Origin of the sequence: Nostoc sp. (assembly GCF_036917195.1) — a bacterium.
Lineage (GTDB): Bacteria > Cyanobacteriota > Cyanobacteriia > Cyanobacteriales > Nostocaceae > Nostoc.
This window is the reverse complement of record NZ_JBALDG010000064.1, coordinates 1-57671: the sequence shown is the minus strand read 5'-3', so window position 1 is coordinate 57671 and position 57671 is coordinate 1. Positions and strand designations below refer to the sequence as shown.

The 57671-nt window shown below is 41.6% G+C and carries 53 protein-coding genes, 1 tRNA gene and 2 pseudogenes (1 of these 56 running past the window's edge); 29 read left to right on the top strand and 27 right to left on the bottom strand.

Going from position 1 to position 57671, the window contains the following annotated elements; genetic code table 11:
• A protein-coding gene (locus tag V7K40_RS19935) for a hypothetical protein (RefSeq protein ID WP_334962687.1) crosses the window boundary here: on the top strand, nucleotides 1-390 show its 3' portion. It extends 30 nt beyond the left edge of the window; the window shows 390 of its 420 coding nt (coding positions 31-420); the start codon falls outside the window, past its left edge; it ends in the stop codon at nucleotides 388-390.
• Between the two features lie 49 nt (nucleotides 391-439).
• Here V7K40_RS19935 and V7K40_RS19930 read toward each other — a convergent pair whose 3' ends face one another.
• The 8 genes from V7K40_RS19930 to ndhI all read right to left on the bottom strand — a co-directional run bounded on the left by V7K40_RS19930 (nucleotide 440) and on the right by ndhI (nucleotide 7885).
• On the bottom strand, nucleotides 440-661 hold the full coding sequence (locus tag V7K40_RS19930; RefSeq protein WP_334962685.1) for a hypothetical protein: 222 nt from the start codon (nucleotides 659-661) through the stop codon (nucleotides 440-442).
• A gap of 82 nt (nucleotides 662-743) precedes the next feature.
• Nucleotides 744-1463, bottom strand: a complete 720-nt coding sequence (locus tag V7K40_RS19925; protein WP_334962683.1) for a DUF4079 domain-containing protein — start codon at nucleotides 1461-1463, stop codon at nucleotides 744-746.
• Nucleotides 1464-1693: 230 nt separating this feature from the next.
• The gene (locus V7K40_RS19920; RefSeq protein WP_334962681.1) at nucleotides 1694-3358 is read right to left on the bottom strand and encodes a glycosyltransferase family 39 protein; all 1665 of its coding nucleotides are present in this window, start codon (nucleotides 3356-3358) and stop codon (nucleotides 1694-1696) included.
• Nucleotides 3359-3972: 614 nt separating this feature from the next.
• Complete coding sequence (locus V7K40_RS19915; protein WP_334962679.1) at nucleotides 3973-4767, bottom strand: GNAT family N-acyltransferase; 795 nt, start codon at nucleotides 4765-4767, stop codon at nucleotides 3973-3975.
• A 403-nt stretch (nucleotides 4768-5170) separates the two neighbouring features.
• On the bottom strand, nucleotides 5171-6091 hold the full coding sequence (locus V7K40_RS19910) for an NAD(+) kinase (RefSeq protein ID WP_334962676.1): 921 nt from the start codon (nucleotides 6089-6091) through the stop codon (nucleotides 5171-5173).
• Between the two features lie 6 nt (nucleotides 6092-6097).
• Complete coding sequence (gene nuoK / locus V7K40_RS19905) at nucleotides 6098-6403, bottom strand: NADH-quinone oxidoreductase subunit NuoK (protein WP_006199065.1); 306 nt, start codon at nucleotides 6401-6403, stop codon at nucleotides 6098-6100.
• Nucleotides 6404-6462: 59 nt separating this feature from the next.
• The gene (locus V7K40_RS19900; protein WP_334962674.1) at nucleotides 6463-7077 is read right to left on the bottom strand and encodes an NADH-quinone oxidoreductase subunit J; all 615 of its coding nucleotides are present in this window, start codon (nucleotides 7075-7077) and stop codon (nucleotides 6463-6465) included.
• A gap of 223 nt (nucleotides 7078-7300) precedes the next feature.
• Nucleotides 7301-7885, bottom strand: coding sequence for an NAD(P)H-quinone oxidoreductase subunit I (ndhI, locus tag V7K40_RS19895; protein WP_334962672.1), 585 nt, complete (start codon nucleotides 7883-7885; stop codon nucleotides 7301-7303).
• Nucleotides 7886-7922: 37 nt separating this feature from the next.
• On the opposite strand from ndhI, the gene V7K40_RS19890 reads away from it, so the two are divergent.
• Complete coding sequence (locus V7K40_RS19890) at nucleotides 7923-8138, top strand: hypothetical protein (protein ID WP_334962670.1); 216 nt, start codon at nucleotides 7923-7925, stop codon at nucleotides 8136-8138.
• Between the two features lie 60 nt (nucleotides 8139-8198).
• Here the strand turns inward: V7K40_RS19890 and nuoH are convergent, their stop codons facing one another.
• From nuoH to V7K40_RS19840, 10 genes are all read right to left on the bottom strand, one after another.
• A complete protein-coding gene (gene nuoH, locus V7K40_RS19885) occupies nucleotides 8199-9317 on the bottom strand; it encodes an NADH-quinone oxidoreductase subunit NuoH (protein ID WP_334962668.1) in 1119 nt (372 codons plus the stop codon).
• A gap of 353 nt (nucleotides 9318-9670) precedes the next feature.
• Nucleotides 9671-10807 carry a citrate synthase gene (locus V7K40_RS19880; RefSeq protein ID WP_334962666.1) on the bottom strand — a complete coding sequence of 379 codons (1137 nt, stop codon included), beginning with the start codon at nucleotides 10805-10807 and terminating at the stop codon, nucleotides 9671-9673.
• A 108-nt stretch (nucleotides 10808-10915) separates the two neighbouring features.
• Nucleotides 10916-11410 carry a phosphohistidine phosphatase SixA gene (sixA, locus tag V7K40_RS19875; RefSeq protein ID WP_334962664.1) on the bottom strand — a complete coding sequence of 165 codons (495 nt, stop codon included), beginning with the start codon at nucleotides 11408-11410 and terminating at the stop codon, nucleotides 10916-10918.
• A gap of 52 nt (nucleotides 11411-11462) precedes the next feature.
• Nucleotides 11463-11723 (bottom strand): hypothetical protein, encoded by a 261-nt coding sequence (locus tag V7K40_RS19870; RefSeq protein ID WP_334962662.1) that lies wholly within the window; start codon nucleotides 11721-11723, stop codon nucleotides 11463-11465.
• On the bottom strand, nucleotides 11720-11920 hold the full coding sequence (locus V7K40_RS19865) for a hypothetical protein (RefSeq protein ID WP_334962660.1): 201 nt from the start codon (nucleotides 11918-11920) through the stop codon (nucleotides 11720-11722). The genes V7K40_RS19870 and V7K40_RS19865 overlap by 4 nt, the downstream gene beginning before the upstream one ends.
• A gap of 42 nt (nucleotides 11921-11962) precedes the next feature.
• Nucleotides 11963-12610: a hypothetical protein gene (locus V7K40_RS19860; protein ID WP_334962658.1), complete on the bottom strand. Its 648-nt coding sequence runs from the start codon at nucleotides 12608-12610 to the stop codon at nucleotides 11963-11965.
• Nucleotides 12611-12755: 145 nt separating this feature from the next.
• Nucleotides 12756-13226 (bottom strand): DUF29 domain-containing protein, encoded by a 471-nt coding sequence (locus tag V7K40_RS19855; protein ID WP_334962656.1) that lies wholly within the window; start codon nucleotides 13224-13226, stop codon nucleotides 12756-12758.
• Between the two features lie 24 nt (nucleotides 13227-13250).
• Complete coding sequence (locus V7K40_RS19850) at nucleotides 13251-13499, bottom strand: UPF0175 family protein (RefSeq protein ID WP_334962654.1); 249 nt, start codon at nucleotides 13497-13499, stop codon at nucleotides 13251-13253.
• Between the two features lie 101 nt (nucleotides 13500-13600).
• Nucleotides 13601-14884 (bottom strand): bifunctional oligoribonuclease/PAP phosphatase NrnA, encoded by a 1284-nt coding sequence (locus V7K40_RS19845; RefSeq protein WP_334962652.1) that lies wholly within the window; start codon nucleotides 14882-14884, stop codon nucleotides 13601-13603.
• A gap of 642 nt (nucleotides 14885-15526) precedes the next feature.
• Nucleotides 15527-16024 (bottom strand): HNH endonuclease, encoded by a 498-nt coding sequence (locus V7K40_RS19840; protein WP_273763553.1) that lies wholly within the window; start codon nucleotides 16022-16024, stop codon nucleotides 15527-15529.
• 249 nt (nucleotides 16025-16273) lie between these two features.
• Between V7K40_RS19840 and alr the strand changes: the two genes are divergently transcribed.
• Nucleotides 16274-17461 carry an alanine racemase gene (gene alr, locus V7K40_RS19835; protein ID WP_334962650.1) on the top strand — a complete coding sequence of 396 codons (1188 nt, stop codon included), beginning with the start codon at nucleotides 16274-16276 and terminating at the stop codon, nucleotides 17459-17461.
• Nucleotides 17462-17550: 89 nt separating this feature from the next.
• Nucleotides 17551-17632: transfer RNA gene (locus tag V7K40_RS19830), tRNA-Leu, on the top strand.
• Nucleotides 17633-17980: 348 nt separating this feature from the next.
• On the opposite strand, the gene V7K40_RS19825 is transcribed toward V7K40_RS19830, so the two are convergent.
• Complete coding sequence (locus tag V7K40_RS19825; protein ID WP_334962647.1) at nucleotides 17981-19828, bottom strand: SUMF1/EgtB/PvdO family nonheme iron enzyme; 1848 nt, start codon at nucleotides 19826-19828, stop codon at nucleotides 17981-17983.
• A gap of 119 nt (nucleotides 19829-19947) precedes the next feature.
• On the opposite strand from V7K40_RS19825, the gene V7K40_RS19820 reads away from it, so the two are divergent.
• From V7K40_RS19820 to V7K40_RS19805, 4 genes are all read left to right on the top strand, one after another.
• Nucleotides 19948-20076: a hypothetical protein gene (locus tag V7K40_RS19820; protein WP_334962645.1), complete on the top strand. Its 129-nt coding sequence runs from the start codon at nucleotides 19948-19950 to the stop codon at nucleotides 20074-20076.
• A 112-nt stretch (nucleotides 20077-20188) separates the two neighbouring features.
• Complete coding sequence (locus tag V7K40_RS19815; RefSeq protein ID WP_334962643.1) at nucleotides 20189-20605, top strand: hypothetical protein; 417 nt, start codon at nucleotides 20189-20191, stop codon at nucleotides 20603-20605.
• A gap of 13 nt (nucleotides 20606-20618) precedes the next feature.
• Nucleotides 20619-20870 (top strand): hypothetical protein, encoded by a 252-nt coding sequence (locus V7K40_RS19810; protein WP_334962641.1) that lies wholly within the window; start codon nucleotides 20619-20621, stop codon nucleotides 20868-20870.
• Nucleotides 20871-20929: 59 nt separating this feature from the next.
• Nucleotides 20930-21403, top strand: a complete 474-nt coding sequence (locus V7K40_RS19805) for a hypothetical protein (protein ID WP_334962639.1) — start codon at nucleotides 20930-20932, stop codon at nucleotides 21401-21403.
• Nucleotides 21404-21484: 81 nt separating this feature from the next.
• Here the strand turns inward: V7K40_RS19805 and V7K40_RS19800 are convergent, their stop codons facing one another.
• Nucleotides 21485-22168, bottom strand: coding sequence for an HAD family hydrolase (locus V7K40_RS19800; protein WP_334962637.1), 684 nt, complete (start codon nucleotides 22166-22168; stop codon nucleotides 21485-21487).
• Between the two features lie 46 nt (nucleotides 22169-22214).
• On the opposite strand from V7K40_RS19800, the gene V7K40_RS19795 reads away from it, so the two are divergent.
• The 10 genes from V7K40_RS19795 to V7K40_RS19750 all read left to right on the top strand — a co-directional run bounded on the left by V7K40_RS19795 (nucleotide 22215) and on the right by V7K40_RS19750 (nucleotide 37399).
• On the top strand, nucleotides 22215-22340 hold the full coding sequence (locus V7K40_RS19795) for a hypothetical protein (RefSeq protein ID WP_334962635.1): 126 nt from the start codon (nucleotides 22215-22217) through the stop codon (nucleotides 22338-22340).
• 527 nt (nucleotides 22341-22867) lie between these two features.
• On the top strand, nucleotides 22868-23932 hold the full coding sequence (locus V7K40_RS19790; RefSeq protein WP_334962633.1) for a response regulator: 1065 nt from the start codon (nucleotides 22868-22870) through the stop codon (nucleotides 23930-23932).
• Between the two features lie 209 nt (nucleotides 23933-24141).
• A complete protein-coding gene (locus V7K40_RS19785; RefSeq protein WP_273763535.1) occupies nucleotides 24142-24519 on the top strand; it encodes a response regulator in 378 nt (125 codons plus the stop codon).
• 4 nt (nucleotides 24520-24523) lie between these two features.
• The gene (locus tag V7K40_RS19780; protein ID WP_334962631.1) at nucleotides 24524-25021 is read left to right on the top strand and encodes a chemotaxis protein CheW; all 498 of its coding nucleotides are present in this window, start codon (nucleotides 24524-24526) and stop codon (nucleotides 25019-25021) included.
• Between the two features lie 61 nt (nucleotides 25022-25082).
• Nucleotides 25083-27911 carry a methyl-accepting chemotaxis protein gene (locus tag V7K40_RS19775; protein ID WP_334962629.1) on the top strand — a complete coding sequence of 943 codons (2829 nt, stop codon included), beginning with the start codon at nucleotides 25083-25085 and terminating at the stop codon, nucleotides 27909-27911.
• 308 nt (nucleotides 27912-28219) lie between these two features.
• Nucleotides 28220-31255: a hybrid sensor histidine kinase/response regulator gene (locus V7K40_RS19770; protein WP_334962626.1), complete on the top strand. Its 3036-nt coding sequence runs from the start codon at nucleotides 28220-28222 to the stop codon at nucleotides 31253-31255.
• A gap of 346 nt (nucleotides 31256-31601) precedes the next feature.
• Complete coding sequence (locus tag V7K40_RS19765) at nucleotides 31602-32042, top strand: hypothetical protein (protein WP_334962624.1); 441 nt, start codon at nucleotides 31602-31604, stop codon at nucleotides 32040-32042.
• A gap of 129 nt (nucleotides 32043-32171) precedes the next feature.
• Nucleotides 32172-35213 carry a HEAT repeat domain-containing protein gene (locus tag V7K40_RS19760; RefSeq protein ID WP_334962622.1) on the top strand — a complete coding sequence of 1014 codons (3042 nt, stop codon included), beginning with the start codon at nucleotides 32172-32174 and terminating at the stop codon, nucleotides 35211-35213.
• A 699-nt stretch (nucleotides 35214-35912) separates the two neighbouring features.
• Nucleotides 35913-36488: a Uma2 family endonuclease gene (locus V7K40_RS19755; protein WP_334962621.1), complete on the top strand. Its 576-nt coding sequence runs from the start codon at nucleotides 35913-35915 to the stop codon at nucleotides 36486-36488.
• An 83-nt stretch (nucleotides 36489-36571) separates the two neighbouring features.
• Nucleotides 36572-37399, top strand: coding sequence for a PEP-CTERM sorting domain-containing protein (locus V7K40_RS19750; protein WP_334962620.1), 828 nt, complete (start codon nucleotides 36572-36574; stop codon nucleotides 37397-37399).
• Nucleotides 37400-37686: 287 nt separating this feature from the next.
• Here V7K40_RS19750 and V7K40_RS19745 read toward each other — a convergent pair whose 3' ends face one another.
• Nucleotides 37687-37971, bottom strand: a complete 285-nt coding sequence (locus tag V7K40_RS19745; RefSeq protein WP_334962617.1) for a DUF427 domain-containing protein — start codon at nucleotides 37969-37971, stop codon at nucleotides 37687-37689.
• A 579-nt stretch (nucleotides 37972-38550) separates the two neighbouring features.
• On the opposite strand from V7K40_RS19745, the gene V7K40_RS19740 reads away from it, so the two are divergent.
• The 8 genes from V7K40_RS19740 (at nucleotide 38551) to V7K40_RS19705 (ending at nucleotide 45727) form a co-directional block, all read left to right on the top strand.
• A complete protein-coding gene (locus V7K40_RS19740; RefSeq protein WP_334962615.1) occupies nucleotides 38551-38778 on the top strand; it encodes a hypothetical protein in 228 nt (75 codons plus the stop codon).
• Nucleotides 38779-39057: 279 nt separating this feature from the next.
• Nucleotides 39058-39462 (top strand): hypothetical protein, encoded by a 405-nt coding sequence (locus V7K40_RS19735; RefSeq protein WP_334962613.1) that lies wholly within the window; start codon nucleotides 39058-39060, stop codon nucleotides 39460-39462.
• 291 nt (nucleotides 39463-39753) lie between these two features.
• A complete protein-coding gene (locus V7K40_RS19730; protein WP_334962611.1) occupies nucleotides 39754-40002 on the top strand; it encodes a hypothetical protein in 249 nt (82 codons plus the stop codon).
• A 132-nt stretch (nucleotides 40003-40134) separates the two neighbouring features.
• Nucleotides 40135-41295 (top strand): KamA family radical SAM protein, encoded by a 1161-nt coding sequence (locus V7K40_RS19725; protein ID WP_334962608.1) that lies wholly within the window; start codon nucleotides 40135-40137, stop codon nucleotides 41293-41295.
• 103 nt (nucleotides 41296-41398) lie between these two features.
• Nucleotides 41399-41770 (top strand): SET domain-containing protein, encoded by a 372-nt coding sequence (locus V7K40_RS19720; RefSeq protein ID WP_334962606.1) that lies wholly within the window; start codon nucleotides 41399-41401, stop codon nucleotides 41768-41770.
• 102 nt (nucleotides 41771-41872) lie between these two features.
• Complete coding sequence (locus tag V7K40_RS19715; protein ID WP_334962604.1) at nucleotides 41873-42862, top strand: D-alanine--D-alanine ligase; 990 nt, start codon at nucleotides 41873-41875, stop codon at nucleotides 42860-42862.
• A gap of 184 nt (nucleotides 42863-43046) precedes the next feature.
• Nucleotides 43047-44366 carry a serine/threonine-protein kinase gene (locus V7K40_RS19710; protein WP_334962735.1) on the top strand — a complete coding sequence of 440 codons (1320 nt, stop codon included), beginning with the start codon at nucleotides 43047-43049 and terminating at the stop codon, nucleotides 44364-44366.
• Nucleotides 44363-45727, top strand: coding sequence for a serine/threonine-protein kinase (locus tag V7K40_RS19705; protein WP_334962602.1), 1365 nt, complete (start codon nucleotides 44363-44365; stop codon nucleotides 45725-45727). Before V7K40_RS19710 ends, V7K40_RS19705 begins: the two co-directional genes overlap by 4 nt.
• A gap of 452 nt (nucleotides 45728-46179) precedes the next feature.
• Here V7K40_RS19705 and V7K40_RS19700 read toward each other — a convergent pair whose 3' ends face one another.
• Nucleotides 46180-47565 carry an MATE family efflux transporter gene (locus tag V7K40_RS19700; RefSeq protein WP_334962601.1) on the bottom strand — a complete coding sequence of 462 codons (1386 nt, stop codon included), beginning with the start codon at nucleotides 47563-47565 and terminating at the stop codon, nucleotides 46180-46182.
• Between the two features lie 348 nt (nucleotides 47566-47913).
• Nucleotides 47914-50109, bottom strand: coding sequence for a transglycosylase SLT domain-containing protein (locus V7K40_RS19695; RefSeq protein ID WP_334962599.1), 2196 nt, complete (start codon nucleotides 50107-50109; stop codon nucleotides 47914-47916).
• Nucleotides 50110-50399: 290 nt separating this feature from the next.
• Between V7K40_RS19695 and V7K40_RS19690 the strand changes: the two genes are divergently transcribed.
• A complete protein-coding gene (locus V7K40_RS19690; RefSeq protein WP_334962597.1) occupies nucleotides 50400-50600 on the top strand; it encodes a hypothetical protein in 201 nt (66 codons plus the stop codon).
• A gap of 95 nt (nucleotides 50601-50695) precedes the next feature.
• Here V7K40_RS19690 and V7K40_RS19685 read toward each other — a convergent pair whose 3' ends face one another.
• Both V7K40_RS19685 and V7K40_RS19680 read right to left on the bottom strand, forming a co-directional pair.
• Nucleotides 50696-52090: a carotenoid oxygenase family protein gene (locus V7K40_RS19685; protein ID WP_334962595.1), complete on the bottom strand. Its 1395-nt coding sequence runs from the start codon at nucleotides 52088-52090 to the stop codon at nucleotides 50696-50698.
• Between the two features lie 357 nt (nucleotides 52091-52447).
• Entirely contained in the window at nucleotides 52448-54442 is a 1995-nt protein-coding gene (locus V7K40_RS19680; protein WP_334962593.1) for an MASE1 domain-containing protein, read from the bottom strand.
• A gap of 217 nt (nucleotides 54443-54659) precedes the next feature.
• Between V7K40_RS19680 and V7K40_RS19675 the strand changes: the two are divergent.
• Both V7K40_RS19675 and V7K40_RS19670 read left to right on the top strand, forming a co-directional pair.
• A pseudogene (locus V7K40_RS19675) lies at nucleotides 54660-54874 on the top strand (tyrosine-type recombinase/integrase); the annotation flags it as partial.
• 36 nt (nucleotides 54875-54910) lie between these two features.
• Nucleotides 54911-55573 (top strand): annotated as a pseudogene (locus V7K40_RS19670) (Uma2 family endonuclease).
• On the opposite strand, the gene V7K40_RS19665 reads toward V7K40_RS19670, so the two are convergent.
• Entirely contained in the window at nucleotides 55555-56832 is a 1278-nt protein-coding gene (locus tag V7K40_RS19665; protein WP_334962591.1) for an FAD-dependent hydroxylase, read from the bottom strand. The pseudogene V7K40_RS19670 and the gene V7K40_RS19665 sit on opposite strands and share 19 nt — an antisense overlap.
• Before the next feature lie 228 nt (nucleotides 56833-57060).
• Nucleotides 57061-57216 carry a hypothetical protein gene (locus V7K40_RS19660; protein ID WP_334962589.1) on the bottom strand — a complete coding sequence of 52 codons (156 nt, stop codon included), beginning with the start codon at nucleotides 57214-57216 and terminating at the stop codon, nucleotides 57061-57063.
• Nucleotides 57217-57671 lie beyond the last annotated feature (455 nt).

Sequence of the window (57671 nt, the reverse complement as noted above, 5' to 3'; positions counted from 1 at the left end):
CTCGCCTACTGGTTTCAGTTGGGTAAGAAATTGATTACGGCCAACGGTAAGGCAAGCTTTTTGCCCCAATCAGTGCTAGATGGCGATCACTATAGTGAAGAATTTGAAGAGTGGTGGCAAAAAATTCTCTCACCCGAATCGGGTGATTGTTACCTAGAGGGTACACATGAAACCATTGCTGAACTGTTGACACCAGCATGGGAGATGCTACCTTGCAGCCGATGTAGTATGCCAGTAGCAGCGCGAAACGTCGGGATGCCGACATTGTTATGCCCCTGCAATAATTTACCTAACTGGCCTAATACCGAATTGCCAGCACCGCGAGAGCCAATTAAGACTCAAGACCAACTCAAAACAATTCGCGATCGGCTTGTAGATAATATTGCGTAAACAAAGAACCAATTTGTAAATTTGACAAGTTTTTTCTAATTATTAGGACTTATCCAAAAATTGCCAAAAAGCTTAATTTATCGTAGACACGTAGTGGCTTGCCGCAGGCTACCACCATCTCTACAAGGGCTTCCGCTAACACGCAGCGTCTCGTAAAGCCTGCGGCATAGCAACTCTTAGAGACACTCTTGCGTTCGCTTAGGGCGCAGCCTTTCGCAGAGAAGCCAGTGCGTTGCGGGAGTTCCCCCCGTTGTAGCAACTGGCCAGGCACAAAGAGAAGGAAAAAATGCTTAACTCAACTGTATTAAATTTTGTACATGGTTTTTTCTCATTTGTGAGAAATCCAGGTTAGTTCACTTTGGTGCTTGGGAATTTGGCGTTGGACAAGTTTTATTAGCAAAATCACACTGATAAATATATGGTTCTTGCCAACTCAGAGGAATTTCTAATAAGTCTCGCGTTCCTGTCATGCCTTGTCCAATAAATAGCAACAAAGCAATACAGTTTAAAATCGTATGGACGATGCGCCAGCGATTGGACTTATCTTGATAAATATCTTGAACAATTGCTAATGAAAAAATCATCAGTAATGCTGCGGTAATGCCAATATAATAATGTGACCAATACCACTCATTCGTCAGGCGATATACTCCATCCTGACAGCCTATAATTACTAAACCTGCACCAGTTAAAGTGGCAAAAACTGCCCGCCACACCCGCTGCTTTGCCCGATAAAGAAATACTAAAGAGGCGATAGTAGCAGCAAACATTAACACGATAAAAACAATTTGAAAAGGTGTTTTATTCCACAATTGATTTTTGATAATATTTTTGCTAATAGGATAGCTTAATCCGATTAAAGTTAGTCCGACAACTGCACTTGTTAGTCTTTCACCTAACTGCTTATGTTCTCCACCCACCACTGGGGGAATTTTACTCTTACTCCCAGCTAAAATTTGCAATCTGCGTTGGCGTGTTTGCCAAGCAAAATTTACCACTGTACCGATGAGTGGAAACACGAATATAATTGCGATCGCTGGATGTAAAAGACCAAGAAAATCTGTTAATTGCATACAACACCTTTCAAGGAATCATTGAATTAATATTAAATGACAATATAAAACATCGTTCTATCACTTAAATTAATTTTAGATGAGAATCTGTTTAATATTTATTTTTGTTATTTTTATATTATTTTAATAAAGCAAGTCTTTGAATATTTTATAAAATATTATAACTTTCATGAACAGTTTTTTTGCCCATCTGCATGAAGCATCTAATGTGTAGCTTCCCACGCTATCTATCAACTGGCAGATAACTTATTATTAGGTGAGATATTACGTCGCCGCATCTGAGAAAATTTAGTCAATTTCCAGACTGAATAATAGTTGTCACTGTAAACAACATCTGTCTTTACTTTATACTTTTTTTCGATTGTTTCGCGCCAAGTATTTGAAGGATTGAATAAAAACACATCAGCAAACCCATCAGGAATTTTGGGAATTTTTTGGTTGTTCACCAACAGAAATCGCACTTTTGGTTCCAAAAGATAGCTCAGAGAAAAGACATTCCCATAATTGTCGCCTAAAGCATCACTAATCAAAAGTGGACGAGTCGTTTGGTTGATGATTTGAGCAACTTGTGGATTGCCATAGCTCATACCCTTATTCCACCAAGTTTCTGCCTGGGAACTCACCTTATAAGAAATTAGACCACAAATAATTACTAATGCCATGATTATGTGCCAAATGCTCCGGTGTGACACGTTCCCATTATATAGTTGCGTAGCTAGTAGGTAAGCAACAGCTACTTGGATTCCTAAATAAGATGGTATTAAATACGGTTCGCTAGATGATCGTATACCCCCAGCAATTAAATCTGGCAGTATTAGGGGTAGTGCTGGCACCACAATTAATATGATGATAAACAACCAGACTTTATAATTAGTTGTTTTACAAATAAAATAAATTGAATATCCTACCAAAATTAAAAATAATGGTGTAATTAAATAGTCCAGAGGATTGTCTAAACTAAGGTCTATATCAAAAAAAATCCTGCTCAACTGCATCAGCAAAAATGGAAATATAGGCATCAAAGATGATTGCGTTGTTATCTTATCTGCTGAAATCAAAAATTGAAAAAAGTCACCCATCACAATTGTTATCCAAGGCATGAAGGCTAAAAAACCTACCAGTGATGCTAACAGATAAGTTCTGACAGTTCCCGTCAACTGAAATTTGGCAATGCTCATTACATAAATTCCGTGAGCAACTGCTACAAATGCACTCCAAAGAAATGTATAAAGACTGATGGCTAAAGTTACTGCATAAATGCTCCAGATAGCGAATAAATCTGGTCGTTGTCGTTCTTTTACTAGCTCATCTTTGTCTTGTAATTCCAGCCGCATTGCTCGCAGCAGAGACGCACTGGATAGCAATATGGTGACTAACCAGAGAATATATTCTTGTGCTTCTTGAGCGTATACTAGGTAAATTGGAGAAATTGCCATGAGTGCGATCGCTACACCAGGAACCGATAACGGCACATTAAATAATTCTTGGCATAGCCAATAAACACAAGGGAAAACCAGCAAACTGATGAAGACAGATAAACTTCTAATCGCCGTCACCGAGTTACCAAAGATTTCCATCCACAATCTGGCTATTATGTAATAAAGCGGTGGATGGTGAGAATTTTCTTTTGCCAAAGCCATGATTGTGTCATTTAAGTTTTTTTGTTGATTTGCACCTTGAAACTGGGCAAAACTTTCTCCAGCAATGACACGATTATTAAAAATTTGCTGTTTTACTTCAGTTATTGTGTAACCAGAAATTCGTAATGAAGTATAAGTTTCATCATGCCAGTAAACTTTGCTATCAAGGTTAAAAAAGCGAAATAATATACCCATCGCTAATAAGAAAATAATTAAAAATCGCAACCAACTCGGAGCAAATTTGAGATGGCGCATAAGTAGTTTTCCTAAGAAATTGTCTAAAATAATCCAGTCAGCAAAGAGAACTATTAGGACTCTTGGGACAACCCCATATCTAATATTGGGGCTTGTAATATGGACACCTTGTATCTAGCACTACGTGTCTTTCCCCAAATCTTTTTTTGTATTCCATAATCTTTAGACAGGAGCTTGTACCGATATAGGACAAGGGTTTTTTCAACAGTCCCCAAGCCGTCCCAATACGGTTCGGATAAGACTCGATCCCCCAACCCACGCCACTTGCTCCACTTGGGGTCTCCCCAAGTGGAGCAAGTGGCTCCCCTTAAAAAGTGGGGCTAAGAATGGCTCTATTTCCCCGTTACAAAGAGGGATCTTTATGGATTATGCAGCTTAACCGAACCGGATTGAGAGTCATCTGATTTTAAATATTGACAATAAATACCTCTCTTCTATTAACTATGAAAACAATTGCACAAGGTTGTATCAAATACGGCAAAACTGACCTTTTTTTTACAGCCGAGATGCAGATGTGGAGTAAAATATCATAAATATTCCTATTCTTACAGTCCGTGTATGCAGACTTTGTTCCTGTAGCCGCGACTGAGCGCCATTAGGTAAAAAGATAATTTTTACAAGATTTGGTAATGCCATCTAGCAAAGTCTTTGGTATTAGATATAGCTAAAAAATCAATAGTCTTAAAGTGTCGATCAATAGCTGGAATACTGCATATTTTAGCTCCAATATTCAAGTATGCCTGCAAAATTTTGGGAATTTCAACATTATATGAATCTGGAAAATCTTGAGGCATTTCTAAACAAGATTGTGAATTTGGATAAACCAAAATACTTGGATGCATCAAGCCATTCTGCTGAAAATAATCATAAGCGTAAGTAGCTTGCCAAGGACATTGTGTTAGTAATGATGCACAGCCAAATAAATATTGATTTCTACTCCAGATCAGATAATTTGCTAGCCCTTTCCATAGTAGTAAAAGTGCCTGACTGTTGCGGTATTCTTTAGCTATACATGCACGCCCAACTTCAACTGATGCCTGAAGCACAGAATGGGGAATCGCATTAAGATTAAATATATCGGCAGCATCAAAGCCTAGTCTTTGAGAAGCCATTGTATAGGTTTGCATCCGATAAGTTCCAATGGTTTTACCCGTTTGTTTGGAGATCAGGATTAAATGATGGCAAACTGCATCAAACTTATCTATATCCATCTGGGTAAAGTTAGAAGTAGAGAATCCCAACCCTAGTTCAAGATTAAAAACTTCAAAGCGCAACCGAAAAATTGATTCTAATTCTTCTTCAGTTGACGCTAGCCGTAGGGTATATTTTTCAGTTTGAAGGACGGGAAAATCTTCAAGAGGGGGAGGAGGATTCAGTGAGTAATTGATGTTGCGTCCAGAAACTTCCATCTATCTTCCTACTTAGATTTACGAAAATATCCTACTAGGATTTAGGCACTATACAAATAGCTCACATTATCCATTAATGTGTCGAAGCGTGATTGAGACGGTTTTCGATAAAAGAATCTCTAGAGAGCTTTTTTACTCTCTTGGATTAGGGGTAGAGTGCTTTTATTATGGACATTAATTCCCCAAAAATCTGGCAATAAGATACAAAATTTTCTTTTGATATCCGCTATAAATGCAAATCAGCAAACAAAGTTAAAATCAGGGCAGAAAGCCCCCGGATAAATCCAGGGGCTTGGATAATTTTGGTTACGATGTGCTTTTGCTTTGGGCATTGCGTAGACATCGCCTATGGTGGGCGGGTACGCCATCGCAATCTCCGGTAAATGCACTCTAAAATACTGAATTAATTACGGTGATTATTGCTGTAGTGAACCCTTGTACCTGCCCAAAGCAACTTCTCTCGCAGCGTCTGATAGTAGGAATTGTTCTCGCGCAAAATAATAAATTTAGCCCGACAATCTGCCATCCGCACATCAACGTGGTGTCCTGGCCAAATTGAAGTCCCCAAAACCCCATCTGTCCACAGCTTGGTACTCAAATCATAATCCCCCAAAGGCCAAATACTCACCACAGAACCAGGGGGTAAAACCAGGGGGCGACTAGAAAGGCTCATCGCACAAATAGGAGTGATGGTAATCGCCTCCATACCATCATGCATAATTGGCCCATTGGCAGAAACGGTGTAACCAGTAGAACCTGTGGGAGTAGCAATGATTAACCCATCCCCGACGTATTGATCGACTACTTCACCGTCGATTTCCATTTCCAGAATTGAAGTAATCATCCGGTCAGCGGAGGCTGGTTTGACACAAAATTCATTCAAAGCCAGGTAATGCTCACTTACTGGCTCCAAATTAGACCCATGACCCTCGTAGACAGCAGCTTGTAACATCATCCGTCGTTGGATAGCATAGCGATCCTCAAATAGTCGATCCCAAACTTTCTCCGTATCCTGAAACTCCTCCACTGACTCAGTTAAAAACCCCAGATGACCTCCCACATTCACTCCCAGAATTGGGATGCCAGCTGGAGCTAAATGTCTGGCACTGGTTAAAACAGTACCATCGCCACCGAGTACCAAAGCGAGATCGATTGGTTGAGCCGCCGAAGCCAAAAAGACTGGATAGGGGTTGTCTTTCGGCCCGCTAGGCCCCATCAACACATGGCACTGGCGACTTTCTAGTTGTTTAGCACAGACTTCTGCCCATTCTTTACTCTGGGCATCCCGCGCTTTATAAGCAATGATTACCTGCTTGAGTTGCACGCACAATTACCACTTCAGGAGATTAAACTGCTCCATATCGACGGTATCACGGTTACGATAAATGGCAAGCACGATCGCTAAACCCACCGCCGCCTCGGCCGCCGCCACGGTAATCACAAATACTGTGAAAACCTGACCCTTAATTAATGTTGAGTCGAGAAAGTTGGAAAATGCCATTAAATTCAGATTAACAGCATTGAGCAGTAACTCAATTGACATTAGCACCCGCACAGCGTTGCGGCTGGTAATTAAACCGTAGATGCCGATGCAGAATAAAGCTGCTGCTAGTAATAAAAAGTACTGGAGTTGCATGAATTTGGGTATCCCTCTAGAAAAAACTGGCTTTTTATCTGCGACTGAGATCGCAAATCTTACTCTTTCGTTTCGCTGGTTGTTGATACCAGTTCTCTGGGGCGTTCTTGCAAAGTCAAAACAGTTTGCCGCAGATCGGATGGTGTCAATAGGTCTGGCAAATACTCACGGCGTGCCAAAATAATTGCTCCTACCATCGCTATCAACAGCAAAATGGAAGCCAGTTCAAAAGGCAGTAAAAAGTCAGTGAAGAAATGTTCTCCAATTAAAACTATAGAACTTTCACCACCCACCACAGGAGCAGTTGAGTAAGTCCAAGGAGTAGCCAGCACCATTGTACTTAAAAGAGCAAACAATCCTACACTGACGATACCTGTTAGCACTTTCCGCACCCAAGAATTGGGAAATGCTACAAAATTCTGCCGCTTGTTCACCAACATAATGGCAAACAAAATCAACACGTTAATCGCCCCAACGTAAATCAGTATTTGTGCAGCTGCAACAAAATCAGCATTTAGCAACAGGTAGATTCCCGCTATGCTAATGAACACGCCCCCCAGCATAAAAGCAGAATAGACGATATTGGAGAACAGTACCACGCCAATCGCTGCCCCAATCATCATCACGCCCAGTATGCCAAGCGATACAAACTGTACTCCTTCCGCTAGATTCACTGTTTTTTGTCCTTAGTCAATCAATTTTGGATTTTAGATTTTAGACTTCGACTTACTTCGACTTCTCTACGAGACGCTGCGCGTAGCTTGCTTCCCCGTAGGGGTACGCTCAGTACAAGTCGCTCAGTCGAACGATTTTAGATTTTTGTTTTAATCCAAAATCACTAATCACAAATTTGCATGGTCATTGGTCATTGGTCACTAGGAAAAGGACAAATGACATTTATTTTTCTGTTTCTTCCACAAGGTCTTCTGGACGCGCACCCGCACGTGGCGCATCCGCAGGCAGTCCGTGGGGTTCGAGGACGCCCTTAGGTAGGTAAACTAGTTCGCGTAATGGTGTAACCATTGGGTCATCTGTTACCTTGTAGGGCAAACGACCCAGCGCCACGCTGTCATAGTTCAATTCATGGCGATCGTAAGTGGAAAGCTCATACTCTTCTGTCATGGATAGACAGTTAGTGGGGCAAAATTCCACACAATTACCGCAAAAGATACAAACTCCAAAGTCAATGCTGTAGTGGTTAAGTTTTTTCTTTTTGCTGGCTTTGTCGAATTCCCAATCTACTACAGGCAGGTTAATCGGACAAACGCGAACACAAACTTCGCAGGCGATGCACTTATCAAATTCAAAGTGAATTCTACCGCGAAACCGTTCGCCAAGAATCAGTTTCTCGTAAGGGTACTGTACGGTAATCGGACGCCGCCGCATGTGGTCGAAGGTAACAGAAAGTCCCTGACCAATGTAACGCGCAGCTTGTACCGTTTCTTTGGCGTAATCACCAACTTGTTTCAGGAACTTTAGCATTTTGTGTCTCTCTCTTTTGGATTTTGGATTTTGGATTTTGAATTTTAGATTTCAGATTCAACCCCTCCGGGTGACGCTCCTACGGACGCTCGTTCCTCGCTACCGCTTCGCTAACGCTACCGCCCCGCTAACGGCAGTCACTCATGGGGTCTTGGGGTCTCCCCAAGTGAAGCAAGTGGCGTGGAAACCCCCAGACGCTCACAGACTCGCTACCGCCCTTGGCGTATCCCCTTCTCACATTGGGAGAGGCTAACGCCAAGGGAGAAGACCGCGCTGCCTCACCAAAATCTAAAATCTAAAATCTAAAATTGGTTTACCCGCCAAAGGCGAAGGGAAAGGCTAGTTTCAGGGCGGCAGTTAATAGGAGATTAGCCAAGCCAACTGGCAATAAAAACTTCCATCCTAAATCTAACAGTTGGTCAATCCGTACCCGTGGCACTGTCCAGCGCAACAGGATAGCGACAAATACTAGTAAATAAGCTTTGAACACGGTCATCATGATCCCCAAAGCCGCAGTTACTATCTGGAACACAGGATTTAGTTCACTGACTCCCAGCCAACCAGCGATGAGGTTGAGGGGAACAGGAAAGTCCCAACCACCCAGGTAGAGAATTGCTACTAGTAGGGAAGAAAGGATCAAGTTAACGTAGGAACCCAGGTAGAACAGACCGAATTTCATGCCTGAATATTCAGTCTGATAGCCTGCTACGATTTCTTCTTCCGCTTCGGGTAAGTCAAAGGGTAATCGTTCGCATTCAGCTAGGGCGGCTATCCAAAAGATCAGGAAACCGACGGGTTGTCGCCAAATGTTCCAGCCCAGGATGCCATAGCCAGACTGTTGATTGACAACATCAACAGTGTTGAGGCTGTTAGACATCATAGCGATCGCTAACACCGCCAGTGCCAAAGGAATTTCATAACTAATAGATTGCGCTGCTGCCCGCAACCCCCCTAAGAGGGAGTATTTGTTATTAGATGCGTAGCCAGCCATCAGCAAGCCAATGGGTTGAATGCTAGATAAGGCAATCCACAAGAATACGCCCATGCCGACATTGCTAATTACGATATTCTGCCCAAAGGGGACGATCAGGAACGACAGAAACACCGGAATCACAACAATAATTGGGCCGAGGGTAAACAGCCAGGGGTCAGATTTGGCTGGTACTATATCTTCTTTAAATACCAGTTTCAGACCATCCGCTACAGGTACCAGCAACCCAAAAGGTCCCTGGTATTCTGGTCCAATTCGCTGCTGTGCTGCGGCGGAAATTTTCCGTTCTAGCCAAGTAGCAACTAATACCCCCACTGTTGCCCCGATCAGCATCAGTATCATTGGCAGGGGCATCCAAATCGCTTTGGCTGTTCCTGCTGGTATACCTAAATCCCGGAGGGATTCAATAAAAGTTCCTTGGAGGTCAATTCCTGAGTTCATGTTTCCGCTCTCTAAGACATCGAGTCATGGTGAGTTACAACTATTAGTTGAATTAATACCTGTAAATTCACCCATTTATAATTTTTGCTATGATGACGCCCGATTGAAGATTTGTTGCCAATTCCCATGCCTAGTATATCGTTGGATGGTTTGAGCACCCTGAAGCGAGATAAGAATTTCTACTTATAGTTGGCATTGAGATTGGCTATTAAGCGGACAAGAGGGCAAGGGGAGAGTATATATTTCAGGACTTACGCAGTGATGTGATCTGTGAAGACCACCCAAACAGTGCATAGTATATCGGGCATTGGTTCGATTTTCCATGCCCTGTTTGGCCAATGCCCAATCCCCAATTAACGTTGGTCAATAGGGGTATAAGTAACTTCGTGGTGACCGTTGTAAACCTGGGTAGGACGGAAAATCCGGTTTTCTGCTAGTTGTTCTTTCCAGTGGGCTAGCCAACCGGCAACACGGGCAATCGCAAATATTGGCGTAAACAAGTCTGTGGGAATCCCCATCTTCCTGTACACCAAACCAGAATAAAAGTCAACATTGGGATAAATCCCTTTGCTACCGAGTTTTTCCTCTACTACACGTTCCATCTCTTGGGCAATGTCATAGAACTTGTCATGCCCAAACTTTTCAAACAGCTGTTCTGCTAGACCTTGTAAGATTGTGGCTCGTGGGTCTTTCACTTTGTAAACACGATGCCCAAAGCCCATAATCTTCGCTTTGCGTTGCAGACAATCATCTATGTAGGGGCGTACATTTTCCACATAGCCAATTTCTTCCAACATCTGAATCACTTCTTCATTGGCTCCACCATGCAGAGGCCCTCCCAAGGTTCCCACAGCACTAGCAACCACAGCATAAGGATCAGTCAAGGTGGAAGCTGTCACCCTGGCACTGAAGGTGGAAGCATTCATTGTATGCTCTACCTGAAGTATCAAGCAGATATCAAAAATTCGCGCCATCAGAGGATCAGGTTCTTGCTCATTGAGCATGTATAGAAAATTGGCGGAATAGTCTAAGTCATCACGAGGACGCACGGGGTCATTGCCTTTTCGCATCAGTTGAAACGCCGCCACCATCGTGGGAATGGTTGCTATCAGGCGCACCACGGAATCTCGAATGTAGGCAGGATTATGTAAATCGCGGAGCGAATAAAACAAGCCTAAAGCAGCAGCAGAGGCTTGCAAGGCATCCATTGGATGACCGCTTTCTGGAAAGCATTTCATCATGTCTCGAATGCGGTATTTTATCCGCCTGTGGAAACGAACTTCATGCTCAAATGCTTCCAGTTCTTCCTTGCTTGGCAGTTCGCCCCAGATTAAGAGATAAGCAGTTTCCAAGAATGTACTTTTTTCTGCTAATTCTTCAATCCGGATGCCACGATATTCTAGTATTCCCTTTTGCCCATCAACATAGCTTATACTTGATTGAGCGGCGGGAATGCCTTCTAAACCAGGCTTGTATTCGCACACCATCATGGCACCACCATTCGCTTTTTGAAATATCTGATCAAGCTAACTTACCAGAAATTTATTGTCGCCATAACAGTAGCCGTTCTAACAACAATCGAAAATGTTGAAAAACTGTTATAGCAGGTACTTGGGTGGTGTCAACCAAAACATCTGACTACGACCCAGAGGAGAACCTGTTTCTGGTAGTTTTATCCCAATCATACCTGCTTTTTTCAAGACCAAGCTTGCTTTGACTTCCCCCCAGAGGAGAATTTCTGCCCAACTGGTCAAATCAGGTTCGTGTCCAACCAGCGCCAGTTGGGTCTTTTGGGAATAATTTTTTGGCTCTAACCAGTCTTTTAGCCAACTAGAAATTTGACCATCGTGGGCGAGGTGGCTAGATTCCTCTAACTGGGAGCTTAGTTTTTCTGCTATCAGGATTTCAGCCGTTTGGCGGGCACGCACTAGGGGACTGGTGAGAATTAAATCAAAGTTTAAACCTAATTTAACAAGTTGCTGGGCAACTTTCTCAGTTTTTTGCCGTCCTTCTTTGGTAAGGCTGCGCTCCTCATCCTTGATGCCTAATTCCTTGTCTTCGGCGATGCCATGACGAATTAAGTATAGTTCCATACTTTGATATTATGAGTGATCAGTTAGGCTGCTCTTAGGCAATGTTAGAACGCTATCCACCACTTAGCAATCTGTCATACTCTGGATGTGATCCAATCCAAAACCATACAAAATTATCATCTTCTTTTACAGCAAGCGCCCGATAATATATACCAATACGTACTGACCAAAACGGATCGACTTTTTTGAAATGCAATGATGAATGTTTGGGATCTTCCCAAAGAAACTCGTAACATCGATTAGCAAGCTCTTGGATATCAATTGGTAACTGGCGATAGTAATACCAAAAATCTGGGGTTGCTCGATGTTTCACAGATCAGTACAACGCCCTTCTCGGAGATGTTTGAGTGCTTTCTCTGCCAATACATCTAACCGACCAGCAGCCACATCTTTTTCAATCTGTTTATCCCAAGCTGCTGCATCGAATTCAGCAAACCAGGTACGAAAAGCAGCCAGATCCTCTGGTGAAAGTTGACTAATAGCGAGTTCTACTTCCTTTAGGGTACTCATAATCTAGGTAAATCAAGCTTGTCATTCTTCAATTTAAATATACTATGAATAGAATTGTTTATTTACTTTCAAAATTTCTAATCCAACGTCAATTCTATTACGACACCACTTTGCATTTTCTTGAGGCCAGTTTAGATCCTCAACAAGATATTGCTCGATTAACTCAGTATTTATATTTTTTTTACAACGTGAAGTAGCACAAATAAAAAAATCTAGCCGTTCAATATCGTTGGTATGATAACTTAAGGGAAATCGGCTCAAGTATCTTTCAAAATATTCTCTTGCTTTTAGAGATGTAATGATTTCATGTAATCCAATATCTTCGTTTGATAGTTTGATAGAAATTATATTATAACTAGCAAGACTAATAAAATCCTTAAAATCTTTTTTAAATCGTCTTAATAAAATATTGTATTCTAACATTTGTATATGACCGTACTGTGAATTAAAAATATTTACAATTGAATAAAATTTATCTTTTCTCTTAGTAATAAGAAATGATGGTTTGTGGTGGTTTTCATCTAAAAAGAGGATACAGGAAGGCTTACTCGTTTCCTTTATATGCTCTTCTGATTGTTTTTGGAGATAATTCCAGTTATTAAAATGTTGAGTAAATTTTTTGAAAATCTCAATAATTTCGTCATCAGTAACTTTTTTGAATTTTAAGTTTAGTTCTTGATAAGTCTTCATTTATTTAGTCTAAAAATACCTAAATTAATTAATAGTAATTTATAGATAATATCTACGTCAAACTATTAAATCTCTAACCTGAGACAATGAGCGTTTTGCACGATGCAATTTTTCAGCGATCGCTCACAAGAAGATAAGATTACGATTATTCCTCAGCGTTAGGATAAAAGTCTAAGTCTAAAATATCATCGACAGAAAAGGGACAGGCGATCGCAAAGTTATCCTCTGATAAACCTGTTTCCACCATTGCCTCTCGCCGCGCTCTTTGATAGGTAGTATTAATCCACTCGGCATCATTTAAAAAACGCTGCAAGCTAGGACTTTCTTGCAGCAATTCATCCAGATTCAGTCGCTCACGGGTAATGGTCACTTGCCAACTGCGGCTACGCCGTTCGGGTTGATACTTCCACTTCAACAAATGTGATAAGACTAACCGCAATGCGCTCTGCAAGGCACGCTGTTGACTCTTACCCAAGTCCACCACTTCCTCAATTAAGTGTTCTAAATCCAGCGTGTCCCACTGGTGCGATTGCAAAAGCTCTGCTGTCTGCTCTACCCAAGCACAAAAATCTTGCTCATACAAAGTTTGTAACATTTGCAGTTCTATCATCTTCATCGCATTTTTCCTTCACAAATAACATTAGGCACGAACTAAATCTTCAATCAGTTCAGCCTCCTTGAGTTTGAAGGTGCTGATGTCATATATTGCTAGTTGTGAAAGGAATAAAACTTTGGGAATACTTGCTAAGTTAGCTGCTCCTGAAGAGAGTTTGCCAACTTCATATAACTTCATAGCAGCAGCGAGAAGAACTTCACTTTCTAGCTGTTCTGGTTTTACATTGATAGCCAATACAGTTTTTTCTGGAATAGTCAAAGTGAGTTGGTACATGATAATATCTACGCTGCTTTGTTTAGGATTAGAATAACGCGCTCATATAACCAAACACTTTGACTTCAGCATGAGTTAGGAGTTCGCCTTATCCTCTTCCTCTACTCCGACTGAATCGGGTTGTCTCTAGGATTAACCAATCTCAGCAATTTTTGCTTAATTTGAGCGTCGAATACTTCCCATTTCATTTTTGCATAGGCGGAATTTTCGTTACTGCCAGATAAGAAGCCCATTGGAATTTCAAAGCCGCCTGCGCTTGTCCTTCCACCGCCAAAAAACCGCCCGGCGCTATCTTGTCCAAAGGCTTCTTTGATGAATTCATCAGGGTCAAGGGTAAGTTTGGTGGTTCTCAGGGAGCCGATGACTATTTCTAGTTCTTCGTCTTCATCGTGAACAATGCCATAAACTACGGCGGTATGGACGTTTTCTTCAGTGACGAGAAAATCAGCCGCTTGGGGGATGGCATCGCGGTCATCATAGCGTAAGTAACCAACACCAGCAATGGAAAAGTTATTTTGAACAATGCGGTTTTTGAGCGATCGCTCGATCACATCCATTACTGGCTTAGAACGGTTCGCCTGTAAAATGGCATTCAGTAGTTGGGCGTCATAAAATCGGCTTAAATATGCAGCTGCCATAAAATCTTCTTCTTGCGCTTGCATTAGCCGATTTGTATCTGATCGCAAGCCGTGCATCAAAGCAGTAGCACATTTGACGTGTTGATTTATGCTGCTATCTAATGCCAATAATCCCGTTTGCAGGTATTGAGTAAAAATTGTTGCCGTCGCTCTTACATAGGGACGGATATCTTCAAACTCTGATTGGAGATCACCCTGTATACTGTGATGGTCGATGAGGACTACTAGGGGAATTCCAGCCTGCTGCACCGCTGACAGTAGCTGTGAAGTGGTTCCCTGGTTATCAATTAATACAAAACCTTGATAAGATGACAAATCTTTGGTTTTCAAGGTTTGCGGCGTCCAGCGTTGGATAGGTAAATTAGTCAGCCTCACCAAGGCAATATTTTCTTGATGGCTCAATGCGCCAGCATAAATGATTTCACATTTGATATCATATTGCTGGGCAATTAACTGGTAAGCCCAGGCACAGGAAAGGGCATCAGGGTCAGGAAAATCTTGCAGAATTATCAGTTGGCGATCGTGTCGGTGTGCCAGAAAGGTTTTTTGCAGTTCTTCTGACTTTTGTTGTGCCAGAGAATTACCACGGTGACTGAGATATATAGCTCCTTCACCTACCGGTGGCGGTAATGACGGACTCTTAAATGCAACTTCCACTGGCGCTTTCTCGATTTCAGGTTCCTCTGGGTTTGGCTCTGTGGTCAATGACAAACTCTCTAAATGAGTAACAGGAGAATTCAAGTACATAGGGAACTTTTTTAAAGTGTGAGGCTCCTTTAATTCAGAAATACTACGAGCAGCAATTCACTGAATTTAGCCACTTTCTTATGATCTTCGCAAAAATATCAACACATTGCACTATACATCTAAGTATATTTTTTATCCGTAACAGCGCTCAAGAATCAACTAAATTCCACTAGAGGGTGTATAAGCGCTGGAAACAAGGAAGTTTAGGATATCGGGCTGTATCTGGCAGCATATAATCTGTTTTAAGAGCTTTTTTTCTCTTCCATAAATTTAATAAGCGAAATTTTTATCTGGCTTAGGGTATACTTCCTATCTTATACTTTCAGGCTAGTCTTTGATATTTGAAATATTCTTATGCTCAATACTCTCATTATTGTGACTATTGAGCAATTAACAATTATTTTTAATGAACAGCGCTAGCAACCTACTAGGTCGGCTGCTGTCTTTATTGCCTAGATTTATGCAGATTACTGCGTTGGTTTCTGCCAAAAAACGTGCATTACAATGCCTGGACAAACCTGAGCCAACAGACAATTTGTTAAAGCAAATGTGTCCAACACAATTTTAGCCAGACTCTAAAAATAATCACAAACGCCAACCTGTGACTATTTCTTTATGCTTTTAGGATTAGGTTACGTTATGTCAAAGACCTATAACATACTTTTGCCACTCTGTGTGTAGCCCACTCTTAAGATGTTTGCTGACCTCGAAATAGAGGCTGCTATAAGGTTGGCGGGGAGGATGACGCAAAGGCATATGAGCTTCGTGGGGAGTGCGACTGCCTTTTTTGACATTGCAACGGACACAAGCGGTCACAATGTTTTCCCAGGTATCGCCCCCGCCGCGCGATCGCGGTATTACATGGTCTAGGGTCAACTCATCCCCTGTGTAACCACAGTATTGACAGCCATGACCGTCACGGTGCAATATATTTCGGCGAGTCAGAGGAATTTCTTTATAAGGAACGCGTACATAATGACGCAACCGGATCACGGTCGGCAACGGGAAATCCGAATAAAGGAATTTACCGTTGTGTTCCACGCGTTCTGCTTTGCCCTTGATTAACAGAACCGCAGCACGACGCCAACTCGTTATATTGAGAGGTTCGTAAGATGCGTTTAAGACTAAAACCTTCCCCATTTATCTGCGCTCAGGGTATTAGCTTTACATAAATATTAACACAAATACACCCTGCTAGGGAGATGAGAATAAATTATACTTTCGGGAGAATTCGGAAATTAAGTTATGAGTTGAGAGTTAGTAATGCAACATCTTGTATGAATTCCAATATCAAGGGTAAACTTCCTATTTAATCTGATATCGCTTTTAAGAGCGTGTATAGATAGATAACTTGGAAGTTTAGCCGTGGTGGAATAGGAGTCAGTACAAATGTTAAGTCGCAAACAAATCCCTAGTGTAGTTTCTAATCAGCAGTGCGACACCTACGCGTGGTTTTCGCAACGAGCCTGGGTAGAAATTGATTTAGGGGCATTGTCGTACAATATACAGCAATTAGTGCAGTTTTTATCACCCTGTACCCAGTTGATGGCAGTAGTAAAAGCTGATGCTTATGGACATGGAGCGGTAACAGTCGCCCAAACTGCAATCCAATCGGGAGCTAGTTGGCTAGGAGTCGCTACAGTTCCAGAAGCTATTCAATTGCGAGAAGGCGGAATTCAAGCGCCCATTTTGATTTTAGGGGCAACTCATACACCAGAGCAGATTCATGCGATCGCCCACTGGAAACTTCAGCCGACACTCTGTAGCCCTAAACAAGCTTTGGTATTTTCCGATATCCTAGAATCCATCAATTATGGTTCTCCTATCCCAGTACACATCAAGTTAGACACGGGAATGTCCAGGTTAGGAACTAATTGGCAGCAAGCTGGTGAATTTGTGCAATTAGTGCAGCGCTTACCACATCTATCTATTGCCAGTATTTATTCCCATCTGGCAACAGCAGATGATCCTGATACTACGGCAATGGAAGAACAGCATAAACGATTTGAGCAAGCGATCGCTCAAATCAAAGCAATGGGAATTGAACCACCTTGCTTGCACTTGGCAAACTCAGCGGCTGCACTTACAAATCCGGCATTGCACTACGACATTGTGCGAGTAGGTTTAGCGGTTTACGGACTCTACCCAGCAATCCATTTACAAAATGCGATCGACCTCAAGCCCGTTTTGGAACTTAAAGCACGAGTCACCCAAGTTAAAACAATTGCCGCAGGAACCGCTGTCAGCTACGGACATCAATTTATTGCCCCGCGTGAACTTCGCCTCGCTGTCGTGGGAATTGGCTATGCTGACGGTGTTCCTCGCGGTCTTTCCAACAAAATGCAGGCGTTAATTCGCGGTCAGCGAGTGTCGCAAATTGGGACAATTACAATGGATCAGTTGATGCTGGATGTGAGTGCTATACCCAATATCCAAGAAGGAGAAGTAGTCACCTTACTAGGGGAACAGGGAAAAGAACAAATTTCAGCAGACGATTGGGCAGAAGAATTAAACACTATTTCGTGGGAAATTCTCTGTGGGTTCAAGCATCGTCTGCCTCGTGTTGCAGTCATGTAATTAGATATGGGGCATTGGAAATTAATTTCTCCTTGTCCCCCATTTTCCCTTTCCAGAAATAATTTCTTATGGTATTATAGTAAGCTGATGCGGATATGGCGAAATTGGCAGACGCGCTAGATTTAGGTTCTAGTTCCGAAAGGAGTGAAGGTTCAAGTCCTTTTATCCGCATTTGTAAGTTTGCGATCGCTTAGTGATTGGGTAAACGCTGGTTTGCTTTCAGAATCTGCTGCGTTACACCACGCCAATACACCCTAAATATTTGAGATAAATTTAAGATTAATAGGACTTAGGCAATCGTGACGAAAAACCAAGCCTTTGCGATTACTTCACTTCTCTACGAGAGGCTGCGCCAACGCTCGTAATGACGTAAAATCGTAATCCGTGCGTAAGTCCTGATTAATTTTCTCTATAATTCAGCCTTTGATTTTCAAAAAAAATTAGATCGTTACGCTTGGCTACCCTCAAAAAGGGTAAAGAAAATAAGAGCAAAGGGCAAAAGAGCTAAAGTGTAAAGGGCTAAAGAGTCCTCCCAACCGCGCAGACAACACGAAAACCAAAATTGTTGTCGATACTGCCGCGCTCCGCCCTACCGAGGCTGTAGCGGGACGCGGAACGGCAGTAGTGAGGATAGTAGATCCAGGAACCGCCCCGCAGAATATAATACTGATTATGATTATTTATCCATGCACTTGCATCTTGTGGCGCTCCTTTATAGCTGTTATGCCAACTGTCTTCACACCACTCCCAGACATTCCCGTGCATATCGTATAACCCAAAGGCGTTGGGTGGAAAACTTCCTACTTTTATTGTTTCTCCACGATTTTTCCCTCTTGGTGCAGAAGCGTAAGTAAAACTTCCATTGTAGTTAGCTAACTCAGTCGTTATCGTCTCGCCAAAATGAAAGGGTGTATTTGTTCCTGCACGACAGGCATATTCCCATTCAGCTTCACTAGGTAGACGATATTGCTTGTTTGTATATTTCGAGAGGCGATCGCAAAACTCAACTGCATCGTTCCAAGATACTTGCTCTACTGGTCGTTTATCTCCTTTGAAAAAAGATGGGTCAGCTTTCAGGTCACAGTTAAGTTTGGGTAGTGCTGCTACTCTTTTCCATTGCGCTTGGGTAACTGAGTATTTACCCATCAAGAATGATTGAACTGTCACTTCATGCTGAGGTTTTTCGTCATTACTTCCTTCCCCGGATGGTGAACCCATCATGAATGTGCCACTGGGAATCGCAATCATTTCCAAGCTGACACCATTTCCTAAGTCTTCGGTGAAATATTGGGCTTTACTGGACTCTCGTTTCACCTCTTGAGCACTTGCATTTACCTTCACCACCTCAAACTGAAAAACCTGTAGTTCAGCTTGATGTGCTGTAGGTGCTGGCTCAGAAACTACTGATCTATCTCCCCTTGGTAAAGTAATAACTTCAGGATTTTTTGGAGGTACAGAAGACTCTCCAAGTCGCTGGGGAATTCTAGAAAATGCTTCAATTGCTTGCATATCGGAACCCCTAGCAGCCACATTCACCCGAATCCATAACTGTCTGGCTAATTCCCACTCTCCTTTGACTTCCGCTTGATAAGCGTCAATTTTCATCGTGGCAATATCATGGAGAGTGGCATAATCGGGCAACAAAATTAAGTGTAATTTAGTGGCTGGTTCAGCGATCGCATAGGGATGTTGTGGAGTTTTCTGGTGCGTTTGATTGATTGTGGGTACTCTTGATTGTAAATATCTGTCCAATCTTTCTACTGTGGCACAGTTTCCTGCACCTGCTATCTTCAACCCTTCTAACAACGCCTGGGTAAATGAGCCGTGTTGCAACTGCTCAATTTCATAAGACCTTTGACTGGGACTGCAAGAGTAAAAGGTGACTACTCCCTGATGTTCTTCACCAATACCCTCTCCTCGCCTGCTTCCATCATCGCGGCAGGCATCTAAAAACAACACTACATTATCTGCTCCACTACGGCGCAATCTTTGGGTAACATAATCAACAGGGATTGCCGTATGTTCTACATCCCCTGGATCGCTATCTATCAGCATAAGATAGTCACGTTCAGTTGAGCGACAACCGTGACCAGCAAAGAAAAACCAGAGATTATCCCCTGGTGCCAATAGTGGATTTTCAAAGTTTGCCCGTAAAAACCGCCGCAAGTTACCGTAAGTAGGCTGAGTGGGAATGGGTGGAGAAGTGGGAATTGCAATTGAATCCTCTGTAAACAGAAACACTCTGTCAAAGCGCACTTCCTTTTCAAACCAATCGCGCATAGCTTCGGCATCAAGTTTGGCGTAGTTTAGGTGCTGAAGATTGTTGTACTGGTTAATGCCGATCGCGATCGCCCAATTTTTAGCCATTTCTGCGTTGGTGTTGACTAATCTGTTCTTCCCGATTGCAAGTTTACGTGTTACTACTGAATAATAGTAATGCACTGTCATGCAGTTAATAGTCTAAAACTAAAAAATAATTGTCTGCCATGACCAAACCCCAAATTGTCGTCAGAATTCCCCCGTATCTTTTAGAAAAGCTTAACAACTACGCTCAACAGACTGGCACATCTAAAGCCGAGGTAGTAGTTGGCGCTTTGGCGCACTATTTAGGATGAGTTGAAAATTTCCCATTAAACCAAAGAGTTGCCGAACTGGAAGCCAGAACGGCGGTGCTAGAAGCTTTGGTAAAAGCTAGTTAAATCAAGAATTATTTCAATAATAAAATTTATGTCAGCAGAAAATTCCACCCCAAAAGCCATCTGGATTATTACCGAAGAAACGGCTGAAACATCAAATACCACCAATGAAACATTCAGAAATATTGGATCAAGAAGCAGTGGAGATAGAGGAGGACGACTCGGAGTTGAAACCACTGAAGAAATAGTTGTGAGTCGAAAAAAAGACGAAATAGTAATTACTAGACACAAAGTAGAGGTAACTAAACTCAAGCAAGAAATGAAGGGGTTTCTGGAAGCAATGCGGGAAATGCTTGATGAAGCTGACCAACCAGATTCTAAGATGCAGCTTAATGAGGTGGAACTCTCAGTAGAAGTTAATGGCGAAGGACAAATCAGTTTGTTCGGGATTGGTGGTGGTAAAGCCGGGGGAAAAGGAGCGATGACTTTTAAATTCAAGCGGAAATAATTGGGACTTGAATATGGGTAGGAATTGGGCGATTGTTGTTGGGATTAATCACTATGAGAATCTGCGTAGGCGTAGCCCGCCGCAGGCATCGCTAAACTTTGCCAAGCGAGATGCTTCTGTGATGGCAACTTGGTTTCAACAAGAAGCCAAGTTTAATCAAGTTTTCCTCTTCACTGATGATTCTCCCGCAATTGCAGCCAATTCACCAATTCCCAATCAGGAGAAAAGTGTCGAGACAAAAGTGAAAGACCACAACACGCAGTAGCGAATTCTATTCGCCTAATACTTTTCTTGAGTCTTGCTAGGCATACTAGGGTATAACCCATGTCAGGACAGGTTTCGACCGTTATAACTTTTCAAAAATCAAATATAAATCTTAGTATTAGTGACAAAAGTAACTATTTAAAGATGACTTTGTATACAGGCGTATACCTGATTATTCCGAGTAAATTGAGAATGTACAAATCAAATAATGCAAAGCAGATTAAAGGATATATGAACCACTTTAAATCTATTCTTCTTGGAGGCTTATTAGCAGCTGCTTCAATTGCTGCTCTTTCTCAAAATGCTAATGCTGCTGAATTTAAATCTGAGTATGATCATTTGAATCGTAATACTGTAGCTTTTAATAATAGTAAACTCAAACTCCAACATGAACGTCAAGTTCGTGAACAACGCGCTCGTGAATTACGTGAACGTCAAGCTCGTGAACAACGCGCTCGTGAATTGCGTGAACGTCAAGCTCGTGAACAACGCGCTCGTGAATTGCGTGAACGTCAAGCGAGACTTCATCACTAAGAAAAGAAATTTTAACTTACTCATATTACGTTAGGAGAGTAGCAATACTCTCCTTTTTTTATTTATATAAACCTGCTCAAATTAATGCCCGAATTCAGCTAAATCTGAGGTGATGAGTTTTTCAATTAGTTCTATAACACCATCCCCCCGACTACCATTAGTCACAAAATCTACGCGCTCTTTGAGCGCCGGCAAAGCATTAGCAACTGCTACTGAACAACCACAAACACTCAGGAAATCATGGTCATTTTCTGCATCGCCAATCCCGATTACATTTTCAGGTGATAACTGCATCTCATCCAAGGCGGCGGCTAACCCTGTGGCTTTATTAATTCCTGACGGTAGCACCATCACCGCACCTTTATTCAATATGACTTGTAATTCTAATCCCATCTGGCGGATAGTTTCTAAAACTATGGTTTCTTGGGGATGCCAAGTGGCAACAATTACACGACCAACTGACAGGGGCTTGACTTGGCGATCGCGCAATGCGTTAATAAATTCTGCTGATGGTTGCGAACCTAATAGTTTCTCCTGACGGGTAGCTGGTGAGTATAGCAAAGCGCCGTTTTCTGCTAATACATAATCAAATAAATATACATCTCTAAAAATTTGCAGCAATTCATCTAGCTGTCTACCTGTCACCAAAATAAGTTTGTAACCAGAACTCCGCAGACGTGAAAGTGCTGCCAAAGTATTTTCATTTACATGATTGTCAGTTGCTAGTGTACCGTCGTAGTCAGTGGCCAATACAGAATAACGCATAAAGCCAGTAAATAAAGACGCGAAGCATTCAGCAATTGTACATCTAATGTCTAATCTAGAGATATGGCGATGTCTACGACGGCCTATTTGGCGTCGCACTCACACAACATCCACAGTAGGAATAAACTGGCGATCGCGCAAGTTTTTTGGACAACTAGAACAATTCACCTAGAGACGCCGGTTAACTTCACGCCTTTTTCTGATACTGTCATTAGCCCTTCTGAATTATGTTTTCTTTTTGTTAAAAAAACCAGTATTATTGCTGTGGTCAAATTGAAGTTACTCCATACAAAGTGGCTTCATCTAGCCCTTAGCTAGTTAATGACTAGATTTTACTTAAGTGTAAATACATAAGTTCAAATGTACTGCCGTCAATAAAATCGGTATTATTCCTGTGGTCAGATAGGGGTTACTCAATGGAAAGTGGCTTCATATACTCTTGACATTTTTATGTCTTATTCTCCAAAGATGTCTGTAAATCTCGGTAACAGGAAGTAAATTAATAATAATTTACGAATTTACTGAGATTTGATCATTTGAAAATAACGCTGTTGTTGTTGAGTTTCACCACAATCCCTAAATATAAACTGATGTACTTTAAAATACAAATGTCTGATCCTTTTTACTTAATTGCAATTGTGGAATAACTCTGCACAAATTTAGCTTACACCTATCGAATTTAGCTGAAGTAAAAGTAAAATGAGCACAACTCCTATAGGTAGCTACAGGTTATTCCAGAAACTACATCCGCTATCTCTGTTGGCACAATTAACCAGTCGGCGTGCTACAGGCTGCTTAAATATATTTACTGAAATAGTTTCTTGGTCAATCTATCTAGAGGACGGGAAACTTACTTATGCCTCCTATTCAGATAAACTATTTGAGCGCCTTGACAGTCACTTGCGACGCTTGAGCCAGCAAATTCCTGCTCTCAACAGCGCTACTCGCGTGCAGATGCGGCTAATGTTTGAGACGAAGAATGAACATCAATCAATACCAAATGCGGATTACCAAGCTATTTGTTGGTTAGTAAATCAGGACTATATCACCTCTGTGCAAGCAGCAAGGCTGATAGACGAATTGGCAAAAGAAGTACTGGAATCATTTCTATGCTTAAAAGAAGGTAGCTATGAATTCAGTCCTGAAAGCTCTTTGGATGAACTACCAAAGTTCTGTTGCCTGGATTTGCGGTTACTTGTTGAACACTGTCAAAAGCAGTTACGAAATCGGCAAAATATCCAGTCATCAATTCCGGCTGGTAGAGGTTCCCAAGTTTTGTCTAAAATACAACCGTCCCAAGTTCAGTCACAACTGCAAATAAAACTTGGGCAAAAATTGCCGATACAAATCAATTTTGATATTCCTGAGGATAAAACTACTCAGCTACCTGTTGGCAAAAAACTATATACAATTGCCTGTATCGATGATAGTCAAACAGTTTTGAATTCCATCAAACACTTTTTGGATGAAAACACCTTTTCAGTTGTGATGATCAACGATCCGGTAAAAGCTTTAATGCAAATTCTCCGGAGTAAGCCCGATCTGATTTTGCTAGATGTTGAGATGCCAAGTTTAGATGGCTACGAGCTATGTTCTTTATTACGGAAACATTCAGCTTTTAAAAATACACCGATCATTATGGTGACTGGTAGAACAGGATTTATCGACAGGGCAAAGGCTAAGTTAGTCAGATCATCAGGATATTTGACTAAGCCTTTTACACAATCAGAATTACTAAAAATGGTTTTTAAGCATCTTGGTTAATTTAGTAGTCAGAATTCCGGAGTCAGAAGAAATGAGATAACCAGCAAAGACATTTCAAGACTTGAGAGTTTGGCAGAAGGCACATCAATTTATTTTATTCTTATATCGATTTTCTAAAATTGGCATGTTCATTCTGAATTATGATTCCTGACTCCTGAATTCTTATACCAGATTTAATCGCCTTAAGTTACTTTTTAGGAGATTTAATAGTGAGCCTGACTTTACTTGGCACAATTCTGATTGTAGAAGATTCTCCCAGCGAATTGGAATTAATGAGCCATTATCTTAAAGAGAGTGGTTACAACGTAATTAAAGCTTCTGGTGCAAAAGAAGCTTTAGAAAAAGCTGTGTTAGAAAAACCAGATGCGATTGTTACTGATGTAGTGATGCCCGAAATGAGTGGATTTGAATTGTGTCGTTCTCTAAGAAGAAATCCGATTACTGCAAAAGTGCCGATTGTAATTTGTAGTTCCAAAAATCAAGAAATTGACCGTTTGTGGGCAATGAAACAAGGTGCAGATGCCTATATAACTAAACCTTACACCCGCGAACATCTCCTACGTACTATTAAATCAGTGGTAATTTGAATCAATGACTAGTACAAACATTACACTTCTTTCAAAACCAATCCAAAATAATTTAGTAGATGGTTATCTAAAGTTTCAGCTAAATCAACAGACTACTGCTGTTTTATCAATGAAACATACGCAAGAAGCAATCATTGTGCCTATTGAATCTATCACCTCAATGCCGAATATGCCCTCCTGCATATTAGGATTAATGAATTGGCGGAGTCGGATAATTTGGGTAGTTGATTTGCCAAGAATGCTCAATTTAGAATCTCTAGATTATCGACTGCGACAGTACAATGCGCTCATTATTCGGGTGGAGTCATTGGTGTTGGGCTTAGTTGTGCAAGAAATAAAAGGTACAACTAAGTTCGCAGCTGATGCTATTCATTCTCCTATAGGACAAGTGGCATCCAGTTTAGTTCCTTATTTATGTGGGTGCGTTGTGCAACAGGAAGAAATATTACTGGTATTAGATGCACAGGCGATTGTGCAGTCTTCTATTCTCCGCAGTGATTAGGGTGTATTACTAAAAAAAGATTTTTAGTGTTCTTATTCACGTACTTAGGAGAACTACTTTTATGTTTAATAAAACCAACACGAATCAAGGTAGTGGCGCTCAAAATCGAGCATCGCTGATTTCATCCCAAAAAATCACTGGTACTGTAGTAAAGCTACCAAGTAAGCTAACTACTGAAAGGGCTAATAATTCTTCCCTAAATCAGGCTATTGCCTCTTTTACAAGGCTGGAATTGATTAAGAAAGCGACTATTTTGGCGATCGCAATCGGTACAATACCAGTATTAGGCATAGGCGCGATCGCTTTTAGCTTTGCCAACAAGTCGATTACTAAGCAAATTACTCAATCTCAACAAGCCGAAGCCACTGGTTTAAGTGATAAAGTTAACCGTTTTATGTTGGGACGCTACGGTGATATTCAGGTAATATCAAGTTTGCCTTTTTTAACTAATTCCCAAGCTAGTGCCGATATCACCACTCAAGAAAAACAAGCAGTCCTAGATCGTGTTGTCGAAGCCTACAAAGGTTATGACAGTATTGCTGTCTTTGATCGCCAAGGTAACTTGATTGTGCAATCCACAGGCGAACCCCTGGAAAACCAAAAAGACCGTACCTATTTTCAAGACGCTTTAGAAAAAGATACTCCTATAATCAGCAAACCTGAAGCAGCAAAAAATACAGGGAAAGTAAGTATTTATATAACTGCACCTGTGAAACAGACAAGGACGGGCCAAACTATTGGCGTGGTACAAGCACGTTTGCCCGTAAAATCTTTAGAGGAAGTCATCAAAAATTACGTAGCCAATGGACAACAATACTATTTGCTCGATGCTTCGGGAACAGTTTTCTTGAGTCCACAAGAAAAATTATTGGGGAAACAGGCAAAGAGAGAGTATTCTAATTTAGCTAAACTCCTTGCAGCCAAAAAAGTAGATAGTTTTATAGAAGTTCCCAAAACTCACAAAAAACAAGAACTAGTCAGCTACGTACCAGCCAGTAAGTTAGACGGCTTGCCAGATTTAAACTGGCAAGTACTTTTATCCACAGATACAGCAATTTTATTTGAGCCGCAAAGACAATTGTTGTGGATTATAGCCATTGGTACAGCACTGACAGCATTGATTGTGGCTGCTTTCGCATCTCGGTTAGCTAAATTTACTACACAGCCAATTATCAATGCGACTGCGGCATTAGCAAAGCTTGGTCAAGGTAAATTCAACACCCGTCTGGAAATTGAAAGAGAAGACGAATTAGGGGTATTGAGTGCAAATATCAACCAGATGGCTGAACAATTGCAGGTCTTAGTTAAGGAACAAGAACTGGATGTTGAGGGCGTAAAATTATTAGCAGATATTACCCGACAAATTCGGAGAATTCTCAAAACCGAAGATATTTATCACGCAGCAGTAAAAGAAGTTCAGCGATCGCTAAAAACAGACCGGGTAATTATTTATAGTCTGAATCCAGATACTTGGGATGGCATCGTCGTTGCGGAATCGGTAACTGGTAATTGGCCGGAAATGATCGGAGTGCAAATCGACGACCCCTATTTTCGGGAACGTTATCTAGAAACTTATCATGATAGCCGGGTGCAAGCAGTTGCTAACATTCACCAAGACCAAAGCTTGAAAAATGCCAATGGTTACATTCAACTGTTGGAAAAATTTGCTGTCAAAGGTCATTTGATTGTACCGATTCTTGCCCAAGAGCAACTTTTCGGCTTATTAATTGCTCATCATTGCGAAACTCCTCGTGTTTGGCAACAGCCGGAAATTGACTTGTTTCAACAGATAGCAACTCAAATTGGCTATGCCTTGGAACAAGCCAAGTTGTTAGAGGAGATAGAACAAGCTAAGAATGTTGCAGTAATCGGTTCTGATGACGAACGGCATCAAAAAGAAATATTGCAACAGCAACTTTTAGAACTGCTCAACGACGTAGAAAGTGCAGCCAGAGGCGACTTGACAGTGCGTGCAGACGTGACCTCTGGGGAAATAGGCACTGTTGCCGACTTTTTCAACTCCATTGTGGAAAGCCTCCGGGATATCGTTACCCAAGTTCAACAGGCTGCTATCTACGTGAATAGTGCTATTGGCTCTAACGAAGGAGCCATCCGCCACTTAGCAGAGGAAGCACTCACCCAAGCTGCCGAAATCAACCGCACCCTCGATGCTGTTGACGAAATGACCCAATCCATGCAGTCCGTAGCTGAAAGCGCCGAAAAAGCTGCTTTCATTGCCAATCACGCCGCCCACACCGCCACTCAGAGTGGACACGCAATGGATTTGACAGTACAAAACATCCTCTCTTTGCGGGAAACTGTGGGTGAAACTGCTAAAAAAGTGAAACGCCTTGGAGAATCTTCTCAACAAATTTCTCGCGTGGTGTCCTTGATTAACCAAATTGCCATCCAAACCAACTTGCTTGCCATCAACGCCGGTATTGAAGCAGCGCGTGCAGGTGAAGAAGGTCAAGGTTTTGCCGTAGTTGCTGAAGAAGTCGGCGAATTAGCAGTCAGGAGTGCCGCAGCAACCCAAGAAATTGAACAAATTGTTGAAAATATCCAACGAGAAACCAGTGAAGTGGTGCAGGCGATGGACATAGGAACCACCCAAGTGGTAGAAGGGACTCGAATCGTGGAGTCAGCTAAACAAAGTCTGAGTCAAATTTTGGATGTATCGCATCAAATTGACTCCTTAGTGCAGTCAATTTCCACTGCAACTGCATCTCAGGTAGAAACATCGCAAAGTGTCACCCAATTGATGAAAGATATTGCTGCTGTATCACAACGCACCAGCGATTCTTCTCGCCAAGTTTCCGAATCTCTGCAACAAACTGTGGAGATTTCCCAGCAATTGCAAGAGACTGTCGAGACTTTTAAAGTTAGTTAGTGGTCATCTGTCAGTTGTTTGGTTTTCACTACTTACTACTGACAAATGGCCGAATTTTAGATTTTAAATTTTGGATTTTGGAATTGTTGGCGGAGCCTCTGGTAGAGAAGATTCAAAATATAAAAATGTCTGGAGCAAGCGAATTTCAACATGAGAATAATTCTATTATCCAAAATCTAAAATTAAATGGCAAGTCTGTGAATTTAGGTATGGATCAATTTAAAATCGTTCGACTGAGCGAACGCAAGAGCGTCTCCAAGAGTTGCCTAAGTCTAAAATCCAAATTTGTTTGACTATTAACAAAAACCATGCTGCAAGACAAAGAACTAGAAATCCAGATGCAGTTTCTGGAAGAAGCAACTGATTACTTAAATATCCTGGAAGGAGTATTACTGGAAATCGATACTACTAACCGGATCGATTTGGATAAAATCAATGCTGCACTCCGGGCTGCTCATTCTATCAAAGGTGGCGCTGGGATGATGGGATTTAGATCGCTAAGTGATTTATCTCACCGTCTAGAGGATTCCTTTAAAGTTTTAAAAACTAAAAAAAATTCTCTAGAAATTGATACTCAGTTACAAAGTTTATTGCTATCTGGAGTTGACTGGCTGCGTCAGATTGTAGAATTGCTTGCAGAAGGAAATGTTGTCGAAGATCAGTGGTTAGCAACCTTTTGTTACCCAATTTTTGATGAGTTGCACGATCGCTTGGGTGACCCCACCCCTGAGGATGCCTCAACCATGCTATCCCCAGAAGATGGGCAAGACATTATCCCCTTGCTATTTGGCACAGAAGTAGAAGAGTGTTTGCAGCGCCTAGAATCTATATTGGCAGATAGTGAACAGCCTGGTTTGCATGAAGAAGTTGTGATCATGGCGACTGAATTGGGCGGTTTAGGGGAAATGCTCCAATTGGCTGCTTTTACCAAGCTTTGTGAGTCAGTAACGCAGCAATTAGAAATTGTTAGCAGTTCGCGCATTCCAGAAATTGCCCAGTTAGCATTGCAAGCATGGCGGCGATCGCAAGCTTTGATACTGACAAATCAATTAGATAACTTACCTACAGAAATTGACTTGGGTAGTTATACCCAACCTAAGCTACTATTACAAGCAGAAGTAATACCACAGGTTATTGGCACAGATACAGAAGTAGTGTCAACATCTGTTTGGCAACCAGAAAACACTAGAGAAAATTGGATTAATCATGAAGCGTTGGCGCAGCCCGCCGCAGGTATCGCTGCTAATTTTACATTTGTAGATGCAGAATTTGCCGATGACGTTAATGCTGTCAATGTCACAGAGCAAAATACAATATTTGCTAGAGAACATAATCCTCCAGATGCCAGATTTGGCGAAGGCAAAGGAGAGCCAAATGGCGTTGGGAAAGAGCGGGATATTCATGAAAATAGCGTCCGAGTTCCCAGCAAACAACTAGAGCAAATTAATGATTTATTTAGTGAACTGATTGTTCAGCGGAATGGGTTAAACTCGCAACTAGAAAGATTAGGCAAACTCGTTCGTAACCTGAAGCAGCGAGTCCAAGTTCTCGACCAAGAAAACCAGGAGTTACGTACAGCCTACAACAAAATTTCTCCTCAAGCTGCCATGTCTGTTGGGGTGCAACCGCAAGCTGAAAATGGCCACCAAATACAAGGCACAGATAGAGAATTTGATCCCTTAGAAATGGATCGCTATAGCGATTTCAACCTGCGATCGCAGGAAGTTATGGAAACCATTGTTCAGGTACAGGAAGTCACAACTGATGTGCAACTCAGTGTAGATGATACAGACCAAATTGCTCGGAAACTAAACAAAACATCAAAACAGTTACAAACAAAGCTAAATCACATCCGAATGCGGCCACTGTCCGATTTAATCGAACGTTTTCCCAGAGCCTTGCGCGATTTAAATGTAGAGTATGGGAAAAATGTCCAGTTAAAAATTGAAGGTGGCAACACTTTAATTGAACGCAGCATTTTAGAAGCATTAAATGAACCTTTAATGCATCTGTTAAGGAACGCCTTCGATCATGGTATCGAAGACTCTACCACCCGCCGCCTTTTGGGTAAACCAGAACAAGGATTGATTGAAATTACAGCTACTCACCGCAGTAATCGTACCCTGATTACTATCCGTGATGATGGTTGGGGCATTTCTCTAGAGAAAATTCGCATCCGCGCCCTAGCTATGGGATTGGATGCTTCTCTACTCGCTAATGCTAGTGATGAAGAACTGTTATCACTAATTTTTGAACCAGGTTTTACCACCTCCGAGCAAGTCACAGCATTATCTGGCCGCGGTGTCGGTATGGATGTAGTTCGCAACAACCTCAAACTAATTCGAGGAGATGTCAAAGTTGATACGGAACCAGGAGTTGGTACTACCTTCACCCTATCAGTACCATTTACACTTTCTGTAGCGCGAGTTCTGCTGGTAGAAATCAACAAAATGCTATTGGCATTTCCCACAGATGTTATTTCAGAAATATCCTTACTCCAAAACGAGCGAGTTTTCCAAATGGCAGGTAGCGAAGTCCTAAATTGGCAAGGAACTATGCTACCACTGATTCGCTTGACTTCTTATTTAGAGTTTAATTGCCTGCGCTACGATATCTCAGAATTAGAGACTCCGGCAGCGATTAATGCTAACAGTGTGTTAGTAGTCAAAGGGAATAATCAGCCAGTAGCAATCCAAATAGACCGTTGCTGGGGTGAACAAGAAGTTGCTATTCGCCAAGTCGAGGGAAATATACCTTTACCTGAAGGCTTCAGCAATTGTACGATTCTCGGTGATGGTCGAGTAGTGCCACTAGTTAATGTCAATGAGTTGCTATATTGGATTGCTACAAATCGGCGGACTCCTAGAGGTACTCAATTACCATCAGCAAGGTTAAAGACACCGTTCCTGATATTTGATGAAGACAAAATATCAGCAGCGTCTGTTAAGCAGAAAGGCACAATTTTAATCGTAGATGACTCGATTAATGTTCGCCGCTTTTTAGCCCTGACCCTTGAAAAAGGAGGGTATCAAGTAGAACAAGCTAAAGATGGTCAAGATGCTTTAGATAAACTCCATAGTGGATTGAGAGTTGAGGCAGTAATTTGTGATATTGAAATGCCTCGCCTAGATGGTTATGGCTTTTTAGGTAAGGTAAATTCAGACGTTGATACAAAAAATATTCCAGTTGCGATGCTGACTTCTCGTAGCAGCAATAAACATCGGCAATTAGCTATGCAATTGGGGGCGCGGGCTTACTTTTCTAAACCTTACAACGAGCAAGAATTACTCCAAACTCTAGAGGAAATAATTCGTAATGTTGCAGAAAAGGCAGCGTCTAATTAAAAATTGATAATTTACGGCGTGTGCAACTTATTCTTAGAACCTCTCTCCAAACCTCTCCCCTATAGTGAGAGAGGCTTTGATGCTTGCTCCCCTTCCCTTGTAGGGAAGGAGTTAGGGGTTAGGTTTGAGAGAAAGTTGCACACGGCGTTAATTCATAATTAGATTTCAGATATTTTCGTAGGGTGTGTTAGTGCCTTGGCAACTAGAAGTTGCGGCTATACGAGACTTTACCCGCCTGCGCGGGTTAAAAAACTGAATTATATCAGTAATAATCGCCCAGCTTTTGCGTAATACTATTTGTGTCAATTGAAATAATTTCTATATAAATTCAATTTGTAGTGAATTTATGGTAACTGTAACACTTACGGCTGTTGCTACTGCGATCGCTACTACGCTTTGGACTAAAGCACAAGAGAAAATCGGCGAAAACATTGGTGATGCTACATGGACGCTAGGTGGTAAGTTAATCGGATTACTCCGCCAAAAGAAGGAATCGCCATTACTCACCAGTGCTGTTGAGGGAAATGAACCGCAGCGTTTAGATTATGGTCAAGCAGTGCTGGAACTGAAAGCAGCCGCAGACGCAGATCCAGAAATTGCTCAAGCTATTGTGGAAGTGGAAGCAGCTGCAAAAGCAGAACCAAAACTCACTCAAAAAATTCAAGAAATAGAAAATACTCTCAAGTCTCAACAGCCAACCATTCAAAATCTGACGCAGCTAGCAGAAAAAATTGGGGTTGTAAATCAAGGACAGATAAATAACCAAACTAATAACATCGCGTTTTGACTACAGCCGTCCCAAGGGGAGGATGGGACAAAGTTAACTCCCGATGACTGGCGTGAAGTCTGCCGTGAAATACTGGCAGAACAGCGAAAGCTGACTACAAATCCTCTGACATCAACTGAGGGAGTCACCTTGCAAGTTGATGATGTTTACGTGCCATTGGGATTAGTTGAGCGCAAAAAACAATCCAAGCATAAAGATAATGTTTCTCCAGAACAGAAGTCAGACAAGGCTCAGGGTGATATTTCTCCAGAACAGGGGTCAGAACTGTATAAGGAGATAGAAATCACCAAAACATTTGAGCATGATGCTTTTCTTGAAGAAGTTCTCAAACAGAAGAACACGCCTAAAAGTAAAGGTAAGCGAATAGCAATTATTGGCGAACCAGGTGCAGGAAAGACAACACTTTTACAGCAGATTGCTGATTGGGTATCTCGTGAGATTCACCAGTCGATTGTCATTTGGGTATCTCTGGCAGATTTGCGAGGTGAGGAACTAAAATCTTATCTGTTTAAGACTTGGTTGACTGAAGTCGCTGAAAAAACAGGTAAAGCTGAAGCCAGTGAGCAACTGAAGAAAGATTTTGTTGCTCTATTTAATCAAAATAATGTCTGGCTGCTGCTAGATGGATTAGATGAAATGTCCGCATCTTCAGGTAATCCTATAACAGAAATTGCACGGCAATTTCGTGAAGGAGGATCAATTTCTAAAGCGCGAATTGTGCTGACTTGTCGGGTTAATCTGTGGAATGGCAGCATTAATGCACTTGATGATTTTGACACCTATCGCAGTTTAGATTTTTCTTATCCAGAACAGGTCGAGAGATTTATTGATAAATGGTTCAATAAAATTGAAATTCCCGAAACTGGGAAGCAGTTATGCACTGCGTTGAAAGAATCAGGTAAAGAACGGATTCAAGATTTAGTGAAAAATCCTTTGAGATTGACGCTGCTGTGCTTAAATTGGCAATCAGGAGATGGCAAATTACCGGATACTCAAGCGGGACTCTATCAGCAATTTATTGATGACTTCTACAAGTGGAAAAAAGAGGAATTTGCTATAAACTCTCACCAGCGTAAGCAACTCAATGTCAAATTGGGGGAATTAGCTAAAGAAGCGATAGACAAAGAAGCAACCCGTTTTCGCTTAGGGCAGGATTTTGTTAATCGCTTCTTGGGAGATGCTGATGATGAAAATTCGCTGCTGAAATTGGCACTAAATCGTGGCTGGCTGAACTCTGTAGGGATAGATACAAATAGAAAACCTGTTTACGCTTTCTTTCATGCTTCATTTCAAGAGTACTTTGCTGCTAAAGCAATTGATAACTGGCATTTTTTTCTCAACCACGTTCCCAAAAATTCCAGTCAAGGAACTTATCGCATCTTTGAACCGCAATGGAAGCAAACAATATTACTTTGGTTAGGACGAGAAGAAGAAAATCTTAAACAGCAAAAGCAACAGTTTATCGATGCTTTAGTAAACTTTAAAGACGGATGTACTGACTGGAATAGCGAAGATGTAAATAAAGGATTTTATGAATACCGGGCCTATTTTTTAGCAGCCGCAGGAATTGCCGAATTTAGAGATTACTATAAAGCAGATGAAATAGTAGCACAAATTATAAAATGGGGCTTTGGTTATTTAGATAAAAAACAAAACTGGATCAGTTTTCTCAAAGCAATTATTACAAAGGAAGCTAGGTCAGCATTAAAACAGATAAACCGTACAGCAGCAATCACTGCCTTGAAGCAATTGCTAGAATCAAATCATCTGGATGAAGAGACCAGTTTGCGTGTAGTATTAAATCTAGGGGAAATCAGCATTGGCAATGAATTTTTTATCATTGCCTTAGTGCAACTGCTACAATTCGATTCTTTGGATAAGAACGCCCGTAGGCAGACAGCAGAAAGCTTAGGGACAATCGACCCAGCTAATGAAATTGCGATCGCCGCCTTAGTGCAACTGCTGCAATCAACTACTGTGGATGACTCCATCCGTAGGGAAGCAGCATCAAGCTTAGAGAAAATCGGCACAGGCAATGAATTTGCGATCAAAGCCTTGGTGAAACTGCTGCAATCAACTAATCTGGATGACTCCACCCGTTGGCGGGCAGCAACAAGCTTAGGGAAAATCGACCCTAGCAATGAATTTGCGATCGCCACCTTGGTGCAACTGCTGCAATCAACTACTGTGGATGACGACACTCGTTGGCAGACAGTAGAAAGCTTAGGGAAAATTGACCCAGGCAATGAAATTGTGATCGCCGCCTTGGTGCAACTGCTGCAATCAACTACTGTGGATGACGACACTCGTTGGCAGGCAGCAGAAAGCTTAGGGAAAATCGACCCAGGCAATGAAATTGCGATCGCAGCCTTAGTGCAACTGCTGCAATCAACAACTGTGGATGACGACATCCGTTCGCTGGCAGCATCAAGCTTAGGGGAAATCGACCCAGGCAATAAATTTGCGATCGCAGCCTTGGTGCAACTTCTGCAATCAACAACTGTGGATAAATCCACCCGTATTCAGGCAGCATCAAGCTTAGGGGAAATCGACCCAGGCAATAAATTTGTGATCGCAGCCTTGGTGCAACTTCTGCAATCAACAACTGTGGATAACTCCACCCGTATTCAGGCAGCATCAAGCTTAGGGGAAATCGACCCAGGCAATAAATTTGCGATCACTGCCTTGGTGCAACTGCTGCAATCAACTAATCTGGATGACTACACCCGTTGGGTGGCAGCATCAAGCTTAGAGAAAATCGGCACTGGCAATGAATTTGCGATCGCTGCCTTGGTGCAACTGCTGCAATCCAAAAATGTGTTTGACTCTACCCGTAGTCAAGCAGCATCAAGCTTAGAGAAAATTGACACAGGCAAGGAAATTGCGATCACAGCCTTGGTGCAACTGCTGCAATCAACTACTGTGGATAAAAACACCCGTAGGCAGGTAGCATCAAGCTTAGGGAAAATTATACAGAATAATCAGCATCGCTTTGAGGTAGTCAAAGCTTTAAGTGGTTATTGGCGATTGAATGATGAATACTACGATTTAGCCTGGAAATGCGCCCAGAATATGCCTTACCCAGATTTCTATCAAGCTTGGCATCAGCATAATGTTGCTACTCGTGCGATGCGAAGCTTGGCGAAAATCCTCTTCACAAGAATAATTTAAGTACTTTTGAAGCACCGACGTTACAAATGAAGTTCCCGTGATAAAAACAGCTTGTCACTCATTACAAAGACAGACGCGGACGTTACGGATGTTTGTCTGTTAGCAACAACAGCTTAAGCATTTATTATAAATGGATACTCATTTGTAGCAATTGCGTACTCATTCATAACTAATGCTTAAAATTTAATTAAACAAATTAAGCATTTATTATAAATGGATACTCATTTGCTGCGATCGCGTACTCATTCATAACTAATGCTTAAAATTTAAGCTAACAAATTAAGCATTAATTATAAATGGGTACTCATTTGTAGCAATTGTGTACTCATTTATAACAAATGCTGTCGCATTCATAATAAATGCTTAGATTTTAATAAAATAAATTAAGCATTAATTATAAATGGATACTCATTTGTAGCTTAGAGGAACTTCAATTTCTTCACCTCGCCATGCAGCTTATCCGTTGGTAACGAAAGCTTGTCCGTTCGTTAACAACACAACTTCTTTGGTTCAGAATGCTTATCTATGGCAAAAGTTATGCGGTCATTACTAAATCTTAAGCAAAACTTATCAATACAAGTCTTAACTACAGCTTACAGCTGTTTTCAGGTAAGCAACATTAAGGAGAATAGACTCGCTCCCTAAAATCCAAAGATAGAAAATGCTAAGATTCCAATCAAATATGGCATTTGCACAGCTATGACAACCACGCTGCACAAATCAATCTCCTTAGCAGAGTTCCTCAAACTGCCAGAAACCAAGCCTGCTAGTGAATTTATAGACGATCATCGTATCTACCAGAAACCAATGCCACAAGGCAAACATTCCCGGCTACAACTAAAACTTTGTAACGCAATTAGCCAAGTTGCTGAAGAACAAGAAATTGCTTTGGCTTTTCCAGAATTACGCTGTACATTTGGCGGACGTTCGATTGTCCCAGACGTGAGTGTATTTGCTTGGGAACGGATTCCTTTTGATGCCAATGGGGAAATTGAAAATACCTTTGGAATTTACCCTGATTGGACAATTGAAATTCTTTCACCAGAACAGAATACAACTAAGGTAATTATAAATATTCTTCATTGTCTAAAACACGGTACTCAATTGGGGTGGTTAATCGATCCAGATGAACGCTTAGTATTAGTATTTTTGCCAGGACAGCAACCTATAGAGATGACTGGAGACGAAGTATTGCCTGTACCCGAATTTTTACAACTGAATTTAACAGTTACGCAGGTTTTTGCATGGCTAAAACCAACAAAAATTAATTCATGAAGATGATTAATATTCAGTTAAAAGATGTAATACTAATATCCCAGAGTTTTTTAATTTTAAAAAATTAATCCGAGGAGTTTTAAGTGACAAAAAACAATAGAAAAAAGGCTGTTGCTCAAGCTATTTCCACAGCCGTTACTCTGTGTTGGGCAATAATGCAAGTAGAATCAGCACAAGCTGCTACCTTGACGGTTAACAATCTCAATGACAGTGGCGTTGGCTCGTTGCGAGATACTATCAACATGGCAACTAGCAATGATGTGGTAGAGTTCTTATTGGGAACTCATCCTAGTACAATTACCCTGACGAGTGGGGCAATTGTGATCGCTAAGAATCTTACTATTAATGGCCCAGGTGCTAATTTACTTACCATCACTGGCAATAATCAATTCCCCGTGTTTGACATTAGCGCCGCCGATGTTACACTTTCTGGGCTAGGGTTCGCTGGTAATTTCAATGCTTACGATTTTAGTAACCTAACGTTTAATAATAGCACAATCAGCGGTGACAATTTTAAGATAGATATTAATGGTCGTGGACTAAAGCTGATCAATACCATCATCAGCGGTAACAATACTGTAAATATCAATACTACGGATTATATAGATTTGCTGCTCGATGGTAGTAAAATAACGACTTTAGATAACACCAGTAACGTCGGCAATTTAACTATCTCTACTAATAACCTAAACATTGCCCTCAGCAACGTCAACGGCAGCAATCCTGACCAAATCAGCGCTGGTCTAGCACGAGAGCTAGCTCTACTAACAATTGGCATAATTCTTCCACCCGATGTTTTTATATCAAAACCAGTACCCGAACCTAGTGCGATCGCTGGTATTATACTTGCGGGTAGTCTGGCTTGGCTGGCGAAGAAAAAGCAAGCAGCATTTCCCAAGGCAAAGGTATAATTACGTCTCAAAATAAAGTTTTACTTGAACTGCATTGGTTAAGATGGTGTAGCCAAATCATCCCTTGTATGCTTTTCAGATTAGAGTTGATGATGGCGATCGCTTCAGTAGATTACACTCCAAAATCTTTGTTTATAGTCGTCAAACGAGTGATGACAAGAACAGTTAAAATAAATTCGCAAATAGTTTAAATATGAAGCCCGCCTGCGCGGGCTAATTATTTTATAGGCAATTAGCCGGACATAATATCATTTTCCCTGAAAATAAAATACTTCCAGGAACCTTTATTAAGCCTCAACTTTTACACCCTTCCAGAAGGCGACATAACCTTCAATATTCTTAGCCTTCTCCTTGGCGCTGGGATAGTACCATGCGGCATCTTTGTTAACTTGCCCATCAACGTCAATACTGTAGTAGCTGGCGACACCTTTCCAAGGACAAGTACTGTGGGTGTTACTGTCTGTGAAGTATTGCTTGTTAATGGTGTCAGCAGGGAAATAATGGTTGTTTTCCACAACTACGGTATTATCGCTCTCAGCTAAAACTGCTCCATTCCAAATTGCTTTTGCCATAAGTGAGTTTGCAAATAAACTATACATTTAACATTTTGACACGATCAGCTTATTTTATCCTCCTGAACGGCTACCTTACACGAGAGTCCGTCCAAACTCAAATGAATGGTCAGTAAGGTTTATAGAAAACTTTGCAATGCCAATATTAATTTACATCACTTTTACTTATCAAGTTAAGAAGTAAAAGTATTTGTTTTTCTAAGAAAGACTTTCTAGCATATTGGTATGCAAACTTAATTAGGTAAAACACAGTTAAATTTCAGTTGATAGCCGAAAGCAAAAAATATCTAGAAGAGAAGATCATAATTACATATATGTGAGCGATCGCACCTTATAGAAGTGCTTGCGAATAAAAAGTTTTATATAGAAAACCTTTGCTTTTTCTGAATTATTACTTACTAAAAGTTCTACAAATTCCCAATTTATGATATCTGGGTCAATTTGACTCAGGTGTTTGGATAATTAACAAATCAAGCTATCAAATGAACTGAGTGTAGGAGGTTGATATTTATAAAATAGTGGACTCTATTACTAGATATCACAGACTGATTGTACTTTGTTCTAGTTGAGGATAACTCTATGAAACTTACAAACTTGATAAATACTGCACATATTGTTGCTTGGATTAATTCTATGCCTAAAATTACTAGCCTTCATACAGCCAATAATAATAACAGTGGCGCATCAAAAAACACAGCCGTCAACTCTGATACTTTATCTAGCTATTCCACGAATGTAAATTACCTCAAACCCTTTGATCCGAGCTTTATTGCGTATCACATGATGGGTCTTAGTAATTTTGAATGATCTAAGTTAACTTTGTTCTTTCGAGTTGTAAAGTACATCATTTTAGCAATTATAGTTTTGTCTAAGTTTGTCAAATGTTTCTGATTTACTGCATTATTACCTTCTAATTTATCTAAAAAAATCTTGATTTTACTAGCTTCTATAAAATTATATTGCCCGAATTAATGAGGAATAAATAAACCGCTATAGTGACTTAATATCAATAAACTTAAATTAATAAATAAGAAATTTTTGTTAATAACAAGCATTAATTAACTTAGTTAAATCAAGAAGAAAATTATGAAAGTTACAAACTTCCTAAATTCTGCATCTATCGTTGCTTGTATTGTTTTTATACCTGGAATTGTTGGCGCTCAAACAGCTAATAATAACAATAGTGCCGGACAAATAAACACATATGTCAACCCTAATACTTTACGTACTAATTCCCCAAATGCCAGCTATCTTCAACCTTTCAATACTACCTTTCTAGCTTATCAAGGTTATTTCAAAGAGCAGGGTATTCCTAGTGGGGGCGCTTTGATATCTAAATTCCAAATAGGAAAAGTGACTGCAAAAGATGTGGTTCAGGCTGCTGTCAAGGCTAACAAATTACCAGCACAAGTTTTGAATGATCAAAGTTATCTCAATGCGGTCGAGTCGCAGTTGACATCATTGAGCAATACTAATGATTTAGATAACTAACTATAGATGGGTCAAAGTTTGTAGATACGTTATAAAAAAAAGCGGTCGCTCCTGCCTCTTCATAGCAAAACAAGCGATCGCTGTACTAAAATTTTTGAGTGTAATGTCTGGCGACAAGCCCGGAGTTTCGGAATCTCCGGCTTTGCGCTTTGCGTCTACGCTTTATCTGAAGTTTAGTGGTGAAATAAATAATTAGATTAATAAGCATGAGAACAAAGGGATATTCTGTGTACTATGATACTTATTGTTGAACTTTTGGTATTATTTGTAGAGTAGTTCAACTTTGTTTTCATGCCCTGTATTCAAGTCGGTGTTAGAATTCCACCTCATCTTCACAAAAAGCTAGCTATTCACGCTGCTAAGGCTGAGGCATCTAAATCTGAGGTAATTATTAACGCTTTTGCTCATTACCTAAAGTTTACTGAGGATATGCCAAATCCTGACTGGAATCCTTCCATCGAAGTTATCAGAGGCAGAACAACCCATCATCTCTGGCATCAAACGAGCCAAACTATTTATATTTCTACGCTACAACGGTAATCGCCTGTTTAAGGACAAATTTTCACCAGAAGTGGTGACAGTTGTCAATACTTTTCTCTTTTACCTAAATTTGTAGGTAAACAAACCAGCCTGTGATTGGTTTATTATTCTCAGCTTAATTTAGTTCTAATCATGATCAAAAACACTATTCTAGAGCCTTTAGTTACCGATGTTCGGTGTGAAGAAATTTGTGAGATTTTGGGAGAAACTTACAACCAAGAACGCTGGAACGATTGGCGCTGGCAAATGCGGCATCGGTTGACTAAGCTGGAACACTTTCAGAGGTTATTAAGACTTAGTGCTACCGAAGAACAGGGACTTTTAATCGCACCAGAGAAGTTTGCTGTAGCCGTCACACCATACTTTGCATCACTGCTTGATCCAGAAGATCCGCTTTGCCCACTACGGTTACAAGTCATCCCACGGGAAGAGGAATTAGTAGCCAGTGCCGCAGACATGGTAGATCCATGCGGTGAAGATAACGACACTCCCGTGCCAGGACTCGTACACCGCTACCCTGATCGGGTGTTGCTGCTTGCCCTAGACACTTGCGCTGCTTATTGCCGTTATTGCACTCGCTCTCGTTTGGTGAGCCAAGGTGAGATGTACCCAGTAACGCGGCGGTTGGATGCGATCGTCGCTTACCTGGAGGAACACACCGAGATCCGTGATGTGTTAATTTCTGGTGGCGATCCTCTGTTGATGTCTGATGAACCTATAGACAATTTGCTTGGGCGACTGCGTGCTATTAGGCATATTGAATTTATCCGAATTGGTTCCCGCGTACCGAGTTTCTTACCGCAGCGAATTACACCGGAATTGGTTGCCTTGCTTCGTAAACATCGTGTGTGGCTATCTTTGCATTTTTGTCATGTGCAGGAACTTACACCGGAAGTGGCACAAGCTTGCGATCGCCTAGCTGATGGTGGTATTCCTCTAGGAAGTCAAACTGTGCTGTTAAAAGGTGTGAATGACTCTGAAAAAGCGCTGAAGAATCTGTTTCACGGTCTTCTTAAGTTGCGTGTGCGACCCTATTACCTTTACCAATGCGACCCAGTTGTTGGCACTGCACATCTGCGAACGAGTGTTCAAACTGGGATTGATCTAATTTCTAAATTGCGTGGTCATACTACTGGCTATGCTGTACCAACTTATGTGATTGATGCCCCTGGCGGTGGTGGCAAAGTCCCAATTCAAGCCGAGACTCTACTTGCCTATGAGAAGGGCACAGCTACAGTGCAAAATTGGGCAGGTAAGATATACACCTATGTAGATCCAGTGGAGCAGGAATGACACTATATATATGTGAGTTAATTGCCATCATCTAAAAGAGCCAGTTGGGATGATTATTTTGGCTTCTACCAAAAAACTAAGTAATTGCAGGAGAGTCGTTGGAATGTTGATTGTGGGCAATACAAAGCTAAAAGGTCGAGGTGTCTTCGCACAGAAGCGCTTTTTGAAAGGAGAGATGATTGAGAGATCGCCAGTTGTGGTTATACCCGCAGAACAGGTTGAATTCCTAGATAAAACAGTTTTGAGTAACTATTACTACGATTGGAAAGATAAAGGTGCGGCGATCGCATTTGGTTTAGTGTCCCTGTTCAACCATTCTTACCGTCCTAATACTTACTATGTGAAAAAATTCGCCGAACGGGAGGTAGAGTATATTGCCTACCGAGATATAGAAATGGGAGAAGAAATTACTGCCAACTTTAACGGTTCACCTAACGATCAATCTCCTATCTGGTTCGATGTTGTTGATGAATAGCTCCGACTTTATTGAGGATTTAGTAATCAAAATTTATGCAATTAACCTGAGTTGTACATTAAAGCTAACAGCAAAAGTTTTCTCACTAAGATTCATAGGGTTATGGGGTTATTTATTGGTCTGTGTTATGACCTTAAGGCAGACTACCTTAAAGCTGGTTTCAGCGCTTCTGAGGTGATGGAGTTCGACGATGAAGAAACCATTATCGGGCTGGAAGATGCATTATTCCAGTTAGGTCATAAAGTTGAACGTGTCGGTAATGGTAGACAACTTGCTCTCAGGTTAGCAAAAGGCGATCGCTGGGATCTGGTTTTCAATATTGCTGAGGGTTTGCTGGGTCGCTCTCGCGAAGCCCAAGTCCCCGCAGTCTGCGAATTATTCGCTCAACCCTATACGTTTTCCGATCCGCTTACCTGTGCCCTAACGTTAGACAAGGCGCTTGCTAAGAGGGTAGTGCGCGATCGCGGCTTGCCGACAGCCCCCTTTGAAGTGGTGAGTAGTACCGCAGAAGTAACAGCCGTATCGCTGCCAATGCCAGTTTTCCTCAAGCCTGTGGCGGAGGGTAGTTCTAAAGGGGTAACCGGGCGTTCTCTTGTCAAAGAACGTCAGGAACTAGTAAATACTTATCAATTGTTACGCGAACTATTTCAGCAGTCCGTACTCGTAGAAACCTTTCTTCCCGGTCGAGAAGTAACAGTGGGCATTATTGGCAACGGCAGCAACTCACGGGTAGTAGGTGTGATGGAAGTAATTTTTACAAAAGAAGCGGAAGCTTTCGCCTATACCACCCTGAACAAGGATGAGTATCTGGAACGGGTATCTTATCGTTTGCTCATAGATCCTGAGCCACTGGCAGCACAGGCAAGGCAGCTAGCGCTGGATGTTTATCATACTCTTGGTTGCCGTGACGCTGCCCGCGTGGATCTGCGTTGCGATGCTAGCGGTGGGTTGCAGTTTATGGAGGTTAACCCACTGCCAGGGCTACATTATATCCGTTCAGACCTGGTAATTATGGGACGTTTGGGTGATGTGACATACACAGAAATCATTGCCGAAATAGTCGAGTCTGCATGGCAAAGGTACAAATGTTGATTTAGTCATCAGTGGCGATCGCTCACTATGGGGTCTTGTTTTTGGCGTTGCTGATTGGGGTAGGAAACTGATTATGCGTATAAGTCCAATATTTTAAAGAATGCGAAATCTATCATTTTCCCTTTGTAGTTTTTGCTAGATTCAACTGTAACAAGTTGTAAATATGAAAACTCGGAGTGGGCAAATGGCAGGTCAAAGCCTCAATGACTTTCCCAAACAAATCCTTGAAGAACGCTACGAAATTCAGCAACAGTTAGGCAAAAAAGCAGGAAGACGTACTCTCTTAGCCCGTGACATTCAAACTGAGCAATTAGTTATCATCAAGCTGCTAACTTTTAGTAATGATTTTACTTGGGAAGATTTAAAGCTATTTGAACGAGAAGCCGAAACCCTTAAAGCGGTTGAGCATCCTGCGATTCCTCGTTATATCGACTACTTTGAGTTAAAACCATCTAACGGTAAAGGTTATGCTCTTGTCCAGAGCTTTGTAGAAGGTCAATCTCTGGAAGAATATATGAAAACTGGGCGGATTTTTACAGAAACTGAAGTTAAAGAAATTGCTACAGCACTGTTAAATATCCTGATTTATCTACACGGGCGACAGCCTCCAGCTATTCACCGCGACATCAAGCCCAGCAATATCATTTTGGCAGAGGGTAGCAATAGTGTTAAACAGATTTACTTGGTAGATTTTGGTTCTGTGCAAACCTTAGCAACCAAAGCAGGTAAGACAGTAACGGTTGTCGGGACTTACGGCTATATGCCCCCAGAACAATTTGGTGGCTATGCAACGCCTGCTTCTGACCTTTACAGTCTTGGTGCTACTCTGATTGCTTTAGCGACAGGGATTCATCCCGCCGATTTGCCTCAGAAAGATTTGCGAATTGCATTTCAAGACTTAGTTAAACTTAGTCCTGGATTGGTAGGTTGGTTGCAATGGCTAACAGAACCCAGTCTAGAGCAACGTTTAATATCTGCCTCAATTGCCTTAAAAGCCTTGGAAACAGGCCAGTTGTCAATCAATGACCTCGCTACGGTGAATCGTCCCAAACCAATGAACATCAGGGATTTATTGTGGAATGCCATTTGGCGTAGCACCTTTACTGGAGGCTTAGTTGTAGCAGGTTGTGCTGCTATTTATAGCACAGTCGTGATTCCAGGACTCGGCAGCATTGCAGGACTACAATCTGGTGCATTAATTGGTTTTCCCATTGCGTTTGTTAATGGATTTTTAGTCAGCATTATTACGCGGTTATTCTTCTTCCCGCTAAAAAATGCCCACTTACATCGACGCACAATCGGCATTATCAGCACTACATTTGGGATGGCTGCTGCTTTATTTGGATTCAGCCTGCTGTTTCATGGTTCTTTTTCTAATTGGTCAAATGTCGTTAGCCTATTTTTCGTGATTGCACCTTCTGTTATCACTGGGCTAAGTATGGGAGCAGCTAGCAAATCTATTGCTCAGTGGTATGAAAAGCAATATAGGTTATTAAATAAATGAATAGTGAAATATTTAATCAGCGTTATCAAGTCCAAAGAGAATTAGGAAGACAAACCGGAAGACGAACTTTTCTAGCCTTGGATTTGTATTCCTCACAACAGGTAGTGATAAAAATCTTGTACTTGGGGCAAGATTTTGATTGGCAAGACTTAAAGTTATTTCAACGGGAAGCGGAAACTTTAAAAGCGCTTGATTATCCTGCTATCCCGCGCTATATAGATTACTTTGAGCTAGATACGCCGGATGATAAAGGCTTTGGGTTAGTACAAACTTATGTAGGGGCGAAATCTTTAGAGGAACATTTACAAGCAGGACGAACGTTTAGTGAAGCAGAGGTAAAAGAATTAGCGCGATCGCTCCTGACAATTCTCTCCTATTTACACCACCAGCAACCGTCTGTAATTCATCGAGATATTAAACCCAGCAATATTCTACTTACAAATCGTTCTGGTAATAGTGTTGGTCAGATTTACCTTGTAGATTTTGGCTCTGTACAGACTCTAGCTGCTCAAGAAGGCGGCACAATTACTGTAGTCGGTACTTATGGTTATATGCCTCCAGAGCAATTTGGTGGTAGGGTAACTCCCGCCTCCGACCTCTATAGCTTGGGTGCAACTTTAATTTATCTCGTCACGGGATTGCATCCTACAGAATTACCACAGCAGGAGTTACGTATTCAATTCCGACAATCTTGCAATCTCAGTCTAGAATTTGCTGATTGGTTGGAATGGATAACTGAGCCAAGTTTAGACCAGAGATTTTCTACAACAGAAGTAGCAATGCAAACATTAGAAAAACCCCCTTCTAGAAAGCAGGCAACCCTTGCATTAAAAAAACCGTTTGCGAGTAAAATTCACTTAATTAAAACCTCTAAAAGTCTAGAAATCATCTTGCCCCCTAAAGGATTTAGCATTAGCTTAATTATGCTTATCTCCTTGCTCACACCTTTGGCATTGGGTTTTAATTTTTTGACAATTGGGCTGGGACCAACTTCTCCATCAATAAAGATAATTGCCTTTTGCATCCAAGGGAGTGCGATCGCTTTTCTTTTATTTGCCTTGATTTGGGGACTATGCAAACGCACTCGTCTGATAATTGACTCTCATCAGTTAGTAGTGATGCATGATTTTCTAGGAATTAAATGGGTTGTTGCTCCTTCAGCATTACGGAAAAATATATCTCTATCGAAACTCATAAAATCAAATTCCAATCTTTTAAATAATCAGCCTTTATTGCGGATTACTGCTGATTCTACCATTTGTTCTCTTAATAAATATACTCATTTCACTGAGGCAGAACTGGAGTGGTTAATACAGGAACTCAATGAATGGTTAAATTTGTTAATTATCAATAATTCATGAACTAATGAACTAATACCAATAGGACTTACGCACGCTCTACGAATTCTTCTCTACGAGACGCTGCGCGATGGTGTTCTTGGCGTCTTGGCGGTTCGATAAATTAAGCTTTTCGGTCATTTTTGCGTAAGTCCTGACCAATTTTTTATGAAGCTGCGCTAAATAAGGCTTCAAGAATAAAATCGTAAGAAGTGAGATATAGCGGTTCTCGTTTACGTGGGGTACACCCGTAGGGGCACTGCTCATACGTGTCAACTTAAGCAAAAACTCCTTTATAACCTCGTTAAGAGCCTCTGGCTGGAAATGCTCTTTCATTGCGGTGCCGCTAGTCTTGAGGCAGAGCCTCTCATTAGGCATTCCCAGTCGGAGACTCTTAACGAGATATGAAATATTAGCGCAAGCTTACTTATAGCAATCCTAAAATCCGCATGGTAAAGGTACAAAAGCTGAAGTTTTTAGGGCTGTTCAACCAGACTTATATCAGAAGTCAAAAGATAAAAACGCCAAGTTAAAAGCACTGCACCCATGAATAGCCCTAATACTAAACCTAACCATAAACCAATAGCACCCCAACCTAAAGTGAATGCCATCAAATAGCCCCCACTTAGACCAATGCCCCAGTAAGCAAACATAGTAATTAACACTGGTACTTTGGTGTCCTTCAACCCGATCAATGCACCAGCAGCAATAGTCTGAATAGAATAAAATATCTGGACTAATGCCCCCACAGCTAGGAAAGAAGTTGCCGTTTTAACTATCTCGACATTATCCAGATTACTGGTGTCCAAATACATTGCCACAATATAGTTGGGAAACAGCAAAAAAATTAGTGCCACAATGCTCACAATGGGACTAACAAGGGCAATGCAGACAAATCCTGCTCTGCTTGCACCCTTGAGATCATTTTCTCCCCTTAGCTGTCCTACTCTCATCGTGATGGCATAGGAAATACCTATGGATACCGTTTCGACAAAATTTTCTGTCTCGACGGTAATTTCATGGGCTGCTAACGTCTCTGTCCCAAACCACCCCATAAATAAAGCAATGGCAGTGAAGACTCCAATTTCTGCTCCATACTGCAACCCCAAGAACCATCCAGTTTGGAAGATATCTACAAACATATCTTTATCGAACTGATGCAGAGCGCTATCAAGCTGGTAGTCTTTAAAGTAGTCGTCGAAGCAAACCCAAGCAGCGGCGGCGATAAAATTCAGCCAAAAAATGAGTGTGCTTGCCCAACCGATACCAGCTAAACCAAGGGCTGGTAAACCAAATTTACCGAATATTAGCACGTAATTTGCAGCCGCATTCAATAATAGTCCAGCCACCGTAATTACTGTTAGGAACTGGGGGCGATTCAGAGCAGAACTAACTTCTTTTAAAATACAGAAACCGAGCGCAGCAGGAAAACCCCAAACAATAGACCGCAAATATGTTTGAGCCAATAATACATTGCTTTCTTCTTGACCAGTCAGCAGTAGGATATAGTCAAAGTGCCAAATGATAAACATCACAGGTAAGCACATCGTTACAGCTAACCAAATTCCTTGACCTGTAGCACGGCCAACTTGATCTATTTTTCCTGCACCAAAAGCATTTGCGACATTTACACCCGCGGCTGAAAGAATAGAACGACAAACGGAAGCTAGAGTAGAAAAGGTAACAGCACCTAAAGCACCCGCAGCTAAAGCTTGGCTGTTAAGTAAGCCCATCATCACCCCATCCAACAAAGGAATGCCCGCTTCTAATATTTGAGTAATTACCAGAGGAACTGCCAATTGCAGGCAGGCTTGGACTTCTAATATCAGTTCTGACTTAAATTCTTTTGAAGTTAACTCCATTGGGGCACAAAAATTAAGGAGGGTGCGAAAAAAGTAAAATTTAATAGATTAAGTTATATTAACGCCTACAGGTACGCTCAACTCAAGTTGTTGGCTGTGAAATAGGCGATCGCCCTACCTAACTATCCGTGAGTTCGACAGTTCAAATGGTATCCACTAATTAGTTGAATAAAAAGACCTTTAAGAGGTTTTACTACACAAAACCTGTCCCTCTCCGACGGGCGAGAGGGACAGGTTTAAACTTTAATTCAAGGCAGAGAGAGGTTGATAGAACTCACGTTAAATTGTATATGTGCTTTCCCTGCTCCTCTGCTCCCTGCTTGCTCATTTCTACCCGATTGGGTAAAATCACTGCGCTGGCAATTTTGGGTGTGTAGTCGAGTACTTTGCGACAATGCCAGAAATCTCAGGGTTGTAAAGTCTCAAATAATTCCAATAGTTGCCAAATACTTGACGCACATAATTTTTGGTTTCATCAAAGGGAATTTCTTCAACAAACTCATCCGGATCTTTTGTAGTTAGAGTTTGTAGCCATTTGGAGACATTGCCGGGACCAGCATTGTAACTGGCGATCGCCAGCAAGGAGTTATTGTTATATTGCTGATGGGTATGATCCAAATACCATGTACCCAGCATGATATTGTCGTTGGGATTTTCGAGGTTTATTGTTTTGACATCCAACTTAATTTGTGGGGCGATCCATTTAGCTGTTGTCGGCAACAACTGCATTAAGCCAGTAGCGTTAGCGACGGATTTGATTTTTGGCTCAAACCGCGACTCTTGACGGATGAGAGCGGTGACTAGCAGAGGATTGAGTTTACGCTCAATAGACCACTTTTCAATCTCTCGCTGATAGGGAAACGGATAACGCGCTTGCCAGTAGGTGATTTGTTTACTCAGAGTCTGATATTGGGCAAGTTCAGCTGGTGTTTCCCGGTCTTCCAATTTAGAAATTTTATCAATTCCAATGAGATTTTCTCCCTTTGCCTCCCGGATCAACCCTTCAGTAAATTGCTCTGCTACCGTTGGCTGAATTTTGTTCTGAAATTCTGTTTGCCATTGTAACCAGGCATCACGGTCTTGACCTAGCAGATATAATTCTTTTAAAGTCTCAGAACCAGCAGGCGGTAATGGACGCTCTTGTGCGATTACTTCCGGGTTCATGACGCGCACATTGTCAAAGTTGCCAACATTTAGCCCCAGCATCGTCGCTGCTCGCCATGCATAGTAAGAGTAAGGAAACTGGCTAATCACATACTCATAAGCGGTTTGAGATTCCTGCTGTTTCCCTAGTAAAGCTGCCCATTTACCTACCCAAAAGCCTGCTCTCGGAGCCAAAACACTATTGGGATTATTGGTGACAATTGGTTCTGCCCATTGCCAAGCACCGACGTAATCTCTAGTATTGGCTTTATCTTGGGCGATTTTCCAGCGATACTCTGCGGCTTCATCAGAATTTCCGTACTTGGCTATGAGTAATTGCCACGCCTGGCTAGCTGACTTTTGATCCTTAAGGGTTTGGAGAGTTTTGGCTTTTTGTACCAGTGCAGTACTAGCTTGTTTCGGAAATTTACTGATAACCTGCTCAAGATAGGGTAAGCCGTCTTTAGGAGTTTTTGCGGTTTCTGCTAACCGCAGTAGTGCAGTCCCGGTTTCCTCAGTATTTGGAAATTGCTGCACTAGTTGCTTATAGGTGGCGATCGCTTTTTCTTTATCTTTGCCTCCTACCTGTAACCCCCGTGCAGTGCGGTAGAGGTTGCGCGATGTTTTGGGTGCTTTGGCATAAGCATTCGCGGCTTTCAAAAATTGACTATTTTCCCAATAGCCTGTACCAATTAGTTCCCACTCTTCGGGTTTGAGGGTAGGCTGTTTTACTAGCTGATCTAAAACGCCTACTATGCCTGGTTGGTCATAGGCATATTTAGCCAACATTAATTGTAATTGTGGCTGATTGGGATTATCTTGCAAGCGTTTGCGGATAATTTCCCAAGTCAGAGGATTGGAAGGAAATTGAGCGATCGCGGTTTCTTGTTGCTTCGGTTGGGCAATCAGATATAGCGCTTTCACTGCGGCGGCTTCTTTGGGATACTGTTTCAGCACACTTCGCCTCAGATCCGAGGCTTTACCGTCCTCGCCCAGGATATCCTGTGCCTGAGCTTGTTTGAGCAAAATGTAGGGCGCAAGAAGGGGATAGTCTTTATCTAATCCTTCCAGTAAAACCAGCGCTTTTTTAGCTTGGGTTCTTTCAATGTAATCACTCGCTAAAAGATAACGAGCGCGATTTCGGTCTGGCGATCGCGATTGCCCAGCGATCGCTGCTAGTTTTGCCGCCCGTTCTGGCAGGGATTGTGAGATCAGTGGAAAGACGGCTGATTGGGCAATGCTACCCTCTGATGTTTGCCCTGCTTGATTCTGACTCAGTTTGAGCCATTTCCCCAGAGATTTGCCAATCTCAGGTGCTGATACCATTGCCCCAGCTAAAAAGGCAAACAGTGCTGCACCCGCAATTATCGAAATTTGCTTTTTCTGTAGTTTCTTCAGCATGAATACCCGCTGAAAAGTTCCGGTGAATTTCTTGAAACTCTAGCACTCCTAACCATCAGTGTTACCAATTTTTCATTTTAGATTTTTAATTTTATGTAGAAAAATCCTAATTTTCAATCCTACAGTTGGCAGTACTGTGTAAATAGCACATATTAGATACTATTACATCTATCTGATGAGAGAAGCACTACCCTTCGAGTGAGGCTTCAACGCTAAAAGTCTTCCAATAAATAAATGATCCAAAGTCTGTCATTGCGTAGGCAAAGCCTTCCCGTAGGGTACGCAAGGCAGTGGAGCAAAGCAATCATAAAGACTCAGAGATTGCTACCCTACGGGAACGCCAAAGGCGAACATTCCGCTTCTCTACGAGACGCTACCGCGAAGGCTCCCGCAATGACAATTGGGCATTTTTTTACTTGGATTACTCTAACGCTAACGCCAGTCGCTACAACGGTGAGCCACTGCGGTCTTCTCCCAAAGGGAGAGGCTAGCGCCAAGGGGTTTCCCCAAGTGGAGCAAGTGGCGTAGGAACCGCCAAGGGCGCGCTGGCTCACCAACTCACATCAACCACTAAGGTTAGTTTTGCTCAAGTTTGGAATTGCGCTTCATCAATCCAAGCAGCATGGAATCCATAGGGGACTCGCTGGGGAATTAGCACCTGCGCTATAGGCCCGGACGTGACATCTTGGGCATTTACTACGATTAATTCAGAAGTTTCTGAACCCTCATCATGAACTAAAGTTAGGAGCCAGCCATCATCCTCTGTTGTTGCGTGAGGACGTGGTACAAAAACGATATCTCCGCCATAACGCCCAACTCCGAATTCTAATGTTTCGGATTTACCACGATTAAAATCGTACTTGATCAGCGCATCAAACAAGAGAATTGGATTATTAGCGACTCTTGCAGTGTAGGCGTATCGTGTTTTTTTCCCTAGTAGCTGTTCATTGACACGGGGAAATTCAATGGGTACATTATCTAACATTGTTTCTTTAACAAAACCAGTCTTGAGATTGAATCGCCACTCGTATAGAGGTCTGTCAACTCCTTCTTGTTCATCAAAGCTTTGGACTGGTTCTAGAAGTCCTGAGTTCTTCATTCGACAACCGCTTAAGACTATCTCTTCTCCTTCTTCGTAAGCATTGAGAGTATGAGGTACGAAACAAGCTGAACTCTCGAACCAACGGACATCAGCATTATTTCCATGACGTGGTAAAATGCCAAAGCGACTGGGGCGATCGCTCTCGAATAATAGCAGAGGTTCTCCTCGTTGTGCCCGTTGTGGATTAAAAGTCAAGGGCAGATCCATAAAAATTGTATAGTTTTCGCTGATTGCAAAATCATGCATCATCACTCCTATTGGCAAGTCAATTGGCTCAGTCCGTAACAACTTGCCTGCTGCTGAAACCACGCCATATTGTAAGTAAGGCGGTGTAAATGGAGAGTAGCCAAAAAACATCATCTCGCCCGTAACTGGGTCTACTTTAGGATGGGCAGTAAAGGCAGAAGCTAGCTTACCATTGTAGGTGTACTCGCCAATTGTCTCTAACTCAGGCAGCTTAATAGCATAAGGCGCTCCTCCTTCCCATAATGCTAATAGTTGACCCGCGTGCCAAACGATAGCTGTATTAGCAGTATTTTTATATGGCCCATAAGGATTATCCATTTGCGGTGGTTCCATCAAACCAGACCAAATGGCCTTACCCTCTGCTTGCTCTATTTTCCATCCTTTGGTTTGAACGTAGCGATTGCAATAAATTGCTTTGCGATTGTGAATTCGCACACCATGCAACATCCCATCTCCATCAAACCAGTGATACTGACCAATTGGCTTCCACTGTGGATTAGCACCATTGCGGACAAATATCCCCGATAAATCCGGTGGTAGTTCACCTATTACTTGCAAGGTGTCAGTGGTAATTTCTTGATGGATTGGTGCAAAGTTACCATCAAGATAAGGATTGATTGCTGTTATTTCCATTTGTTTTTCTGATGAAAGCGCCTAATTCTCTAGCTTGGTGTTTGCTTTTTATTGTAGACATCACAAATTGCTAATGTCTCAGCGAATAGCAAATGGAGCCGCCGAAGTAGCAAATGCGTACGCCGAAATAGCAAATGGAGTCGCCGATATAGCAAATGCGTACGCCGAAATAGCAAATGGAGTCGCCGATATAGCAAATGCGTACGCCGAAATAGCAAATGCGTACGCCGAAATAGCAAATGCGTACGCCGAAGTAGCAAATGCGTACGCCGAAATAACAAATGCGTACGCCGAAATAACAAATGCGTACGCCGAAGTAGCAAATGGAGTCGCTTCTCGAAATTCTCTAAATTGTGCTTACGCAATCTTCTTAGCTTTTAGAGGAATCTCAATCACAAACTTTGTGCCTTGCCCCAGTGTGGAATCACACCAAAGATTACCATTATGCTTCTGGGTCACAATTTGATAGCTCATAAACAAACCCAAACCAGTGCCTTTGCCAACGGGCTTAGTGGTGAAGAAAGGATCAAATAGTTTAGAGCAAATCTCTTTTGGAATGCCTATTCCATTGTCAGAAATCATAATCATCACTTGATTTGTATCGATTTGACGAGTCTGAATCCAGATATTATTGGGGTTAGCTGAAATGTCTTGGAACGAACGCCCCTGATTAGATTCTTCTAATGCATCTATAGCATTGCCTAAAAGATTCATAAACACTTGATTAAGGGAGCCAGCATCACATTCAATCAGTGGTAACTGACTATACTCTTTAATAACCTGGATCTGGGGGCGATCGGCTGTCGATTGGAATCGATGTTGTAAAATCACCAAGGTACTATCAATTCCTTGATGAATGTCTACCGCTTTCCATCCTGCTTCATCCAAGCGCGAGAAGTTCCGCAGGGATAACACAATAGTAGAGATCCGCTCGGTACCAATTTTCATCGACTCAAGAATCTTGATAATATCTTCCTGTAAAAAGTCCAGTTCAAGTTTATCTAATTCTGCGTGCAGGGCAAGAGGTGGATTTGGATAGTGCTGTTGGTAAGCTTGCAATGCTCTCAGCAGACTTTGGATATACTCAGAAAGATAAATTAAGTTGCCATTAATGAAATTAGCCGGGTTATTGATTTCATGGGCAACCCCTGCGACCATCTGTCCCAATGCAGACATTTTTTCACTGTGAAGCATCTGTAATTGAGTCTGTTTAAGCGTTTGTAGAGTTTGGTTCAGAGTCGTATTCTTTTCATTCAATTCTTCAGTTCTCTGCTGAACTCGAACTTCCAAAGTTTCATTGGTTCTGGCTAATTCGGCAAAAGCTAAACGCAGCTTGGTTTCTGCTTGTGTTCGTTCTGCGATCGTCGCTGTTAGCATAAGAATGGTGAGTGTAATCACGCCGATAAACGATTGCAGTTGGATCAAAGATTGGTCAAGATCCTTACTCACAAAACTACCTTTGCCATTGACAGTTGCGATCACAGCGATCGCAGCCACAATAAAAGTTAACAGCATTGTACTCGGTTGCCCCAGTCGAAAGGCAGACCAGATCAACATCGGAATCAACATATACTCCAGGTGATATCCCTCACCAAAAGCAACTTTGCTGATGAGAATGACCAACCCCATCAGAATAACTGGCTCTACTAGGATTAACCAGAATTTTAAAGGGCGTGAGTTTGCTCTTGAGTGGCGAATATGAAAGAGATTTTCAGAATCCTTTGAGGTTGAACTGAGGAATAACCATTGCCAGATTGAATGTCGTTTTTTTTGAGTGAATTGCCCCCAACTAAGTAGAATCGGAGTGACGATAAAAATTCCCGAAACATTAGAAATCCACCAGGTTAACCAAACTGTCCCACACGCTGTCCAGGGAACTTTACCACTCAACGCCAAGCAAGCCACTCCAACAGTTGCATTGATGCTCGGTCCCACCATGCCGGTTAAGAGCAAAAATTTGAACACGTCGGTGACACGTTCTAAGGGATAGCGTTGGTTGGTAGTTTTCCGCAGCAGGAAGGCACCCAACATAGTCCCCAGGGTCGTTCCGATCGCAATGAAAAGAACTGGCAGCGTTGAAATCACCAGGGACAATAAACTTGTTGGATCTCGGAATGCCCAGAAGTTGGCGAGAAATGAACCTAGTAAAACACCGTACCCGATCCAGTTACCAAACAACAAAACAGCCCCAGCAGCAATTCCATCTGGGGGCCAAACTGGAGTCACATTGTTCGGTGTGGAGGCAAGATGACGTGAAATTTCAGCCATTTGATAGTAGGCGATCGCTAAAACAACGATGCCTCCGATTTGCCTTAGCCCATGAGGGAATATAGGGGATTTTTGTTGAATCATCTGTTTAGTGGCTGTTTGATATCAACGTTGCTAATCTTTACATAGAATGCCCTTTTACTTTAAGGTCGGAACATAAGGGACTTCCAAATAAAAAATAATCAATCGTTTTAGTAAGCAGAAGGAGCAGGGGGAGAAGAAATCGGATAGTCGTATTGGATTATAGGAATTGAGTAATTTAATTTTTGTCAGTCCCTAAAGCAGCCATGAAAGTAGAAGACAAAAAGCATTAAAACAAGCGTTTCATCAAGCTGGTATTCAAAAAAAGGTGGGTTGTCATACATTTCGCCACAGTTTCGCTACCAATTTACTGCAAAATGGCTATGACATCCACACAATACAGGAATTACTCAGACACAAATATGTGAAAACTACGATGATTTATACCTGGCTCTTAACCGTAGTGGAAAAGCTGTCCGCAGTCTCCTAGATTAGAGATAATATTTCTATCATCAGTAATTCTCAAAAGTCATGACTCAAGCCATACCCAAGCTAGTAAGCTTTGAGGAATTTGTCGATTGGCTACCCGAAAATCGACGAGTCCGCTACGAACTACATAAAGGAGAAATTGTTGAGATAGCGCAACCAGTAGGAGAACACGAAGAAGTTAAAGGATTTCTAGGTATCAAAATTTCTGTCGAAATCCAACGTCTAGGATTGTCCTACTTCATGCCCAACCAAGTTCTAGTTAGACCTCCTGAAAAAGATTCTGGTTACATCCCAGATGTGTTGGTGCTAAACCGTGCAAATCTGGCAAACGAAAAATTATGGAAAAAAGAATCTACCGTTAGTTTAGGTGCATCGATACCTTTGGCAATTGAGGTTGTATCAACCAACTGGCGGGACGATTACTATTTAATATATGCTGAGTATGTTCGCGTTGCGTCTCGTTGGCGCAGCCTCTCGTAGAGAAGAGAAGAGATGAGTATCCCGGAATACTGGATTGTCGATTATGCTGCCTTGGATGGACGTAATTTTATCGGTAACCCCAAACAACCGACAATCACCGTTTGTAACTTAGTTGATGGGGAATATCAGATAAGCAAGTTTCGAGATAGTGATCGCATTGTTTCCCAAACTTTTCTGGAATTGAATCTCACCCCAAACCAGATTTTTCAAGCTGCTGTGGTGTAGCGTTTATCTTTTGCCAATTCTGGAGTCCGCCCCTTCAAGCCAATCATTAACTTCAGCATAAAGACCTTTAATAAAGGTACTCGCTGCAAAAACCATAAACCCAGGCGACGAACCACCACCACAGGTAAGAAATTATTAGAAAACATCCGATCTAACAAATCGGTCAAACCTAAAATCGTCAAATTTTCCAGCTGGCGCCAGCGTTCATAACCTTTAAGAATCTGAATATCGCCAATATCTTTACCCGCTTGGTGCGCTGCTTGGATTACTTGCGCCAAAGCCGCTGCATCCCTAATCCCCAGATTTAAACCTTGTCCGCCGACAGGATGGCAATTGTGCGCCGCATCACCAATTAATGCTAGTCGCGGTAGAACATAGCGATCGCTTTGCATGAGTTGTACCTGAAATACAAAGCGATCGCCTAGTAATTCCAATTTCCCCATCTGATTACCATAGCGACGGGTGAGTTCTACCAAAAATTGCTCATCATCTAAAGCACATAAAGCTTTTGCTTCTTCGTGGGGGGCTGTCCAGACAATGCGGCAACGGTTCCCCGGTAAAGGTAAAATCGCAAAGGGCCCGCTAGACCAAAATCTTTCGTAAGCAGTGTTGTTGTGCGGTTTTTCTGGTTTAACAAATGCAACTATGCAAGACTGCCAATATTTCCAGCCCAGAGTTTTGATCCCAGCAGCTTGACGAATCGGCGATCGCGCCCCATCTGCTGCTATCAGTAATTTGCTGTTGACTGTCTGTAGCTGATCGGCAACTTTAATATCTATCGTTACTATATCCTTTTGGTACTGCGTATTTACTACTTCAGCCGGACACAGATAAGTTATATTTGGACAATTTTGGACAAACTCCTGCAAAGGTTGCAACAGTGCTTGGTGTTCCGCCACATAACCCAACTCTGGTGTACCTATATCATCTGTAAGAAATTCCACCACATTGGCTGAATCGGCATCAGAAAGACGAACTCGGCAATATTTGGCTATTTGAGGCAACATTTTGTCCCAAATTCCAATTCCTTGATAAATTAGCGCCGAAAGCATATGAACTGCATAGGCTTGCCCCTTAGCTACCGCCGCTGATGTCACTTTCGCCTCAATCAGCAAGACACTCAAGCCAGAATCTTTTAAAGCAGAGGCTAGAGTTAACCCAATAATCCCACCGCCGACAATTACCAAATCATATTCATATCCCCGCTCATTTGGCGGTGTTAGTTGAGGGGAAATTTGCTTAAGCTGCGTTAGGGCCATTGTTAAGTTAGGTTACAGCGTCTTAACTCTTATTTTGACGCGATCGCGCCCTTTAGAGCAAGCAAACATTGAAAAACCCCGCTGATGACTGAGGACAAAAGCGAGGTAACACAGCTTTACTTATTTTGCAGATAAATAAAGTATAAATTTTGTTGCAGAGCTACTACCAACTATTACTAGAAAGGGTAACTAATTATTAAATATGCTGTGTTTCACAGCAGGAGATTATTAGTTATGTTTGTAGATGTGATGTCTTCTGTGATGATATCTATGATGATACTTAACAGCAGCTGAAGCTGGTGTAGCTTGAAACATTGGTGCAGCAATGGCTATGGGAGTAGCAAGTACTAGAGCTATAACTAAACTTTTAGCAAACTTGTTCATGTGATTTCCTTGATTTCATTTCTGTAGTGAACCCATGAATTAAATATGACAAAGACACATGTCGTTTTCTTGTTATTTATATGAATTTTTTATGGAGATTTTTGCCGATATTTGCATCTATATACATCAGAAAAATTATTAGTCTACAGAGAAAAAATGAAGAAGGTTTTTAGGCAATTAGCCAGAATTAATTTTGGGACTAAATAAGAGTGATTTTATTGTTTTAAAGAAATTTATCAACTAAAAAAACCTGCTGTGATCCGCAGCAGGTCTAAATTGTATGGTACGTAGTTATAAACTAGTAGCGAATAAACTTGTTATATAACTACTACAAAATATCAAAGTTAACAGCAACTATATAGGGAGCATCTCACTTTTGCAAATATAGGTATAATTTGGGGGAAAATAGTCACAATGACAATACTCAGGCAAGTACAATTACTATGAACCCTGAA

Coding starts and splice junctions, on each gene's coding strand:
- V7K40_RS19925 (WP_334962683.1), bottom strand. CDS start 1,463: ATGCAATTAACAGATTTTCTTGGTCTTTTACATCCAGCGATCGCAATT.
- V7K40_RS19920 (WP_334962681.1), bottom strand. CDS start 3,358: ATGCGCCATCTCAAATTTGCTCCGAGTTGGTTGCGATTTTTAATTATT.
- V7K40_RS19915 (WP_334962679.1), bottom strand. CDS start 4,767: ATGGAAGTTTCTGGACGCAACATCAATTACTCACTGAATCCTCCTCCC.
- nuoK (WP_006199065.1), bottom strand. CDS start 6,403: ATGCAACTCCAGTACTTTTTATTACTAGCAGCAGCTTTATTCTGCATC.
- ndhI (WP_334962672.1), bottom strand. CDS start 7,885: ATGCTAAAGTTCCTGAAACAAGTTGGTGATTACGCCAAAGAAACGGTA.
- nuoH (WP_334962668.1), bottom strand. CDS start 9,317: ATGAACTCAGGAATTGACCTCCAAGGAACTTTTATTGAATCCCTCCGG.
- V7K40_RS19880 (WP_334962666.1), bottom strand. CDS start 10,807: ATGATGGTGTGCGAATACAAGCCTGGTTTAGAAGGCATTCCCGCCGCT.
- sixA (WP_334962664.1), bottom strand. CDS start 11,410: ATGGAACTATACTTAATTCGTCATGGCATCGCCGAAGACAAGGAATTA.
- V7K40_RS19865 (WP_334962660.1), bottom strand. CDS start 11,920: ATGAGTACCCTAAAGGAAGTAGAACTCGCTATTAGTCAACTTTCACCA.
- V7K40_RS19860 (WP_334962658.1), bottom strand. CDS start 12,610: ATGAAGACTTATCAAGAACTAAACTTAAAATTCAAAAAAGTTACTGAT.
- V7K40_RS19855 (WP_334962656.1), bottom strand. CDS start 13,226: ATGAAGATGATAGAACTGCAAATGTTACAAACTTTGTATGAGCAAGAT.
- V7K40_RS19850 (WP_334962654.1), bottom strand. CDS start 13,499: ATGTACCAACTCACTTTGACTATTCCAGAAAAAACTGTATTGGCTATC.
- V7K40_RS19845 (WP_334962652.1), bottom strand. CDS start 14,884: ATGTACTTGAATTCTCCTGTTACTCATTTAGAGAGTTTGTCATTGACC.
- V7K40_RS19840 (WP_273763553.1), bottom strand. CDS start 16,024: ATGGGGAAGGTTTTAGTCTTAAACGCATCTTACGAACCTCTCAATATA.
- alr (WP_334962650.1), top strand. CDS start 16,274: ATGTTAAGTCGCAAACAAATCCCTAGTGTAGTTTCTAATCAGCAGTGC.
- V7K40_RS19825 (WP_334962647.1), bottom strand. CDS start 19,828: ATGGCTAAAAATTGGGCGATCGCGATCGGCATTAACCAGTACAACAAT.
- V7K40_RS19820 (WP_334962645.1), top strand. CDS start 19,948: ATGACCAAACCCCAAATTGTCGTCAGAATTCCCCCGTATCTTTTAGAA.
- V7K40_RS19815 (WP_334962643.1), top strand. CDS start 20,189: ATGTCAGCAGAAAATTCCACCCCAAAAGCCATCTGGATTATTACCGAA.
- V7K40_RS19810 (WP_334962641.1), top strand. CDS start 20,619: ATGGGTAGGAATTGGGCGATTGTTGTTGGGATTAATCACTATGAGAAT.
- V7K40_RS19805 (WP_334962639.1), top strand. CDS start 20,930: ATGTCAGGACAGGTTTCGACCGTTATAACTTTTCAAAAATCAAATATA.
- V7K40_RS19800 (WP_334962637.1), bottom strand. CDS start 22,168: ATGCGTTATTCTGTATTGGCCACTGACTACGACGGTACACTAGCAACT.
- V7K40_RS19795 (WP_334962635.1), top strand. CDS start 22,215: ATGTCTAATCTAGAGATATGGCGATGTCTACGACGGCCTATTTGGCGT.
- V7K40_RS19790 (WP_334962633.1), top strand. CDS start 22,868: ATGAGCACAACTCCTATAGGTAGCTACAGGTTATTCCAGAAACTACAT.
- V7K40_RS19780 (WP_334962631.1), top strand. CDS start 24,524: ATGACTAGTACAAACATTACACTTCTTTCAAAACCAATCCAAAATAAT.
- V7K40_RS19775 (WP_334962629.1), top strand. CDS start 25,083: ATGTTTAATAAAACCAACACGAATCAAGGTAGTGGCGCTCAAAATCGA.
- V7K40_RS19770 (WP_334962626.1), top strand. CDS start 28,220: ATGCTGCAAGACAAAGAACTAGAAATCCAGATGCAGTTTCTGGAAGAA.
- V7K40_RS19765 (WP_334962624.1), top strand. CDS start 31,602: ATGGTAACTGTAACACTTACGGCTGTTGCTACTGCGATCGCTACTACG.
- V7K40_RS19755 (WP_334962621.1), top strand. CDS start 35,913: ATGACAACCACGCTGCACAAATCAATCTCCTTAGCAGAGTTCCTCAAA.
- V7K40_RS19745 (WP_334962617.1), bottom strand. CDS start 37,971: ATGGCAAAAGCAATTTGGAATGGAGCAGTTTTAGCTGAGAGCGATAAT.
- V7K40_RS19740 (WP_334962615.1), top strand. CDS start 38,551: ATGAAACTTACAAACTTGATAAATACTGCACATATTGTTGCTTGGATT.
- V7K40_RS19735 (WP_334962613.1), top strand. CDS start 39,058: ATGAAAGTTACAAACTTCCTAAATTCTGCATCTATCGTTGCTTGTATT.
- V7K40_RS19730 (WP_334962611.1), top strand. CDS start 39,754: ATGCCCTGTATTCAAGTCGGTGTTAGAATTCCACCTCATCTTCACAAA.
- V7K40_RS19725 (WP_334962608.1), top strand. CDS start 40,135: ATGATCAAAAACACTATTCTAGAGCCTTTAGTTACCGATGTTCGGTGT.
- V7K40_RS19720 (WP_334962606.1), top strand. CDS start 41,399: ATGTTGATTGTGGGCAATACAAAGCTAAAAGGTCGAGGTGTCTTCGCA.
- V7K40_RS19715 (WP_334962604.1), top strand. CDS start 41,873: ATGGGGTTATTTATTGGTCTGTGTTATGACCTTAAGGCAGACTACCTT.
- V7K40_RS19710 (WP_334962735.1), top strand. CDS start 43,047: ATGGCAGGTCAAAGCCTCAATGACTTTCCCAAACAAATCCTTGAAGAA.
- V7K40_RS19705 (WP_334962602.1), top strand. CDS start 44,363: ATGAATAGTGAAATATTTAATCAGCGTTATCAAGTCCAAAGAGAATTA.
- V7K40_RS19700 (WP_334962601.1), bottom strand. CDS start 47,565: ATGGAGTTAACTTCAAAAGAATTTAAGTCAGAACTGATATTAGAAGTC.
- V7K40_RS19695 (WP_334962599.1), bottom strand. CDS start 50,109: ATGCTGAAGAAACTACAGAAAAAGCAAATTTCGATAATTGCGGGTGCA.
- V7K40_RS19685 (WP_334962595.1), bottom strand. CDS start 52,090: ATGGAAATAACAGCAATCAATCCTTATCTTGATGGTAACTTTGCACCA.
- V7K40_RS19680 (WP_334962593.1), bottom strand. CDS start 54,442: ATGATTCAACAAAAATCCCCTATATTCCCTCATGGGCTAAGGCAAATC.
- V7K40_RS19665 (WP_334962591.1), bottom strand. CDS start 56,832: ATGGCCCTAACGCAGCTTAAGCAAATTTCCCCTCAACTAACACCGCCA.
- V7K40_RS19660 (WP_334962589.1), bottom strand. CDS start 57,216: ATGAACAAGTTTGCTAAAAGTTTAGTTATAGCTCTAGTACTTGCTACT.